Below are 51,571 nucleotides of genomic sequence, written 5' to 3' on the forward strand. Positions count from 1 at the left end.
TGCTGTAATTTCATTGGCTTCAATTTCAGCTAAATCATCACGCCCAGCATCTTTATACTGAGTGTAAGAGTCGCGACGTTGTTTAACAAGCTTCACTATAACGGAGGTAATACCTGCGTCGTCTAGTGTTATTTGCTCGTCAATTTCACGTTGCTTGATTGCAGCAAGTACCATACGAATAGGGTTAAGACGCTGTTTGTCTTTGGCTCTCATCGCATCTTTTTGCGCATCTTTTAGCGTTATTAAAAGGCTCATTTATACAAGACCTAATATATTAGTATAATTTAACGCGACGAGCGTTATCACGAGAAAGTTTTTTCATGTGACGTTTTACAGCAGCTGCTTTTTTACGCTTACGCTCAGCTGTTGGTTTTTCATAGTGCTCGCGACGACGAACTTCTGAAAGGATACCTGCTTTTTCACATGAACGCTTGAAGCGACGAAGTGCTACGTCAAACGGTTCGTTCTCTCTTACTTTAATTACTGGCATTAAAAATTCACCTACCTAAATTATGAGCGTTGCTCAAGTTGATCAAACATTGATCAAGTGGTTCAAAAATGGTGCGGCATTGTAATCCGAAGCAACACCACATGTAAAGGATAATATTAACAGAAACCTGACCGCTAAAACAGTGTTAATTTATATGGCGTTGGTACAGCCTATAAAAAACTTGACCAGCTTTTTTCTCTTTTATTAACAACCAGTTACTTGGTGCTTTAAACGAAGTTAATTCTGTTTCTACCTCAACGTATATCAGTGCATCAGAGTCGAGCCATTGATTATTTTCTAATAAATCACAGCATGATTGAGCCAAATTTTTACGAAATGGCGGGTCAATAAAAACTAAATTAAATGCCTCACTGGTGTTTTTACTCTCAAGAAAGGTCAAGGTATTAGTATTGAGTACCTGTGCATTTTGCGCATTCAGCGTGGCAATATTTTGCGTTAGCTGTTTTGCTGCTAACGCATCAAGTTCTATAAATGTGGTGTTTTTAGCAAAGCGAGATAGCGCTTCGAATCCTAAACCACCGGAACCGGCAAAGCAATCGAGAGTGCGCGCATCGCGGGTATCGTGCATTAACCAATTAAATACTGTTTCTTTTATTCTGTCGGTTGTAGGACGCAGGCCTTGGACATCTTTTACTGGCAGTTTACGACCGCGAAATTGGCCGCTAATGATTCTAATAACGCCATCGGCTGATTTATGACTGGTGTTATTTTGTGTGGTTTTTTTTCTCATTTAACTCACTAAAAATTGGTATCTATGATCTAGCTCAGATAATATTGCAATCATATCATGGCGTGTCATTTTTCAACTGCGCTAAAAGTGTTACTATTATGCACCCTCGAGGATAACGTGTGGCTAAAAAGCAATTATTTAGGCTTAAAAGCACGCTATCATTATCGTTAGTTTATCAGATTTTTATAAGTGGTTATTAGCAAGTATGGCAAAAAAAAGTAAATTCATGTCGTGGCTCGGTTTTGGCAAGTCAGATAAAAAACAAGCGGAAGCTGATAAACAACAAGCATTAGCAAACGAGCAGGCAGAAAAAGCCGAACAGGAACGTTTAGCAGCAGAGCAAGCTGAACAACAACGTCTAGCTGCTGAAAAAGCAGAAGCTGAACGTTTAGAGCAAGAGACACAGGCGCAAGCACAACGCGCTGCGGCAGCAGAAAAACAAGCGATTGAACAAGCTAACGCTGAGCTATTAGCTAAACAACAGGCGGATGCAGAGCAGCAAAGACAAGAGCAAGCTAAACGTTTAGCTGAACAAGAAGCGAAAATGTTGTTAGAGCAAGAACGTATCGCGGCTGAACAAGCTGAGAATGAGCGTTTAGAGCAACAGCGCATTGCAGCAGAGCAAGCTGAAAATGAACGTTTAGAGCAACAGCGTATTGCAGCAGAGCAAGCTGAAAATGAGCGCTTAGAACAACAGCGTATTGCAGCAGAGCAAGCTGAGAATGAGCGCTTAGAACAACAGCGTATTGCAGCAGAGCAAGCTGAGAATGAGCGTTTAGAGCAACAGCGTATTGCAGCTGAAGAAGAGGCTGAGCGTCTAGAGCAACAGCGACTGACCGCAGAGCTTGCAGAGGAAGAAGCAAAGAAAGCGGAAAAACCTAAAAAAGAAGGCTTTTTCTCTCGTCTCAAAAAAGGCTTACTTAAAACTCGAGTGAATATTGGCTCTGGTTTTTCGTCAATTTTTAGCGGTAAAAAAATTGACGATGAGTTATTTGAAGAGCTAGAGACTCAGTTACTTACTGCTGATCTCGGTGTTGATACCACCATGAAGCTCATTGATAATTTAACTGATGCAGCCGATCGCAAGCAACTTAAAGATGGTGATGCGCTTTATGAGCTTATGAAACAAGAAATGGCAACTATGCTAAAAACAGCAGAGCAGCCTTTAGAAATACCAGCAGATAAAAAACCTTTTGTTATTTTAATGGTAGGGGTAAACGGCGTAGGTAAAACCACCACCATTGGTAAAATGGCCAAGCAATTCCAAAATCAAGGTAAGTCGGTCATGCTTGCTGCCGGTGATACTTTTAGAGCTGCAGCGGTAGAGCAGCTTCAAGTATGGGGTGAACGCAACAGCATTCCGGTAATAGCTCAACATACAGGTGCTGATAGTGCATCGGTAGTATTTGATGCTTTTCAAGCTGCAAAAGCACGTAATGTCGATGTGTTAATTGCTGATACAGCAGGGCGCTTGCAAAATAAAGATAACTTAATGCAAGAGCTTGAAAAAATAGCTCGTGTAATGAAAAAAGTAGACCCTGATGCACCTCATGAAGTGATGCTGACTATTGATGCTGGTACAGGCCAAAATGCAATTAGCCAAGTAAATTTATTTAATCAATGTGTAGGTTTAACCGGTATCACATTATCAAAGCTTGATGGTACTGCTAAAGGTGGGGTTATTTTTGCCGTTGCCGATAAGTTTAATATTCCTATTCGTTACATTGGCGTAGGTGAAAGTATTGATGATTTGCGTACCTTCAAGAGCGATGACTTTATTGACGCGCTATTTAGTCAAGATGAGGACGACGCTTAATTTACCAAAAGGGAGCCTGCTCCCTTTTTAATTGCGAGGAATACCATTTTATTTTAGAGCCTAAGGCTAACAATAAATTGGCAATAATAAAAAATGATAAATTTTCAGCAAGTAAGTAAAACCTATGCCGGTGGACACCGCGCGCTTGAAAAAGTGAACTTTCATATAAAGCCTGGTGAATTGGCTTTTCTAACTGGCCACAGTGGGGCTGGTAAAAGTACACTATTAAAGCTTATTAGCTTAATGGAACGTCCTTCTGCAGGAAACGTGTTTATTAATGGCGTGGATTTAAATAAATTAAATTCCCGTCAAATTCCGTATGCACGTCGCGACATTGGTATTATTTTTCAAAATCATCGATTATTAGAGCGATACACGGTATTTGATAACGTTGCTTTGCCCTTAATTATTGAAGGTACTCACCACAAGCAAATTGCCAAACGTGTGCATGGAGCGCTTGATAAAGTGGGTTTGTTAGATAAAGTGCGCTGTCACCCTTCTACACTTTCTGGTGGTGAACAACAACGAGTAGGGATTGCACGAGCCATCGTCAATTCGCCACCTATATTGCTAGCCGATGAACCTACCGGTAACTTAGACCCTGAATTATCAATGGAAATATTACGCCTGTTTGAAGACTTTAATAAACATGGCACCACGGTTTTAATTGCCACTCATGATTTGGGCTTAGTGTCACGGATGAAGTACCGCAGTTTAACGCTTCATGATGGACGAATGAGCCAAGATCCACTGGCTGAGGGGGTATTATGAGTTTACTGTTCAAAAGCCGTCAAAATAGTAATGATAAACAAAAAAAGTCAGTATTCTCTGGCGGTTACTTTTTTATTATTAATATTTTTCGCCAAGGTGTGTACAGTCTAGGAGAAATGTGGCGCACGCCATTGGCTTCAATGATGACCATTGCAGTACTCGGTTTGAGTTTAACGTTGCCTGCAACACTATATTTAGTGGTAAAAAATGTGCAGCAAGTGAGTAGTGGTTTTGAGCAAGCCAGCGAAATATCCTTGTTTGTAAAAGAAAATATGAGCGAGCAAGAAACGCAAACCTTAGTTAAACGTTTAGCGCTATATCCCGAAATACAAACTGTGACTTTTATTTCTCGCACTGAGGCTTTGGATGAGTTCAAAGAAATGTCTGGCTTTGGTCAGGCTTTAGAATATTTAGATACCAACCCGTTACCGAATGTAGTTTTAGTCACACCAACACAACGACATAGCCAACCTAATGCAGCTAAGCAATTGCTTAAAAAACTTGAAGCCGAACGCGAAGTTGACTTTGGTAAGCTTGATATTGCTTGGCTTGAGCGCCTAAATGCATTACTAAGTTTGCTAAAAGAGAGTGTAATTACTATTGCGCTATTATTACTTACCTCAGTGACGCTTATTATAGGCAATACAATTCGTTTATCTATTATGGATAAAAAAGAAGAAATACAGGTAATGAAGCTAGTAGGGGCAACCAATACCTTTATACACGCTCCCTTTTTATGGACTGGCATTTGGTATGGCGTGATTGGCGGATTGTTTGCCTTTATTTGTGTAGCATTAATGATGTGGTGGCTATCTGCTGCAGTAAGCAGTGTTGCAGGGGTGTATCAAACCAGTTTTACGCTAATAGGGCTTAGTCTTAATGAGTTTGGCGCGTTGGTATTACTTGCTACTAGTTTAGGTTTTATTGGTTCTTACTTATCGGTTAATCGTTACATCTCAGAAATAGAACCTGATAAGGTTTAGGGCCCTAATATAATTCTTAAAACTGTCATGTTTTAAGTTTAAAATAATAAAAAAGCCAAAGCAAAAAGGTTATTTTTGTTTTGGCTAAATCAATTCATAGGTTATTCAGTCGCCTAGCGTAGACTGACTTAACACTAAAAAAACCACTTGATTTATGATTCAAAAAAGTTTTAAATTCAAGTTAGCACTCTTACTAAAAGAGTGCTAAGATGGTTTCAAATGTTTATCACCGAGGTGAAAAATGAGTAAAGATTTATACGCAATGGCACTTACAGTTGGGCAACAAAGCGCAAGTATGGACGGCTACCTTCAAGCTGTTAGTACTATTCCTATGCTTAAAGTTGAGCAAGAGCAGGAACTTGCAAAAAGACTTCAGGAAGAAGGCGATCTTAGTGCTGCAAAGCAACTCATTATGTCGCATTTGCGCTTTGTAGCGCACATAGCTAAAAGCTACTCGGGTTACGGGTTACCTCAAGCTGATTTAATTCAAGAAGGTAACATCGGACTGATGAAAGCAGTAAAACGTTTTGACCCATCAGTGGGTGTACGTTTGGTTTCATTTGCGGTTCATTGGATTAAAGCCGAAATTCATGAGTTTGTGCTTAAAAACTGGCGTATCGTTAAAGTAGCGACGACCAAAGCACAGCGTAAATTATTTTTTAATTTACGTAAAAATAAAAAGCGTTTAGGTTGGTTTAACCAAGCTGAAGTAAGCACAGTAGCGAGTGAGCTAGGTGTGAGTGAAAAAGAAGTGCGTGAAATGGAGTCGCGTATGAGCGGCCAAGACATGGGCTTTGATTTAACTGGCGACGATAATGATGACGCGCCAACCAGCACTTACTCACCGGTGCAATACTTAACCGATGGTTCTGCTGATTTAGCTGACGACATTGAACAGCAACAATGGCAAGAACAGTCACATACGCGTTTATTTAGCGCTTTGAAAACTCTCGATGAGCGTTCTCAAGATATTGTTAGTGCTCGTTGGCTGTCAGACGATAAAGCAACACTGCAAGAGCTGGCTGAAAAGTATAGCGTATCAGCAGAGCGTGTTCGCCAGCTGGAAAAAACAGCAATGAAAAAATTACAAAGCGCGATGAGTTAATCGTACTTAAAAAACTGACAAAGCCCTGCATGAAAATGTGGGGCTTTTTTATTGTGTGGTTCTACAAGCGCAGCAGCGTAAATACGCTAACCTGTATTTATTGAAATAAGTAACTAATAATATTTATTTCTGTTTCTACTAAGGGGCTCATACTTTAAATACTAAAGTCTATGGTCTGGCTTCTATGTCTTGAACAACATACTGCGGGCAATCTAAAGTAGACCGTTTTCCATTTAAGTATCACAGTAAAAAATTCTTTTCTTATCTCGGAGTACATTTAACTTTTTTATTAAAGCGTGAGTTATCGAGCATTAATCCCTTTACCATGAGCTTGTGCTAGTTGAATATACTTTTTCTCTACCAGTTGTGATACTGGCACCAATTCAAATCCTTGCTCGGTTAATTGCGGCAAAGCGTGGCGTAAAAAATCGATGGTTTCGGGGTAGGGATGCGCTATTGCAATGGCAAACTGATACTTAGTTGCTTTTGATTTTAGTTCTTCTAGCCTAAATTGTAGCTGCTCAGGGGTCGTTATATTATCTAAAAATACATGCCGACCAATATTCTCTACCCCTAAAAAGTTAGCTGCATTCTGTGCTTGGCTTAAGTCGGTTGTTCGGCTATCAAGAAAATACAACTGACGCTTTTTAAGTACTTCCATGGTCCATTTCATTGCTTGGGTTTGCTGAGTGAGCGCAGAGCCCATATGGTTATTAACCCCTTTAACTTGTGGCAAACTAGCCAGCGCATTACCGAGTGTTTGTTGAAGTTGGGCTTTGTCCATATTTAAAGTGAGCGCCCCAGGGCCCAGCTTTTTACCATTTAAAGCTTGCATAGGAACATGCAACAGGAGTTCTTTATTTGACTGACTAGCAAGGGTTGCAAATATTTGAGAGTAGGGAGTATGAGGCAAAATTGAATAAGACAATTGCCCAGGTAAACTCAGGAATTCTAGGTCACGTTGATGATAACCTATGTCATCGATCACTATGGCTATTTGTTTGGCTTTAACAGCACTCGGTATTGCAAATAAGGCTAAAAAAAGCCCAGCTAACACCATTAAATTTATAATTTTCACGTTTTATAATTTTTATTATCTTAAAATAATTTACCACTTTTACTGCATGCTAAGTAGCTGCTTTGCTTTTACTAACTGGATATCGGCTAATTCTTCAGCGTTAAAAACGGTGTTTTGTTCTGATTGTTCATTTTTTATTATAACGGCTTTATTTGTTTGTGAAAGTGTTGTTTGATTAATCGCCACATTTGGGGTTACGCCAATCCCTTCAATGGACTCTCCCAATGGCGTAAAGTAGCGAGCTGTTGTTAGTTTTAAAGCGGTATCACCATCGCCTAATGGAATGAGCGATTGCACTGTTCCTTTACCAAACGACTGACTGCCTACTATTTTTGCACGTAGGTTTTCTTTCAACGCCGCAGCCAGTATTTCTGCTGCCGAGGCTGAGTTTTCATTAATGAGCACAACAATCGGTGCACCTTTTAAAATATCGCCACGTTTAGCGTAAAAGGATTGATTCGAATCATAAAAACGTCCTTTGGTCGTCACGATTAAGCCATCTTGAAGAAACAGATCTGCTACTGCAACTGCACCTTTTAAGGTGCCCCCAGGGTTGTCTCGTAAATCAATAATCAGGCCTTTTAAAGAATGGCCGTAATGGTTTTGCATGGCAGCTATTTGTAAAGCAACCTCATGTAAGGTGTGATTAGAAAAGTTATTAATAGCAATATAGCCACTACCTGAGTCAAGTAGTTGCTTGGTAACACTGGCTAGCTTAATTTGTTTTCTACTAAGATTAAATATTAGCGGTGTTTGATTGTTATTACGGGTAATACTTAGCTGTACTTTGCCGTTAGCACTATCTTTAATTTGCTGTGCGACGATATCAATGGGGCTATTTTCTACATGGCGCTGATTAACGGCGGTAATTATATCGCCTGGGCGAAGGCCAGCTTGTTTTGCTGGTGAATTATTAATTACTTTAACAATTGTAGTGCGCTGTTCAATGCTTTTTACTTCTATACCTAAGCCTGTATAGCGGCCATTAGTATTATCAAATAATGCATTTAGCTCATTTTTATCTAAATACTTAGAGTAAGCGTCGAGCTTAGAATATAAGCGTTCAAATTGAGACGAATTGTATTCAATATATTCACTGTTTTGCAGTGCTAAATCATCAACGTAGTAGGTGTGGATATTAAACAGTATTTCATTTATTTTTTGGCTTTCTAAATCTTTAACCGAGCTTGCATAGGCTGTATTTATAAAGCCAAAAAACACGAATAAAAAAAACAACTGCAAACAAAACCAAAACATTGGTTTTTTTTGAGATACTTTTTTTTGGCAAATGTGTCTGTCTATCATAACTGCCTCTAATAGGATGCAGCTATTTTGATATTAAATACGCCTGCACCATTTTATGGGATTAACAGCACGCCCTTTATGACGTATTTCAAAGTATAGACCAGAATCGGCTTGTCCACCGCTTTGCCCAACTAATGCAACACTTTCACCTTTTCTGACCATATCCCCTACGTCTTTTAGCAAGGTTTGTGCGTGTCCGTATAAGCTCATAAAACCTTGACCATGGTCAAGTACGATTACCCAGCCATAGCCTTTTAACCAGTCGGCAAATACTACTTGGCCATTATCAATGCTATTAACTGAAGTCCCTTCAGATGCAGAAATTAATACACCTTTCCAGTTTATTCCGCCGTGCTTACGTTGACCAAACTGGTGCGCTAATTTCCCTTTGCTTGGCCAGTTCAATTTACCCTTATTGCGATTTAAGCCAAGTAGCTCAATTTTTGTGGTTTTTTCTTCTTCTTCAAGCTCTTTAATGGTAGCAATCAGAGTTTGCTCGTTTTCTTCTAAATAGCTAATGGAATTTTTGGTTTTATTTAATTGCTGTTTTAGATTTTTTAAGCTTGCTTGACGTTCATTTTTGGCATTAAGGAGTGCCGCTTGTCGTCTTTTTTGCTCCTCAAATAAAGTAACCAGTCTCTCTTTTGTTTTCGCAAGCTCAGCTTGGTTTTTCGCAATTTCTAGTTGTAGTGCTTTAAGTTCATCGAGTTGTTTTATACGGGCTTTATTTAAGTAGTTATAGTAGCTAAGTGTTCGTTCAAATTTGGCGGTATCTTCTTGGTTAAGCAGCATTTTTGAATAGTCATCGCCGCCAGCCATGTAAGCACTTTTTAATTGGGCTGCTAAAATACGCTGAAACTGTGTCTGTTGTTTTTCAAGCCGTGCCGCTTTTTGTTGTTGTTCTGTTTGCAGTTGTTGTGCTGTTTTAACTGATTGCTCAGCCATATTAAGTGCTTTAGCATTTTTAGCGATGGCGAGTTCGTGGTTTTTCAGTTTTTGCTGTTGCTTAGCGATTTCTTTTTGTTGTTGTTGAAATTCAGCTTGGCTTTGCTCTAAAGCGACTTGTACCTGTGATAAGTCTTTTTTGGTACGATCCTCATTAGCCACTGCAACGCCAGTGGCTAATGAGTTTAGTACACATATACACGCAATAATGCGGCATGCGCTTTTATTCATAAGTTATTTCAACACCATAATTGGCGAACCTGTCATTTCTGCAGGTTGTTCTAGCCCCATTAAATGCAGCATGGTGGGTGCAACATCGCTCAAGGCTTTACCGGTATGCGCTTGCGCGTCACGTCCTACATAAATAAAGGGTACTGGCTCGCTAGTATGTGCTGTGTGCGCTTGGCCTGTTTTAAGGTTTGCCATTTGCTCAGCATTACCATGATCGGCAGTGATCAGTGCTTCTCCACCATACTCTTTAAGAGCATCAACTACACGACCAATACAGCTATCTACTGCTTCACAAGCTTTCACTGCCGCCTCAAATACACCTGAGTGACCTACCATATCGCCATTAGGGTAGTTACAAATAATGGCATCATATTGACCACTTTTTATGGCTGCAACGAGTTTATCAGTAAGCATTTGCGAATTCATTTCTGGCTGTAAATCATACGTTGCCACTTGAGGGGAGGGGATCAGCTCGCGAGTTTCGCCGTTAAATTCATTTTCGCGTCCGCCACTGAAGAAAAAGGTAACGTGGGCATATTTTTCAGTTTCTGATATACGTAGCTGAGTTTTACCTTGTTTTTCAAACCACTCGCCAAGTACGTTATTAAGTGGTGTCGGGCCAAAAGCCACTGGCGCATCAATATCAGCAGCGTATTCAGTCATCATCACAAAGGCACTAAGCTCAGGCGATTTTTTCTTATTAAAACCGTCAAAACCAGGTTCGACAAAGGCGCGAGTGATTTCACGTGCACGGTCTGCTCTAAAGTTGGCAAATATAATGGTATCACCATCATTTACTTGCACAGGGCTACAGCCTTTAGGAGTAATTGTGCTGGCTGCTACAAATTCGTCATTTTCATCGCGCTCGTAGGCAGCATTGAGTGCGCTTACGCCATTTTCATAATCAAAGTCGCCTTCACCTAGGGTGATTAAATTATACGCTTTTTCAACACGGTTCCAGCGGTTGTCTCTGTCCATGGCGTAATAGCGACCAACTAATGAGGCTAAACGGCCACATTTAAGTTCGCTAAATAAAGCTTCAATTCGCTCAATGGATGCTTTGGCACTTCGTGGTGGTGTATCTCGGCCATCTAAAAAGGCATGAAAGTACACCTCTTTAGCGCCGCGTTTTGCAGCCAGTTGTATACTGGCAACAATATGGTCTTCGTGGCTATGCACGCCACCTGGACTTAGCAGTCCCATAATATGAACGGCTTTGTTGGCATGAACGGCTTTATCAATGTTTTCAACCAGTGCGGGGGTTGAGTCAAATTCGCCATCATCAATGGCTTTAGTGATGCGGGTAAAGTCTTGATAAACAATACGACCGGCACCTAAGTTAACATGACCAACCTCAGAATTACCCATTTGACCATCAGGAAGACCCACATCTAAACCCGATGCTGAAATTAATGTATGAGGGCGCGTTGCCCAAAGCTCATCTAACACAGGGGTATTAGCAGCTAAAATGGCATTGCTTTGCTCATCTTCTCTGTATCCCCAGCCATCTAAAATCATTAATACCAGTGGTTTTTTATGTTCTGTCATAGTCACTCCTATTAGGGTCTGTTGACCTTTGCGGATTAAAATTTGTTCAAACTAGGGGCGGTTTAATCGCGGCGCGAGGTTTGTAACCTAGTGGGCTAAGTCAAAACCGAGCAAAGCTTCCGCGTCCTGCTCACGCCCCTTACCTACATCCATGTAGGCAACAAAGAGTAAATCGCCCCTAGGCAGAACCCTTCGGGCAGCACCTGTTTGGCATTGATGCTGCGTTATCGCCTATTTATGGGGAATAACCACACCACATAGGCTCTGCCTTGCCTAAATACCAAACAGGCTGCTGCAAATTTAACCTTGAAAGATCAACAGACCCTAGCGTTGCTAAAATACACGCTAACATTAATGCCAACATGCCAACATGCCAAGCCTAAGCATACCGTGTTTTATAGCTAGGATCAGCAATGAAAAGAAGATATTAAAAATTTTCAATGAGCTTCCTCTCTCAATTGAATATTTTAAAGGGTTAGGTTATTTTTCAGTTAAAAAGAGCGCTACATTGTGGCTTTCAGGCGTGCTTAAACTCGCATTTTTAGCTGATTTGGGTATACTTGCGCGGCTAATCCCTATTTTATTCAAGTATTGAATAGGCTTGTGGGGTAAGTTAAGCCTCTGTGTAGGTAAAATTCAGAGTAGCCTAACAGTACTCTAAATTGATTTACTGATGAGTGACTGCTCATTATGTAAGTACAATAAATATGAATTAAATATCTAAAACACCCTGTTTTAGCATGTAACTTTATAGTGGAAGTCGAATGGATCAATATATTGAATTTGTCTCAAATCATCCAATTCTAAGCCTAGCTTGGGTTGCGATTGCGTTTCTTATTGTTAGTGGCGCAATAAAAAGTAAATTTTCAGCAATTCGTCAGATCAATCCTCAGCAGTTAACGTTACTTATTAACCGCGAAGACGGTCAGGTTGTTGATATGCGTGGGCAAAAAGAGTTTAAAACCGGCCATATTGCCGGTGCTGTGCATTTAAACCCTGAAAAAGCCAAAGAATCTGATTTTTCAACCCTTGAAAAGTACAAGAGCAAACCCATTATAGTGGTATGTGCTGCAGGTATGACTGCCTCAGGCGTTGCAACGGCAATGCATAAAGCAGGATTTGAACAGGTTTCTGTTTTGTCTGGCGGTATGGGTGCGTGGCAATCAGCAAGCTTGCCAACAACAACCGGTCGCTAATACGCCTTAGCTAAACCGATTAAGGATTATATTATGAGTAACGTTGTTTTATACACCAAAGGATATTGTCCTTTTTGTCATCGCGCATTAGCGTTGTTAGACAGCAAAAGTGTAAAATACACAAATATTGATATTGGCGTACAGCCAGAGCTTCGCGATGAAATGATCGCCAAAGCCGGTGGCGCAAGCACGGTTCCACAAATTTTTATTAACGATGAACACATCGGTGGCTGTGACGATATGATGGCACTAGAAGCACAAGGTAACCTTGATGCTAAGCTGAGTGCTTAATTTAATTAATTATAATAAATAACAGGTTAGGAATAACAATGAACGAACAAAATCAAAACGCAGCAGCAGAAGCTGATGCAGGCGCACAGTTTACTATTCAACGTATTTACACTAAAGATGTGTCGTTTGAAACGCCAAATTCACCCGCTATTTTTCAAAAAGAGTGGGCTCCAGAAGTAAAATTAGATTTAGATACACGCTCTAATAAGCTTGATGAAGGTGTTTACGAAGTTGTTTTAGCGTTAACTGTGACGGCATCTATCGGTGAAGAAACTGCGTTTTTATGTGAAATTCAACAAGCAGGTATTTTTACTATTGCTGATGTTGAAGAAATGCAATTAGCACATATGCTAGGTGCATTCTGCCCTAACGTGTTATTCCCGTATGCACGTGAAGCGGTATCGAACTTAGTAAACCGTGGTACGTTCCCACAGCTTAACCTTGCACCTGTTAACTTTGATGCATTATTTGCACAATACATGCAGCAACGCACAGCGCAAGCTGAGCAGGCTTCAGCAGACGCATAATTTATGAATACAGCAACATCAGCTGTTACTGTTTTAGGGGCGGGGTCTTATGGCACCGCCCTTGCTATTTGTTTAGCCCGAAATGGTCACAATGTGACTTTATGGGGGCGCAATAGCCAAGACGTTGCGACGCTTGCAGCTGAGCGAAAAAATCAACGTTACTTACCTGATATTCCTTTTCCTGACACCTTAACCCTTGAAGCCGATTTGCAGCAAGCAACAGCAGCTAGCGATATTGTACTGGTTGTTGTGCCAAGCCACGCATTTGCCGACACGCTAAAGCAAATTAAACCGGCTTTGCGGCCAAATGCAAAAATAGCCTGGGCTACTAAAGGGCTTGAGCCAGATACTGGGCGCTTATTGCAAGAAGTGGCAGTGCAAGAACTCGGTGAAGAAGTACCATTAGCGGTGCTTTCTGGGCCAACCTTTGCAAAAGAAATGGCGATGGGTTCACCGACTGCTATTTCGGTGTCATCAACTTCATCAGCATTTGCGAAACAAATTGCCGATCTACTCCATTGCGGCCGCTCGTTTCGGGTGTACAACAATGATGACTTTATTGGCATACAGCTTGGTGGTGCGGTTAAAAACGTAATTGCTATTGGTGCAGGGATTTCTGATGGTGTTGGCTTTGGTGCAAATGCACGTACCGCGCTAATTACCCGTGGTTTAGCGGAGTTATCGCGTTTGGGTTGTGCACTGGGTGCAAAACCAGAAACCTTTATGGGTATGGCTGGTTTAGGCGATTTAATTTTAACCTGTACCGATAACCAATCGCGCAATCGCCGTTTTGGTTTAGCGTTAGGTAAAGGTGAAAGTGTTGATGATGCGATTGCATCAATTGGCCAAGTCGTTGAAGGCTTTAGAAACACCAAAGAAGTGTATTTACTCGCGCAGCGTGCGGGTGTTGAAATGCCAATCACTGAGCAAATATACAAAGTACTTTATGAAAATAAAGACATGAAAGCAGCTGCTATGGCCTTATTAGGTCGTGAACAGAAATCAGAATAAAACGAACTGCTAGGTTTTAGGTAACAGGTATTTTTGTTTACCTAAAACCTAAAACCTAAAACCTAAAACCTAAAACCTAAAACCTAAAACCTTACTGAGCGTTTGGAAAACCAAGCTGGCGCCAAGATTCATACACAAACACAGCTACTGCATTAGACAGATTCATACTGCGACTATCGGCTTGCATAGGTATACGCACGCGTTGCTCGTTTGGCAGTGCTTGAATCATGTCATCAGGTAAGCCTCGGGTTTCTGGGCCGAATACTAAGCAATCACCCGCTTCATACTGTGCTTGGTGATGAAATTGGCTACCTTTAGTGGTGCAAGCATACACCTTTTTAGGTTGGCACTTTTCTAAGTAAGCATCAAATGAGGCATGGCGTTGTACATGGCTAAATTCGTGATAGTCAAGTCCAGCGCGTTTTACACGTTTGTCATCCCACTCAAACCCTAACGGTTCAATTAAATGCAATGAATAGCCAGTATTGGCACATAAACGAATGATATTCCCGGTGTTAGGTGGAATTTCAGGTTGGTATAAAACAATATCCAGCACAATAAGCCCTATAAAATCTTTAATTTGACTGACTCAGTATACACGAACAATGAATAAAAAATGATATACTACAAACATTAAATACATCTTACACTTGGACAGATACGTGCATAATCGCAGTTATGAATTTTGGGTCAAAGCTTCAAGCATAGTGACCATGGTCATGGTGAGCCTAATGATTGCGACCAAAGCATGGGCTTGGCTGGCGTCGGGTTCGGCGTCGATGCTTGGCTCACTCACTGATTCATTAATGGATATTACCGCGACGCTAATGAGCTTTTTAGTTTTATCGTATGCACTGCGTCCTGCGGATGATGACCACCGGTTTGGTCACGGTAAAGCGGAGGCGCTTGCAGGGTTAGGCCAAGCTGCATTTATTGCGGGCTCGGGCTGTTTATTAATGTTTCACGGTATCGAGCGATTAATAAACCCAGTAGAGCTTTCGCACTCATTATTAGGTGTATGGGTGAGTATTTTTGCCATTGCTTGTACTTTGGTAATTGTATTTGTGCAAAATAAAGTCGTGAAGCACACAGAATCAATCGCTATAAAAGCCGACTCCGTTCACTACAAGGGCGATTTAATTTTAAATACGGCGGTATTGCTTGCTATTTTACTCGCCTATTATGGCGTACTGTATGCCGATCCATTGTTTGCTATCGGTGTGGCAGGTTATTTATTGTATAACAGTTGGGATATAGCAACCGAAAGTGCCTCGCATTTAATGGACAAAGAGCTACCCGATGAAGAAAAGCAAAGTATTTTTGAAATAGCGCGTAACCATAATGATGTTTATGGCGTTCACGGTATTCGCACTCGACAGGGCGGTAAAGTTAAGTTTATTCAACTGCATTTAGAGCTTGATGACAATTTACCGCTTATTCGTGCCCATAAAGTGGCAGATGAAGTGGAGCTGATGATCACTCAGCAATTTGAATCTGAAGTTGATATTTTGATTCACCTAGATCCGCTGTCGCTTAGTAGTTAACCTATTGAATCACAAAATTTATAAAGGCTTGTTAGCAATGGTTGGCGAATTTCGTCCCGCTCAAAAAACAGCTCGTGCTTAGCCCCTTTAAACTGCTTTATTAGGGTGTTTTTATGTCGGCTTGCAAGCTTATGCTGAGCTTGGTTATCAACCACTTCGTCATTTTCTGCGCTGGCTATAAATAACGGGGTTGTTATGGATAGTTTATCGAGCGCTTTAATAAATGAAAAAACAGTATGCAGCCAGCCATAGGTAACACCGCCTAATTGTAATAGTGGCGTTTGCTGATAAGTTGCCCTAAATTGATCATAGCGTATTTGGCTACTGGTTAAAGTGTTAAGCGCAAACTCTTCAGGTGTATAATCGCTTTGTCCTAACGCATAACACCCTGAGAACCCTAATAATGACGCACTGGCAGCGATAAACTGTGCTACGGGTTTTGGTATTCCTTTGGTATGAATATCAAACATGGGCGCAGATAAAAACGCCCCACTAAAGTCATGTGAGTAACGTGCTAAGTAATCAAACGCAATAGCGCCGCCCATTGAATGGCTAAGCAGTAGTTTTTTACCTTGCCAATGCTGCTTTACCACCTCAAGATTGAATTGATTGAGATCGTGACTGTAATCTTCAAATTGTTTGACATAGCCTTTATGGGGGTTTTTTAATAACCGATAAGAGCGCCCTTGGCCTTGGTGATCAACAATAAAAACAGCAAAATTATTACAATAAAGCTCCCAAAGCAGCTCTTTGTATTTATCGAGCCCTTCAATGCGCCCAGAACTAATAACAATGGCAGTGTGAGCCTGTTTAGGCTTAGCGTAAGCATAAAATAATTTACCGGCAGCCGTGCTTAAATAGGCTTTTTTGAGTGTATTAGTATAAAACTCATTAATGGCAGGCAGGTTATTTTCAAGCTCGCTTTCATTGCTATAAAACATGGTCTCTCTTTTGTATTGGTAAGCTTATCTCAACGCATAACCCGCCAGCGACCTTATTTGATAAAGCTAAATTTCCGCCGTGGGCAATCACCGCATTTTTTGCAATGGCTAAACCCAGCCCAGTGCCGCCGCTGACTCGGTCGCGGGCATCTGATTGCCTAAAAAACGGTTCACATAGTTTATCAAGTTGCGCTGCGGGAACGCCAGGGCCGTCATCACATATTTGTATAGTGATGATATCACTGTGTTTTAAGGTGATGCTAATAGTATGTTGTGCGTATTTAATTGCATTACGTAAAATATTTTCTAGAGCACTGGCAATCAGCATTTCGTCGCACTCTATATTTACCTCAGCATCACCTTGAATATGCAGCGTTTTATTGTGCTGTTTTGCTTCAAACTGAGCATCGTTAATCACATGGTCAACAATCACTTGCAGCGACTGTGTTTGCAGTGATAAAGGTTGGCTATTGGCTTCTAAGCGCGATACCTGCAATACATCGGCTATCATTTTATCAAGTTGATTTGCTTCTTTTTCAATACGCAATAAATACGATTGGCTGGCCTCACTCGCTTGCATTTGCGCCAGCCCTGTGGCCATTTTTAAGCGTGTTAGTGGGGAGCGCAATTCATGGGATATATCGGCAAGTAAACGCTTTTGAGCGCTAAGTAGTTGCTCTAATTGAACAGCCATACGGTTAAAATCGCGTCCTAAAACTCCAAGCTCATCTTTTCGTTGACTATTTATTGCTGCGCGCGCACTTAAATCGCCATTTGAGAGCCTAGTTGCGGCTTGTTTTAAGCTATTTATAGGGGCAATTAAGTTACGACTAAATAAAAAGCTTAATGTAAGTGAGGCGATAATGGCGATAGAAATTTTTAACCAAACTGGCAACAATCTTAAGCGAATAAAGAGCGGTCGCTGTTGATTTATATCGATTTCATATAACGCAAATTCGCCTTCAGGTACTCGAATGCGCACAGGGCCAAAAGCTTGGTAATATTCAGTAAAAATAATTTGAGGTGGCATGCCTTCACTAAAGTTCAGTAAGCTAAAATCAATATTATTCTCAACTTTTTTACTGATCAAAAACTCATCACTACTTAGTGAATTTAAATAAAGTAACTTGCGCTTACTCAAACGCGGGTGAGTAATAATGTCATGAATAGATCGCTTGTGTTTATGTGCACTACGTTCGATACCTCGAGCCAAGTGTTCTAGATTTTTTTGCATGGGCCCTTTTAGGGGGTCATGGCTAATAGCATTGATCAGCGAAATATTACTTAAGAAAAATAGCGCAGTAAAAGTGCCAATGATCGTTAGCCAAAACCAAGCAAAGACTTTAAAAAACAAATAATGTCGAGGGTGTCTTAACCAGCTAAAACGCGTTAATTTACTCTCCTTGGATAAAGACATAACCCGTCCCTCGAATAGTTTTAATTTTTTCCCCCGCGATATGCTCGGCTATTTTTTTACGAATATTACTCACATGCATATCAATAGAGCGATCAAATGACGCTAAACGCCGTCCTAGTACCTCTTCGCTTATTTGCTCTTTGCTTATAACATCAGGGGCGTGTTTTACTAATAAAGCCAATATTTCGTATTCGGTACCCGTAAGCGTGAGTGTGGTGTTATTTACACTGGCTTCACGCGTGGCAAAGTTAATAGTAATACCGTTTAAAGAGAGCTTTTTATTATTGTTATTGCTTACACTATTAATGTGTTCAATACGGCGAGTAATAGCTTTAACGCGGGCAAGGAGTTCGCGGTGGTTAAACGGTTTTGGAATATAGTCATCAGCGCCGAGCTCTAAACCAAAAATACGGTCAAAGTCTTCACCTTTAGCGGTCAACATAATCACCGGCGTTAATTTACTTTGCCTGAGTTGTTTGAGTACTTCAAAGCCATCTATAGAGGGCAACATAACATCAAGTAATATAAGCGCGTAATTGTTTTGTAAAGCAAGCTCTAAGCCTTGTTGGCCATCATGTGCGGTTTGTATGCTAAAGCCTTGTGCGCTCAAATACTCGCTTAATAGCTCACATAAACCGGTGTCATCATCAATCATTAATAGTTTCATACATTAAGCCTTACGCGCTGTTTTATGGTTTTATTTTACGCGTTTAATGTACTAAAAGTTAGTCTTTACATAACCTTTACACTGCTTTGCGTTACTTTGCATTGAGCCGGTTATAGTGAACACACTGGCTAGCAGCCAACAACCAACTCAATATTAAGGTGATGATTATGACTAAGATAAACACGCTATCAAAATTAGTACTTATATGTGGCTTAACAGCAGCAACGCTCAGTGCGGGCAGCGCACTTGCAAAAGGTGATGGCCATAAACAAGGGCACTCTCAAGCACGCTTTTTACTCTCTGAGCGAGCTGCAGATAAACTGGCGCTTACTGAAGATCAACAAACACAACTAAAAGCGATTTTTACAGCGCAAAAAACGCAAATTAAAGCACTAAGAAGCCAAAATAAAGACGCGCGTAAGGCACAGCGCCAAGCTTATAAAGCGCAGATGGATGCGTTATTGTCAGCGCCAAACTTTGACGAAAATGCAGCGAAAGAGTTATTAACCGCACGCCAAGATAAGAAGCAGCAATTGGGATTAATTAAATTGAAAACCCAGCATCAAGTAATGCAACTGCTTAACGCTGAGCAAAAAGAAAAGTTAGCTAAAATACAGCAGCGCCGCAGGTAATAGGGCGAGGTGCGAGGGGCGAGGTGCGAGGGGCGAGGTCCGCAACCCGAAGCCCGCTGATCGAAACTCGTCGCCCGAAGCCCCGCCTTGTATCTACAGAATATTTTGAACCACAGAGGGAGCAGAGGCGCTTTGCGCTCCACAGAGAGAAGATCATTTATTGTCACTTTCTCTGTGTGCTCTGCACCTCTGTGGTAGATAAATGACCTAAAACCTAATACTGACGCGGGGTAAACCCGCTGCTACAGGTATAAAAAACCTTGCTATGTTAACTGCAAGGTTTTTAAATTTCTCGAACCTCGAACCTCGAACCTCGAACCTCGAACCTCGAACCTCGAACCTCGAACCTCGAACCTTTAAAAATCACTTAAAAAAGTCATCTTCGTTTTTTGCCATCATTGCTTCAATATCTTCAATCATGTCTTGGCTGAACTCATCTGCAGATGTAATCGGCGCTGAAATTTTATTATTTTCAAACGACCATTCACCTAAATCAATAAGTTGGCAACGTTTTGAACAAAAAGGGCGATTCGGACTTTGTTCTGACCATTCTACTTTTGCTTTACAGGTTGGGCAGTTAACCACTGTTGGCATAATTTACTCTCACATTAATATAGGCTTTGCGACTCAATTTATAATAAACAGCTAAGCTTTCTATTTAAAAACTAGTGACACGATTAACCTCAGCAAGTGAGGTCACACCCTCTGCGGCTTTACGAATACCCGATAAACGCAAATTGTTATATCCTGCTTTAAGTGATACCTCAGCAATTTCTAATGAGTTACCGCCGCGCATTATAATTTGGGCAATTTCAGGCGTAATTTTCATTACTTCGTAAATACCAACACGGCCTTTATAGCCATCGGTACAGCTTTCACAGCCTTTCGGTGCGTATAAAATCATGTCCTGTATTTGTTGTTCATTAAAGCCTTGGCGAATAAGCTCTTCACGGGGTAAAGGCTCTGGTACTTTACATTTAGAGCACAATCGGCGCGCTAAGCGCTGGGCTATAATTAAACTAATTGAACTGGCTACATTATACGCGGGTACACCCATATTTAACAAACGGGTAATGGTTTCTGGCGCGGAGTTAGTGTGAAGCGTTGATAGCACCAAGTGACCGGTTTGCGCCGCTTTAATTGATATTTCAGCGGTTTCTAAATCACGTATTTCACCCACCATGACAACATCGGGATCTTGACGTAAGAACGCCCGTAAAGCATTAGCAAAGGTCATGTCGGCTTTAATATTTATTTGTACTTGGTTAACCCCTTCGAGGTTAATTTCTACTGGATCTTCGGCGGTACTAATATTTCGTTCCGGCTGATTAAGTATATTTAAACCCGTATACAAGGATACGGTTTTACCCGAGCCGGTTGGGCCGGTAACCAAAATCATTCCTTGCGGTTGCTCAAGTGCATCGAGGTATAGTTTTTTCTGCTCGGGTTCATAGCCTAATACATCAATACCTAGCATGGCACTGGATGAATCAAGAATACGCATTACAATTTTTTCGCCCCACAAAGTTGGCATGGTACTAACACGAAAATCAATGCTTTTACGCTCTGTTACCTTAAGCTTAATACGGCCATCTTGTGGTTTACGTTTTTCAGCGATATCAAGGCGCGACATAACCTTTATACGCGCCGAAAGCTTGGTTGCTAAACTATTCGGTGGACTAGCTACCTCATGTAAAATACCATCAATACGAAAGCGAATACGGTATTTGTGCTCATAGGGTTCAAAGTGAAGATCGGAAGCACCTTTTTTTATTGCATCCATTAAAATTTTATTAATGTAGACAATAATAGGGGCATCGTCTTTGTCATCATCTTTAGGGGTGTTATCTCTTTGAGGCTCAGAGTCTAGTTCAGCAAACTCTTTAAATTCATCTTCACTTAAATTTAAGCTACCTGTGGCATCCAGTAGTTGCTCAATTTTATGGTCGAGCTGTAGGTAGTCAACCACCACCACTTCGCATGATAAACCGGTGCTAAATTCAAAGTTTTCAAAAGCGCCGTAATCGGTAGGATCAGAGGCAGCAATGTATACTTTTCTGCCTTTTTGTACCAAAGGTAAAATATGGTGCTTGCGGATCAGCTTTTCTTTAACCAGCTCGGCAGATATTTGTGCAACATTAAAATCTTTTAAATCAAAAAAAGGCACTCTAAACAAATCAATACATTGCTGCGCTAAATCTTGGCTGTCTATTTTGCCACATTTAGAAATAAGCTCAGCAGTTGACGCAAACTCTTGTTGTTTTGCTTTTACGGTATCGGTATCAACCCGGCCGAGGGTAATAAATTTTCTTAATAACGGTGAGTTAATATTCATTGCGCACCTGATTTAATCCTTCATTTGTCAGCAATTTAGCAGAAAAAAGAAAGGAATACATTAATCGTACCAATGCAGCAGGTATTTTTACTGATAAAAAATGCGCTGTTGCATGGTTTACTATCTAGCATTTAGCTTATCTAGTTATATTGTAGACTTAGCTTGCTGTAAATAATACTTATGCAGCTCAAGTAAGTCTTGTTTTACATCGTTTAAGTTACGGTTATTATTTAAAATATCATCTGCTTTATGTTGTTTTTGCTCACGAGACATTTGTGCGTCAATAATTTGTTTTGCTTGTTCAGTGCTAATATTGTCACGTTTTGTAGTGCGGGTAATTTGTATTTCTACCGGTACGTCAATTAGCAAGGTACGATTACAGTAGCTATCAAGCTCATTTTCAAATAACAACGGCGCAACTAACACCACGTAGTCGCTTTGCGCGTTTTTTAAATCAGTGATCAGTTTAGTGCGTATTAAAGGATGTAGCAGCGCATTCAACCATGCTTTTTGCTCAGTGTTACTAAAAATACGCGCTCTTAGTTCGCTTCGGTTTAATGCGCCATGTTCATTGAGTATGTCAGTACCAAAATGCTTAACAATAGCATTAAACCCTTCAGTGCCAGGCTCAACTACTTGGCGGGCAATAATATCAGCATCAACAATAGTAATGCCTAGCTCTGCCAACATATCGCTAACTGCGGTTTTACCACAGCCAATGCCGCCGGTTAGTCCCAGCACCCAATTTTTAGTATGATGGTGTGTATTATTCATAGTTAGTAGCCAATAAAATTAAAATAGCTGTTTTGTAGTTGTGACCCCCACAGCATAGTGATCCAACCGGCTATTGCTAAATAAGGACCAAAAGGAATCGGTGTTGCTTTGTCTTTACCTTTAATGCTCAGCAGGGCAATGCCAATTACTGCACCAACCACGCTGGAGAGCAAAATAATAGTCAATAACGATTGCCAGCCCAGCAATGCGCCAAACACCGCCAGTAATTTAAAGTCGCCATAGCCCATGCCTTCTTTACCGGTTATTAATTTAAACAACCAAAACACGCTCCATAAACTTAAGTAGCCACATGATGCGCCTATAATGGCATTGTTAGGGGCAATGGTATAACCCATAACTGAGGCGATTAACGCTAACCATAAAAGTGGCAAAGTAAGCTGGTCCGGCAGTAGCATGTGATCAATATCAATAAAAGTCAGTGCTACCAACGCCCAAGTAACTACAATGTACAATAAAGCCTGCTCTGTTGCGCCAAAGGTGTAGGCAACCACTAAACTTAAAATAGAGGTAATGGCTTCAACGAGAGGGTAACGAACTGATATTGGGTTGTTACAGGTTGCGCATTTACCTTTTAAAAATAACCAACTAATAATGGGAATATTTTGCCATGGCTTAATGGCTACTTTGCACTTTGGGCAACATGAGTTGGGTTTAACTAAGTTAAACGTGTCAGTAGTGTGTTCAGTGGCCTGTTTAGCTTTTGGGCTGGTTAGTTCATCGGCTAATAATAAGCGGCATTCAGCTTGCCATTCTTTTTGCATCATTAGCGGCAAGCGATAAATCACCACATTTAAAAAGCTACCAATACATAAACTCACTAGGCCAATCGTGGTTAAGTAAAACCATAAGTGGTTTTGCATCGTGGCGGTGATATCAATAAAAAGACTTTGCATTTATTTTACCTAAAACTAAATTCTGTGTTGATAATACAGTGGTTTTACATAAGTGCAAAATTAGGTTCGAGGTTCGAGGTTCGAGGTTCGAGGTTCTAGGTTCGAGGTTCAAGGTTCAAGGTTCAAGGTTCAAGGTTCAAGGTTCAAGGTTCAAGGTTCAAGGTTTAAGGTTCAAGGTTCAAGGTTCAAGGTTCAAGGTTCAAGGTTCAAGGTTCAAGGTTCAAGGTTCAAGGTTCAAGGTTCGAGGTTCGAGGTGTTAGGTTTGAGGTGTTAGGTTTGAGGTTCGGGCAACGGGCGACGAGTTGCGGGGAACCACCGCGTTTTAATTGTTCTGTAGGCGGGGCTTTATGCCGCGCACTTTAGTTGCGGGCAACGGGCTTCGGGCAACGGGCTTCGGGTAACGGGCCTAGAAACTCGAAGCTCGAAGCTCGAAGCTAAATAACTGAACCTAGTTGGAATATTGGTAAGTACATGGCCACAATTAATCCGCCAACTAATACGCCGAGCACTGCCATTATTAACGGCTCAAGTAAGCTCGATAGGCCATCCACCGCATCATCTACTTCTTGCTCGTAGATAGTGGCTACTTTTGCCAGCATACCATCAAGCGATCCTGACTCTTCACCAATGGCGACCATTTGTACCACCATATCAGGGAATATTTTAGAGTTGCGCATTGCCCAGTTCATTTGATTGCCTGAGCTTACCTCGGCTTTTATTTCTAAAATAGCATAACGGTAAACTGCATTACCTGATGCACCTGCAGCAGAATCAAGCGCATCTACTAGCGGTACACCCGCAGCAAAAGTGGTCGATAAAGTACGTGCATAACGCGCTACCGCTGCTTTATTTAAAATCATACCAACAACAGGGAGTTTAAGTATGGCGCGGTCAGTGGCATCACGCAGCTTTAAACTTCTTAAATGGGCTTCTTTAAATAGATAACCAAAGGCAACCACTGCAATGAGCGCTATCCACCAGTTTGCTTGCATAAATTCAGAAATAGCGATTACAAATAGGGTAAAAGCAGGCAGTTCAGCGCCAAAGCCAGCAAATATTTCTTGAAACTGTGGCACCACAAAAATCAGTAATATGGAGGTTACAATCAGCGCAACTACTAATATAGCAATCGGGTAAAACATGGCTTTTTTAATTTTTGATTTAAGCGCTTCTGATTTTTCTTTATATAGCGCAACGCGGTCGAATATTTTATCCAGTGCGCCAGATTGCTCGCCTGATGCCACCAAGTCGCAATATAAATCATCAAAATAGCGAGGGTGCTTTCTCAGCGCAATTGATAGCGGTTGACCTGCTTTAACCTCATCACCAATGGTACCCATTAACTTACTCACACTTTTATTGGTGGAGCCTGAGCCTATCATTTCAATCGATTGAATTAGCGGTACACCCGCCATCAGCATAGTAGCTATTTGCCTAGTAACTAAGGCTATATCTTTTGGGGTAATTTTTTGTACGCTTTGAATACCAAACAAAGGTTTGGCTTTTCGTTTAACTTTTGAGGGCGTTATGCCTTGCTTACGAAGTTGGGCTTTAACTAGAGCAATGCTTGCACCAGTCATTTCACCTTCAAGGCGTTTCCCGCGAGCACTTACGCCTACCCATTCAAAGGTATCAAATCCTTTTTTGTCCGGTTGTTTTGCCATTATAAATCCTCGAAGTAAGTAAGCTTACAATTTTCAAAAGATAATTGCCCGTTAGACCAAAAATTAGGACCGTGTGGTTTAGGATCTAAACAGTTGTAGCTCAGTATAACTAATGCCGCGTAAAGTAAAGATGCTGTAAATGTAATAATCTGTGCTATTTTTTTATGTGTATTGCTTTTTCTTTCAGCTAAATTATAACCTAAATATCCAAGTAAAATCCCAACTAAAACAAATAAAAAGGTCTGCGGAATTGGCATGACTATCACGCCACTGACTAGTGAGTAAATCAGTAAGCTTACAAGTGAAGTAAAACAGGTTAAAAACTCATTGTTATCTTTGTTTTTTTTAATGAAGGTTAGTGATTGAGTAATTAATTTATATGTAAACCAAACCAAAATTGATAAAACAATTACTCCCCAATTATTTAGTATTTGAAGGATACTGTTATGAGGGTGGCCAAAATCGAAAACTTCAGATTTATATCCTCCAGGGCCATTACCAATAAGTAGTGTTTTAAGGTGTATATTCTTGATGACTTCTAGCCATAGCTCGTACCTTTTTGAACTACCAGTTCTTATTGTAAATTCGGCTGAGTGGTAAAAGCTAAGATAAAAATAATGAAGTGAAAATAATAAAATAGTAGCCAATAGACAAAAGAGTATCTCTTTTACCATACTTCTATTTATGAAATAGCAGTAAATTAATGTTGTCACCAATATTGCTATTGAAGCTCCTCGGGCACTACTGAAAAGTAACAAAAAGAAATTTAAAGTCAGAGTGACTTTTGCAACTCGATGTAAATTTGGGTGTGAAAGAAAATAGATAACAAAAGGTATGCTTAGGACTTGAAATTGATTAAAAAAGCGAATGTTATAAAAACCGTATAAAACACCATCAGGGAATGGGGCTTCACTTGATAGAATAAAAAAAGAATAATTAAGTAATGAATAAGAGACTAGAAATACGTTAGATAACAATATCGTATAAAATAAAATAGAGCTATGATCTTTTATTTTATACCCTAAAATAATAAGACTTATTAGCATTGTAGTATGAAGATAGAGCAAGCTTGAATATAATATATTTTTGCTTAAATAAGTACTTATTAAACCAAGTAGTAGAACTGAAATTAATATTAGCTTTGTTTTTTTTTCTAACTTGATTAAATGAAAATAAAGTAAGGTGCATAAAATTAGAAGTAGTGATTGGAAAATTCTTTTTTCATTAAATAAGCCAAAAAAATACTCATCAATAAATGGAATTAAACAAAAAATCAAAAATGCAGAGAAAATTATTGTATGGGGTGTTTTTTTTATCATGTTGATAAATTGAGGAGCTCCTTCTAAGATCTCCTCTTTTTGACTAAAAACTAATTAGCTTTTACGGCAGTTTTGTGGCACATATTTGTTTAATGTCGCGGCACTTATTTCGCACTTCCAGCTGACACTTCCATTAGTTGCTGTAGGTGTGAATTTAAGGTTTCCTCCATTTAAAGTCGAGTTAGATGTTCCTCTAATTTCTGTGGTAATAACACCTGCAGCCCCAACTGTTACTGATTCTACATAAGTAGAAGATATATTAGTTGCAGTAGGATCCAATCCTACTTTTGAATTACTGTTACATGCGGCAAGTGTTGTGTCTCCCGTTGTAATTGCGCATTCACTAACTGCTGTTTTAGCAGAGCCAGCAAAAGTAACAACTTCACTCATTTTCGCACGAGTTGTATAATCTTGATAAGCAGGCAAAGCTACCGCAGCAAGAATACCGATGATTGCTACTACAATCATTAATTCAATTAGGGTAAAACCCTTTTGACTTTGTTGTGTCATTGTTTGCATGTTTCCTCTCCTAAAGGATAATGTTGTGGTAAGCCAAACGGATATAAGTTTTTAAAATGTAACTTATGTTGTTCACTTAACCTGTTACTACAAAAATAAAATCATTTTGCCAAATTTAGTGCTGTGTTTAAGCGGTAAAATATTGGCCGCGAAGACACTCACTTTATGACGGTTATTCGTTAATTTGTCCCTTACTCGAGCATAAATCTAACTATTAAAAGTTAGTTATAGCCCGCGTAAGTTACAAGCTAATTATAAAAATAAACCCTGTCGCTTATTTTTACTCTGTCCCTTATAAATGCCTTTACACTTTTTATAACTAATTAAGTATTTAAAACTAGTCAATATGAACGAGTCTAACACTGTTTATTGCGCTTTTGTATGTAAAAACTTTATAAAAAACGCATTAATTTAATAACTTGTTACAAATAGTCCTTTTGGATTATTTAATGCCCTTTTTTAAAAGCTGTCAATCAATTAGCGTAAGAAACTATAAATAAATTTTAAATTATTTACTCAAATCGCATCGATAAATCGATTGATTGTAAATTTTTTGTAAGCGCCCCACTTGAGATAAAGTCGACCCCTGCTTGCGAGTAGGCTTTTAGTGTTTCTAGGGTCATATTGCCCGACACTTCTAACTTAGCGCGCTTATTTGTAATGGTAACCGCTTGGCGTATTTGCTCTGGGTTAAAATTATCTAACATTATAATGTCGGCGCCTGCGTTAATGGCTTGCTCTAGCTCATCAAACGATTCAACCTCAACCTCTATAGGTTTATCGGCATGATTTAGCTTAGCTTGAGTAACCGCGTTATTAATACCTCCACAGGCTGCTATGTGGTTTTCTTTAATTAAAAACGCATCAAACAAACCAATTCGGTGGTTTGCACCGCCGCCACATTTAACTGCATACTTTTGTAGCGCTCTAAGTCCTGGAATAGTTTTACGGGTATCGAGCAGTTGCGTGCTAGTGCCACTTAACTCTTTTACATAGTGCGCAGTGGTGGTGGCTGTGCCAGAAAGCGTTTGTACAAAGTTAAGTGCGGTGCGCTCGGCTGTTAAAATAGCGCGAGCAGAACCGGATGCGGTAAATAGGGTACTATTGGCACTGACAAAGTCGCCATCGTTCACGCATATATTTACAACCACGCTTGGGTCGACTTGTTTGAACACTTCAATGATTAGGTCTTTACCACAAAAGATGCAGTCTTCACGGGTGATCACTTTCGCATGGGCTTGCTCTGCTTGAGGAATAAGCTGCGCGGTAATATCGCCTTGTTCAGCGCTTTGGTAATTTAGATCTTCATCAAGTGCTAAGGTAACAAGTTGACTAATTAGGGTATGCGAAATAGACATGAAAAAGCTCATAATAGATAATAAATTAACTAAATTTTACTCTGTTTAATTACTAAATAGAAGCAGCTAACAACTAAACTAATCAGCCAGCGCTTAATTTACACGTTAATCATATTTTATCGTTTAGTATTACGCTATCTTTATAGGGTTAAATCTATTAGCATCTTGATATACATCAATTTTGGTTGATTAACCTGAGCGCTGCGAGCTACGGGTAACGGGATGCGGGCAGCGGGTTTATAAAATAAAGGTTCTAGGTTTAGGCAGAGATTAAGCCAAGCACGGTGTTTGTGTTGAGTGTAGGCGGGGCTTTACGCCGCGCACATGTAGCAGCGGATTTATTCCGCGTCGGTATTAGGTTCTAGGCTCGCCGCTCGCCGCCCGTCGCCCTTTTTAGGTTTTAGGCAGAGATTAAGCCAAGCACGGTGTTTGGGTTAAGAGCTACATAAGTTTTAAATAAATAGTATGAAAATAGATTCTTTAGGCGTTATAAATAATATTAGCCAGCGGGCGTGTAGCCACTTTGATGAGCGACCTGCTCAGTGCGATATTTCGCTGTTGGTTATTCATAATATTTCATTGCCCGCAGGGCAGTTTAACACTCCGTACGTTGATGATTTATTTATGGGGTGTATTGATTGTAATGCGCACCCTAGCTTTAGTGACCTAGAGGGGCTTAAGGTGTCAGCGCATTGTTTTATTAAGCGCTGCGGCGAAGTTACACAGTATGTGCCTTTTGAAAAACGTGCATGGCATGCGGGGCGCTCCTGCTTTGCTGGGCAACAAAATTGTAATGATTTTAGTATAGGTATAGAGCTTGAAGGCACAGATACAATTAACTATACCGATGCGCAATATCAAAGTTTAGCTGCATTGGCGCAGGCTATTATGCAGCGCTATCAAAAAATAACAGCCAGTAATATAGTCGGGCATTGCGATATAGCCCCTGGGCGAAAAACCGACCCTGGAGCGAGTTTTAACTGGCGTAAGTTTTTTAACCTAATTAAATAACTAAGAGTAACAACATGATTTTGGTTTCAATAATAATAGCACTGATACTTGAGCGTTTAGGTGCTCGCTCTGCGCATTGGCAAATGAGTTATTACGCTAATGGCTACTTAACTCGCAGTGTTAATTTATTAACGAATAAAGGTTTATTTGGCACGGCTACCGGGTTTTTGATTTGGTTATTACTGCCAGTGATTGCCGTAGGGTGTGTGTATTTTTTATCTGACTTCGCATTGTGGCAACTTGTTTTTAATGTGGTGGTGTTACTCGTTTGTTTTGGTTGTGCTAAGCAACGCGCTTTGTATAAGTCGTATTTAAATGCACTGACCCGAGGGGATCAAACCGCTGCGTCTTTGTATGCTTTGCAATTAGGGCAAAAACGCACCCAAGAGCAACAAGGCGGCGAAACCGTTGGGCAAACGCTGGCTTGGGTTAATTTCCGGTTTTATTGCGCGGTTATATTTTGGTTTGTAATATTGGGTGTGGCTGGTGCTGTTTTTTATGCATTAGTACGTACCTTTGCTGACTTAGTCAGTGATAACCGCGATGAAGTGATTGCCAAACACTTTAAGCTTATTCACCGTTTGTTGTTTTGGTTAGACTGGTTACCAGCGCGTATTACTAGTTTTGGTTATTTAGTGATTGGTAACTTTAATAAAGGGACTAGCTGTTGGCTGCATTACGTGTTTGACTTTTCAAGCCCTAATCGCAAGGTGGTTACTTATACGGCGCTAGCGGCTGAACAAGTTGAAGAGCGCTACTATGGTTGCACCTTTGAAGCCACCTGTATGATCAAACTGGTTAAGCGAAATGTACTTTTTTACTTAGTGTTAATTGCCTTGATGACTTTATTTGGTGGTTTAAGTTAAAGACTAGGGGTTAGGTTTTAGGTAGAAATTAAGCCAAGCACCGTGTTTAGCTTGGTGTTGGCGGGCTGCGCGAGCAACGGGGGGCGGGCTAAAACCTCTTTACCCCCATCCTCTCTTTGTGTAATAGTTTTTAAGTAATTTATTTACCACAGAGAATGCAGAGCACACAGAGAAAGTGACAATGAAAGTTTTCCTCTGTGGTTCAAAAAATAAATATATTTGGTGTTAGGTTTTAGGTTCTAGGCAGAGATTAAGCTAAGCATAGTGTTGGGTTAATCGTAGGCGGGGCTTTATGCCGCGCACTTTACTTTTTTGTGACGGGCTTCGAGTTGCGGGCTTAAAACCTTTAACCTTTAACCTTTAACCTAAACATGCGCGAGGTAAACTCCCGCCTTGTATCTCTCAGTAATAGATGATTAGCTATCATTTATTACATCGGGTGCTAGTGAGCTTGTATTCCCGCCCAGTACTCGATACTGAGATGTAGATTAAGCCCTAGCGTCCAATTCTCAACAAACTGAATGGTATCCAAGCACACTTAAATTAAGTTGATGCTGTATGTACAAGGGGAGTAAGTAGAGATGATGTTTATCGGTTTTGATATTAGCAAAGATAAAGTGGATTTATGCTGGCTGAGAGACCCAGCTACCAACAAAAAGAAAACGAAAGTATTTAAAAACAACCAGCTATCTTTCAAAGATATTGAGCAGTGGCTTTTAAGTACAACCCAAGCTGTAGCTGAGAAAGTCGTTATCACGGTAGAGCCAACGGGTGTTTACCATGAACCGCTAATGTACTTTTTATACCAGCAAGGATTCAATATTGTGCTCGCTAACCCAGGTAAAGCAAAGAAATATGCCGAGGCTCTAAATATTGTTCATAAAACAGATAAGTCAGATGCGATAATGCTTGCAAGCTATGGTTATGCAAAGCATTCAATTGTTAACTATTGGCAACCTGAAGCAAAAGAAATTAGAGAGCTTAAGGCATTACTGCGCCGACTTGATGCATTAGAATCCAGCAAGCAAAGGGAGCATAATCGATTAGAAGCAAGTGAGTTTAATGCGGCGTCGGAGCGAGTTATTCAATCATTAAAAGAAACGATTAATTTTTTTGATGATGAGATAAAAAAACTTAAATTAGATATCGATAATCACATAGACAGCTTCCCTAATTTAAAAAAAGATAGAGCGTTACTAGAAACAATCCCTGGTATTGGGCCCGTTATGTCTCGAGAGCTCACGTATATATTCGCAGCTAAAAAATTTAACCAAGCTAAGCAGGCAGCAGCTTACTGTGGCTTAATACCGAAGTTGCATGAGTCAGGGAAAATGAAGGGCCGTACAACTTTAAGTAAGCTAGGGCCCTCGAGAATACGAAGTAAGCTTTATATGGCAGCAGTAGTCGCTGGGCAGTGGAATTATCAAATAAAACAGCAAAAAATAAGATTGATGAATCATGGCAAAACATCGATGCAAATCATTGGTGCCAATATGCGTAAACTCATTCATATATGTTTTGGCGTAGTAAAGAATCAAGAAGCGTTTAAGCTCCAAGAAAGTTAAATACGACCTTGAAGCTTAAAATGAGAGATGGTATCTACAATGTAAAAACATGTTTGCAAATTACTCTACATTTTATCCTATTGCGAACCCCGAACCCCGAACCCCGAACCCCGAACCCCGAAAATTAAAAACCAGCTGGTCTGACCATTTGTTTTTCATCTTATTAACCTTTCTTTACCCTCTGTGATCTGTGTATTATTTGAACTTTGTTTAAATTACGTTACGCTGGCCTTAGGGCTTTAAAACTGCTGTAAATTGACAGTAATTACGGTTTTTGATAACGTATGGCAAAATTTGGTATGACCAATTTACCTTTTGGTCAGGTCATTCAGTTAAAAGCCTTATTTAATGGGCTGTTAGCATTTATACAACGCGGACGTTGATTGATGTCTTTAAAAATTAAAGCGGCAAAATTATCTGATGTTATTTTACAACAACTTGAGAACATGATTCTTGAGGGGTCGTTAGCACCAGGAGAAAAGTTACCACCGGAGCGTGAACTCGCTAAGCAATTTGAAGTGTCGCGTCCGTCGTTGCGTGAAGCCATTCAAAAGCTTGAGGCAAAAGGGCTCGTAACCCGTCGTCAAGGTGGTGGAACGTATGTAAAAAATCAATTGGAAGAGGGGCTGACTGATCCGTTGTTTGATTTGATCAGTAAACACCCCGAATCGCAATTTGATTTATTAGAGTTTCGTCATGCGCTAGAGGGAATTGCGGCTTATTACGCAGCACTTCGCGGAACAAGTAACGATTTTGCAAAAGTAAAACAGAGCTTTGATCAGATTGCATTAGCTAAAGATGAATTAAAGCAAAAAGCCAAAGCGATTAATGACTTTCATTTTTGCATTGCTGAGGCGTCTCATAACGTAGTGTTACTGCATTTAGTAAGAGGGATGCAAAGCTTACTTGAGCAGAATGTTTTACAAAATTTAACAGTGTTACTTAAAAAGTCAGATATAAGCAGCCAATTAGCCGAGCATAGACGCTTATTAATGGATGCAGTGATTGACGGTAATCCTGAACAAGCTCGCTTAGCAAGTAATGCGCATTTAGCCTATATTGAAGAAGCATTGCTTGAAGCGGGTAAAGAGCACTCGCGAATTGAACGTAGTTTAAGACGCACCAAACAAAATTAAGCAAGTACATTCACTTTTAACTTGAGTTAACAGTGAAGTATTCAATACATAAAATTAGTATTTTAAACATAAGGAAACCTCCATATGTCTGAAGTCAATAAAATTGACGTAGACGCGCTAGAAACACAAGAGTGGTTACAAGCTCTTGAATCAGTTGTGCGCGAAGAAGGTGTTGAACGAGCTCAGTTTTTACTTGAGCAAGTGTTAGAGCAAGCCCGCTTAGACGGTGTTGATATGCCAACTGGCATTAACACAAACTACGTTAATACGATCCCGGTTGATCAAGAACCTGCCTACCCTGGTGATGTAAATCTTGAGCGCCGTATTCGTTCAATTATTCGTTGGAACGCGATTATGATTGTATTGCGTGCATCGAAAAAAGATCTCGACTTAGGCGGCCATATGGCGTCTTACCAATCGTCTGCTGCATTTTATGAAGTATGTTTTAACCATTTCTTTAAAGCGCCAAATGATGTTGATGGTGGTGATTTAGTTTATTACCAAGGTCATATTTCTCCGGGTATTTATGCGCGTGCATTTGTTGAAGGGCGTTTAAGTGCCGAACAGCTTGATAATTTCCGTCAGGAAGTAGATGGTAAAGGCTTACCTTCTTACCCTCACCCTAAATTAATGCCAGAGTTTTGGCAGTTCCCAACGGTATCTATGGGCTTAGGTCCAATTTCTTCAATTTATCAAGCGCGTTTCTTAAAATACTTAGATGGCCGTGGCTTAAAAGACACTAAAAACCAACGTGTATATGCGTTTTTAGGTGACGGTGAAATGGATGAGCCAGAATCACGTGGTGCTATTTCTTTTGCTGCCCGTGAAAAGCTAGATAACCTATGTTACTTAGTTAACTGTAATTTACAGCGCCTAGACGGCCCAGTAATGGGTAACGGTAAAATCATTCAAGAGCTAGAAGGGCTATTTAAAGGCGCTGGCTGGAATGTTATTAAACTTGTTTGGGGTAGCGGTTGGGATATTCTGCTTGCTAAAGACACCACAGGTAAATTACTACAGTTAATGAACGAAACTGTTGATGGTGATTACCAAACATATAAAGCAAAAGATGGCGCGTACGTACGTGAACATTTCTTTGGTCGTTACCCAGAAACAGCGGCACTTGTTGCTGATATGACGGATGACGAAATTTTTGCGCTTAAGCGTGGTGGTCACGAATCTTCAAAACTTTATGCCGCATTTAAAAAGGCAGAAGAGACGAAAGGTCGTCCAACAGTGATCCTTGCTAAAACAGTAAAAGGTTACGGCATGGGTGAAGCAGCTGAAGGTAAAAACATTGCGCACCAAGTTAAGAAAATGGATATGTCGCATGTGGCTCACTTACGCTCTCGTTTAGGCTTAGATGATTTAGTATCTGAAGAGCAATTGAAAGAGCTACCATACTTAGAGCTTGAAAAAGATTCTCCAGAGTACAAGTATCTTCATGCGCGTCGTGAGGCTCTACAAGGTTACACGCCAACACGTATCGCTAAGTTCTCTGAAAAGTTACAGTTGCCAGAAGTTGACGCATTCAAGCCGTTACTTGAAGAGCAAAAACGTGATATTTCAACCACTATGGGCTTTGTACGTGCACTTAATATCTTATTAAAAGATAAAGGTATTGGTAAAAATATTGTGCCAATTATTGCCGATGAAGCACGTACTTTTGGTATGGAAGGTTTATTCCGTCAAATCGGTATTTACAACCCACATGGCCAAAATTACACCCCTCAAGACCGTGATATCGTTTCTTACTATAAAGAAGCAACCTCAGGGCAGGTATTACAAGAAGGGATTAACGAGCTAGGTGCAATGTCGTCATGGGTTGCTGCTGCAACATCTTACAGTACCAACGACTTACCGATGATCCCATTCTACATTTACTACTCTATGTTTGGTTTCCAACGTGTTGGTGACATGGCATGGATGGCAGGGGATCAACAAGCACGTGGTTTCTTATTAGGTGCTACAGCGGGTCGTACAACGCTAAATGGTGAAGGCTTACAGCATGAAGATGGCCACAGCCACATTCTTGCAAACACGGTACCTAACTGTATTTCTTACGATCCTACTTATGCATTTGAAGTAGCGGTTATCGTGCAAGACGGTATTCGTCGTATGTACGGTGAAGAGCAAGAAAACATTTACTACTATCTAACGCTAATGAACGAAAACTACCATCAGCCAGCAATGCCAGAAGGCGCTGAAGAAGGTATTCGTAAAGGTATTTACAAGCTTGAAAGCTACGAAGGCAAAAAAGCCAACGTACAGCTATTAAGCTCAGGTACTATCATGACTGAAGTGCGTAAAGCGGCAGCAATTTTAAGTGAAGACTATGGTGTTGCATCTGATGTTTACTCTGTAACTTCATTTAATGAACTTACCCGTGATGGACAAGATGTTGAGCGTTTCAACATGCTTAACCCAGAAAGCGAGCAAAAAACAGCTTACATTACAAGCGTATTAAACGATTCAGTCACTGTTGCTGCAACGGATTACATGAAAAACTACGCAGAGCAAGTACGTTCATTTATCCCAAGCAGTAACTACAAAGTATTGGGTACAGATGGTTACGGTCGTTCTGACAGCCGTGAAAACCTACGTCGTCACTTTGAAGTTAACGCAAGCTACGTGGTAGTTGCGACATTATCTGAACTTGCTAAACGTGGTGAAGTTGAAAAGTCAGTGGTTGTTGAAGCAATTAAAAAGTTCAACATCGACACTAACAAACTTAATCCACTGTACGCATAAGAGGTTTGCAATGAGTATTGAAATTAAAGTACCTGATATCGGTGGCGATGAAGTAGAAGTAACCGAAATACTAGTGAGCGTTGGCGATAAAGTTGAAGTTGACCAATCACTATTAAGTGTTGAAGGCGATAAAGCTGCGATGGAAGTACCTGCTGAACAAGCCGGTACGGTAAAAGAAGTTAAAGTAAATGTGGGCGATACAGTAACCACAGGCACTTTAGTGTTCATCTTTGAAGGTGAAGCGCAAGATTCTGCTACTGACTCTAAAGAAGCTGAAAAAACCGATGAAGTAGCACCGGCTGCGTCATCGGGCTCGTCAACCAAAGAAGTCACAGTGCCAGATATTGGTGATGACGAAGTTGAAGTGACTGAAGTGATGGTTGCGGTTGGCGATAGCGTAGAAGAAGAGCAATCTATCTTAAACGTTGAAGGCGACAAAGCGGCAATGGAAGTACCAGCCCCCTTTGCCGGTACAGTAAAAGAAATTAAAGTAAATACTGGTGACAAAGTGAAAACGGGTTCATTAGTATTTGTTTTTGAAGTGGCGGGTGGTGATAACCAAAGCGCCCCTGCAGCTGATTCAAAAGCACAAGAGAAGCCAGCTGAACAAGCATCAGCATCAAGCACAAAAGAAGTTAGCGTGCCTGATATTGGTGATGACGAAGTTGAAGTAACCGAAGTCATGGTTGCGGTTGGCGATAGCGTAGAAGAAGAGCAATCTATCTTAAACGTTGAAGGCGATAAAGCCGCCATGGAAGTACCAGCACCATTTGCAGGTACTGTAAAAGAAATTAAAGTGGCAACAGGCGATAAAGTTAAAACGGGTTCCCTGATTTTTGTATTTGAAGTAGCAGGTAGTGCACCAGCTGCAGCACCTACAGAAAAATCAGCACCTAAAGCAGAATCTAAGTCGGCAACTCAGGCTGAGTCAAAACCAGCGGCATCATCTGCTAAAGCAAGCTCTGAAAGCTTTGAAAACAACAGCGCTTATGCACATGCATCGCCAGTGGTTCGCCGTTTAGCACGTGAGTTTGGTATTAACCTTGCCAACGTTAAAGGCACGGGCCGTAAAAACCGTGTTGTTAAAGAAGACGTGCAAAACTATGTTAAGCAACTGGTTAAGCAAGTTGAGTCTGGTCAAGTACCAGCAGCTAAAGGTAATGCTGGTGGCGGTGAGCTTGGTTTAATTCCATGGCCAAAAGTTGATTTTGCTAAGTTTGGTGAAATAGAAGAGAAAAAACTTTCTCGTATTCAAAAGCTGTCAGGTAAAAACCTACATCGTAACTGGGTGCAAATCCCACATGTTACTCAGTTTGATGAAGCGGATATCACGAGTCTTGAGCAATTCCGTAAAGAGCAAAATGCCCTTAACGAGAAGAAAAAGCTAGGTGTTAAAATTACGCCACTCGTGTTTGTAATGAAAGCAGCAGCTAAAGCGCTTGCTGAGTTCCCTACATTTAACTCATCGCTTTCTGAGGATGGCGAAAGCTTAATCCTTAAAAAGTACATTAACATTGGTGTAGCGGTTGATACGCCTAATGGCTTGGTTGTACCAGTGTTTAAAGATGTTGATAAAAAAGGCATTATTGAACTATCTCGTGAACTAATGGAAGTATCTGTTAAAGCGCGTGATGGCAAGTTAAGTTCATCAGATATGCAAGGTGGTTGTTTTACTATTTCAAGCCTAGGTGGCATTGGCGGTACGGCATTTACGCCGATTGTGAATGCGCCTGAGGTGGCAATTTTAGGTGTGTCAAAATCTGAAATGAAGCCTAAGTGGAATGGTAAAGAGTTTGAGCCTAAGCTAATGGTTCCACTTTCAATGTCTTACGACCATAGAGTGATTGACGGTGCACTTGCTGCACGCTTTACTGTTACTCTTGCAAGTTACATGAGTGATATACGCCAGTTAGTGATGTGATCACTACAGAGTGAGTAAAATCAAATCCCAGCCAGTTGTTTTTAGCTGGGATTTTTATCATTTGCAATGATACAATATTTGCACAAATGCCCTTTTCTGCCTTGCAGAAACATGGCAGTTAAATTTTGGGGCTGTGTCCCGTTCAAACAATAAAGGTAATAGCATGAGCAACGAATTAAAAACTCAAGTTGTTGTACTAGGCGGTGGTCCTGGTGGTTACTCTGCGGCTTTTCGCGCTGCTGACTTGGGCTTAGAAGTTACATTAGTAGAATCTCGCGAGACATTAGGCGGTGTATGTCTTAATGTTGGTTGTATTCCTTCTAAAGCACTTTTACACGTAGCTAAAGTGATTGATGATGCTGCAGAAATGTCATCTCACGGCGTTACTTTTGGCGCACCAAAAATTGACTTAGATGAAGTTCGTTCTTGGAAAGACTCTGTTGTTGGCCAGCTTACAGGTGGCTTAGACGGCATGGCTAAAATGCGTAAAGTAAAAGTTGTATCTGGTTACGGTAAATTTACTGGTAGCAACACTTTAGATGTTGAAGGCGCTGACGGTAAAACAACCATTACCTTTGATAACGCAATTATTGCTGCGGGTTCTAAACCTGTAAACTTACCTTTCATCCCTGAGGATGATCGCGTTATTGATTCAACGGGCGCGCTAGAGCTTAAAGATGTTCCTGAAAAGCTACTTGTTTTAGGTGGTGGTATTATCGGTCTTGAAATGGGTACGGTTTACCGTGCACTAGGTTCTGCAATTGATGTTGTAGAATTTGCAGACCAACTTGTTCCTGCTGCTGATAAAGACATCATTAAAATTTACCAAAAGCATGTTAAAGACAAGTTTAATGTAATGCTTTCAACTAAAGTAACTGGCGTTGAAGCAAAAGACGATGGTTTATATGTTACGTTTGAAGGCAAAAATGCACCGGCAGAGCCAGTACGTTACGACAAAGTACTTGTTGCTGTAGGTCGTACACCAAATGGTAACATGTTAGACGCTGATAAAGCGGGTGTGAATGTTGATGAGCGTGGTTTTATTAACGTTGATAAGCAATTACGTACTAACGTGGAACATATTTTTGCGATTGGTGACTTAGTGGGTCAGCCTATGCTTGCGCATAAAGCGGTTCATGAAGGCCATGTTGCAGCAGAAGTTATCTCTGGTCAAAAACATTACTTTGATCCTAAGTGTATTCCTTCAATTGCTTACACTGACCCTGAAATTGCATGGGCGGGTGTAACTGAAAAGGAAGCGAAAGAGCAAGGTTTAAGCATTGAAACAGCTGTATTCCCTTGGGCTGCATCGGGTCGTGCTATTGCTTCTTCACGTACTGAAGGTTCTACTAAGCTTATTTTTGATAAAGAAAGCGGCCGTATTATCGGTGGTGCTATGATTGGTATTAACGCAGGCGAAATGCTGGGCGAAATCGGTCTAGGTATTGAAATGGGTGCAGATGGTGAAGACCTAGCGCTGACAATTCATGCTCACCCAACATTGAACGAATCAATCGGCCTTGCTGCTGAAATTTTTGAAGGTTCAATCACTGATTTACCAAACAAAAAAGCAGTTAAAAAGAAGAAGTAATTTCTTTTAGTTAATCGCGATAAAAAACCCAAGCCTCGGCTTGGGTTTTTTGTTTTTATAGCCGTCAGCCGTCAGCCGTCAGCCGTCAGCCGTCAGCCGTCAGCCGTCAGTAAAGACAAGCTCCCTTGACACTTAAGTTAATATGAGCAAAATTTTGTAGCTGATAGCTGATAGCTGATAGCTGATAGCTGATAGCTGATAGCTGATAGCTGATAGCTGATAGCTGATAGCTGATATCTATTCCCTTTTATTTTAGCTACAATGCGCAGCCATCAATTTATAGGTAAATACCCACAGTGACCCAGAGTTTAAAAAATTCAGTTTTAGCATTACGTGCCCAGCAAATAAGTGAATCTCGACGTGAGTTTAATGCCCGTGGTGGAAAAATGGATCGCTGTGAGCAATGCTTAATTGCCAAGCATTACTGTATTTGTGAGGGCGCTGAGTACGCAAGCTGCAACGCTGCAGTATGCTTACTTATGTATCATAATGAAAGTTTTAAACCGTCTAATACAGGGCGTTTAATTGCTGAAATAGTGCCTGATAATCACGCGTTTCGTTGGGATAGAACCTCCCCAGATCCTGCTTTATTAGCACTGTTGAGTAATGAACAGTATCAACCTTTTGTGATTTTTCCTGCAGAAGATGTTGAAACAGATAGAGTAGTAACGCAAGTAGAGCCTGTTGCAGGTAAAACGCCTTTATTTATATTTTTAGATGGTACATGGCGTGAAGCTAAAAAAATGATCCGCAAAAGTCCTTATCTAGATAATTTGCCCGTGCTTTCTATTACCGCACAAAAGCTCTCAGATTACCGATTACGTGTAGCACCCCATGCTCACCAGTTAGGTACGGCAGAAGTGGCTATTATGGTATTGGCATTAGCGAATGAGGTTGATGCGAGTACTAAATTAGAACAGCATTTTATCAAATTTCGCGACGCCTATTTACTCGGTAAGCGCAACAAAGGCAGGCCGGAATAAACTGCAAGATGTTGATACGAAAAGGCTGGATTTAATGCTTGTTCATAGTTTGAATGTATATAATCTTGGCTGACCGCTGACCGCTGACCGCTGACCGCTGACCGCTGACCGCTGACCGCTGACCGCTGACTTTCAGGCAAAAGAAAAGCGCGAACCATCTCTAGTCGCGCTTGCGGAATCTTCTAACTTTGTTGCATCCTGCAATTGAACCTAATCAACTCCAATTTTTACGATCCGTGTTATTACAATATTACTTTCTAGTTCTATGTAATATAGGCTATCCGGGCCTGTCTCCATAAATCCTTAAAACATCCTGTAAGGTAAAATCTATTACCAATCCTTATTGCACATCCGAGTGCATTCCCTTTGTTACCATTCCGTTGTGTTGCCTTTAAGGCCTGTCCTTTTTGTTCCCTATCCTTTATAAACAACTATTCCGATGTTGTTATCCATTATGCATCATCCTGATGCTATCCTTTGTGCAACAGTCCATTGCGATACTCATCCTGAGCCTGTCCTTAAATCCCTGTTATCCTAAAAACCAAACCTTGGTACTCGAGTAGTTAATCCGTTTCCATTTACTCGGTAAGCGTCGTTGCTTATTTATGGGTTAATTATAGAGAGTGATTTGCAGTAAATGTAGGATAAAACCGCTTATGGTTTATGTTCTTACAAATGAAATATTTATAAATTATTTAAAATACAATGGCTTGCTGTATTTATGGGGTGTTATGCAGGGTGTTTTTACTCATTTACTGCCATAAGCGTAAGAGATATCTTACAAGGGTTTTCTTTTTTGGGCGTATTTATCACTAAGTAATTATATAAAGTGTGCACTTTTTAGTTCATCGCGGTAAAATTAATGATAATAATTATTAGTCAGGTAAGAAAATATGAAAAAAACACTAGCGCTTGTCGTTGGACTAATTATCTCAGCACCTGCTGTTGCAACCGATGTTGTAAATATTTACTCATTTAGACAACCTTTTTTAATTAAACCTATTTTAGATGATTTTACACAGCAAACAGGCATTAAAACTAATGTTGTGTTTGCTAAAAAAGGCCTAATCGAGCGTGTTAAGCGTGAAGGCAAACACAGTAAAGCAGATTTAGTTTTAACGTCTAACTTTAGTGCGTTAATTCAATTAGAAGAGCTAAAGCTAACGCAAACTATTGATAGTGAGCAGGTTAATAAGAATGTGCCGGCTGCATTTCGTGATGGCGATGGTCAGTGGGTGGCGCTCACTAAGCGAGTGCGAAATGTTTACTCTTCAAAAGAGCGTTTAGGTTCATTACCTGAGCTGAGTTATGAAGATTTAGCTGCACCTGAATATAAAGGTCAAATTTGTACTCGCTCTGGTAAACACCCTTATAACTTAGGGTTAGTGGCTTCTATGATTGCTCATCATGGTGAAGTCCAGACTAAAACATGGCTGGAGGGTGTAAAAGCGAATTTAGCGCGTAAGCCGCAGGGAAATGATCGTGCGCAAGTGAAAGCCGTTAAAGAAGGTTTATGTAATTTAGCTTTAGGTAACAGTTACTACTTAGGTAAAATGTTGCAAGATGAAGCGCAAAAACCGTGGGCAGATGCGGTTAATATTAATTTTCCAAACCAAACTAACCGTGGTTCGCATATTAACGTATCGGGTGCGGTAATTACTAAGTATGCTAAAAACCCTGAAAATGCCTTGAAACTTATAGAGTATATGACCGACAATAAGGCGCAAAATATGTATGCCTCGCTCAATATGGAGTACCCGGTTAAGCCAGGTGTGAAACTTTCTAGTTTGGTTGCATCATGGGGAAGCTTTAAGGAAGACAGCTTACCGCTTGATGAAATTAGCAAATATCGTCCGTTAGCCCTTAAGCTAATTGATGAGGTGAAGTTCGATCTTTAATGACTTATAAATTTCAGCTGTCGAAGTGGCAGCTTATTGCGTGGTCGACGGGGTTATTGCTGTCGACCCCGTTGTTTTTCCTACTATTAGAATCTTTACAAGGCGACTCAGAGGTATTTACCCACCTGTGGAATACCGTACTGTGGGACTATATAAGCAATACCGTATTACTGGTTTTAGGTGTAGGGTTACTTAGCTGCTTTATTGCGTTACCACTGGGTTGGCTCACCGCTTATTGCCGCTTTCCTGGTAAAAAACAATTTGAATGGGCACTGATGCTGCCTCTTGCCATGCCTACTTATATTATTGCTTATGTGTACACCGATTTACTCGACTATGCGGGGCCGGTACAAATAACTCTAAGAGAGTGGTTTGGTTGGCAGTCGCCAAGTGACTACTGGTTTTTTGATATACGCACCTTACCAGGGGCAATTGTTATGATTGCGCTGGTACTCTACCCGTATTTATATTTAATTTTTAAAACTGCACTGCGAGAACAATCTTTTAAGTTAGTCCAAGCCAGTCAGTTAATGGGGCTAAATGCATGGAAAAGCTTTTTTAAAGTCAGCCTTGTATTATCCCGTGGTGCCATTGTAGCGGCACTTGCTTTGATCAGCATGGAAACCATGGCTGATTTTGCCACCGTAAGCTATTTTGCTGTCAGTACATTAACCACTGCCGTATACGATACCTGGTTTGGCTATTATTCATTAACTGCAGCAGCAAAAATTTCAGGGGTGATGTTACTACTGCTGTTCTTAGCATTGATCACCGAGCGTTTTAGCCGTCGTAACCAAGCGGTGTTTGAGCGTCAATCGAGTGTGAACAGTGAAGCGCTTTATATCCTCAAAGGCAAGTCTGCGTGGCTAGCAACGGGGTTTTGTAGCTTTATTTTAATTATTTCGTTTATTATTCCGATGGTTGTATTGCTCAAATATGCAGTTATGTATTTTGATCAAGCGTGGAATAGTGAGTTTTTTAGCTATGCATGGCAAAGTTTAAAAGTGGCGGCTGTAGTCAGTGTGGTGACTATTATACTGAGTGTTTTAGTGGTGTTTTATCAGCGCATTGCTAAACAAACAAATCCATTAATACCTGGGCGTTTGGCCAGTACGGGCTATGCGTTACCCGGCACAGTATTAGCGATAGCGGTATTGTTGCCACTAACACTATTAGAAAACACCATTAACCGCATTTTAACCCCTTATGATTTAGATATTGGCTTATTACTTACTGGCAGCTTAGTCACTATTATTTTTGCTTATATAGTGCGATTTTACGCAGTTGCACATGGTGCCATAGAGTCAAGCTTTTCACGTATTAGCCCCTCCCTTGATATGGCAAGCCAGTCAATGGGGAAAAGCCAAGGCCACACATTACGCTTAGTGCACTTACCTTTATTACGCCGAGGCTTATTAACCGCCGGTTTATTGGTCTTTATCGAGTGTATGAAAGAGCTACCCGCAGCATTGTTGTTAAGGCCTTTTGATTTTGAAAGCTTAGCAACTCATGTGTTTCAGTATGTAAGCGATGAACAATTAGAGCTGGCCTCTATATCGGCTTTGTTTATTGTGGTGGTGGGGTTTATTCCGTTATATTTTATTAACCGTTCAATGGAGCAACGTAGCTAAATGAGTAGTTTGATTTTACAAGGCGTGAGCTATGCATATAACGGGACTAAGGTGATAGATAATTTAGATTTAACCTTAGGTAAAGACGAAATAGTGTGTTTACTCGGAGCCAGTGGCTGCGGTAAAACCACCACACTAAAAGCCATTGCAGGATTAATTGAAGCCAAACAAGGACAGGTATTTATTGATGGTAAGCTAGTCAGTGATGCTAATACGTTTGTGTCACCAGAGCATCGTAATATTGGCATGATGTTTCAAGACTATGCGTTATTTCCGCATTTAACGGTGGCTAATAATATTGCGTTTGGGCTAAGCGGCATGAGCAAAGCAGATAAACACGCACGCGTAAGTGAAATGCTAAAGCTGGTACACTTGGTAGGCTGCGCCGATAGATTCCCTCATCAACTCTCTGGTGGGCAACAGCAGCGAGTAGCGATTGCACGCGCATTAGCTTATAAACCTAGCTTACTGTTACTTGACGAGCCATTTTCTAATATTGATACCCAAGTACGATTTGAGTTAATTGCCGACATTAGGCGCATTATTAAGGCGCAGCAAGTATCGGCTGTGTTTGTTACTCACTCAAAAGAAGAGGCGTTTGCTTTTTCAGATACGCTAGCGGTTATGCACCAAGGTAAAATTGCGCAGCAAGGTACGCCAGAACAGCTTTTTGCTAAACCACGTTCAAAGGAGGTTGCAGAATTTCTGGGTCAGGGCATATACTTAAGCGCAACTGTATTAACAGCAACTGAATATAAAACACAGTTTGGTGTGGTTAAATCAATACTGCCACAGCAATGCGCAGTGGCTAAAAAGGGTGTTATTTATGTGCGCCCACATCAACTTGAACTTGCCAGTAATAATGATAACGAGCTGGAGTGTGAGTGCGTAACTATACTAAGTAGTCGCTTTATTGGCTCTGCTTATGTATACACTGTGGTTATTGCTGAACAAGAAATAGAAGTTGCAGCTCAGTATGGCCAGTCATTTGAAATTAATGAACAGGTTATAATAAAAATAAAACCGCACACGGTGAATTTTTTTTGAATCGTAATTAATCGCTGTGTTTTGCTCTAAAAAGTAAGGAATGACAATGGCGCAAGCGCAATCAGGGATTTGTGCTGAAGCAAACTTACACGGTTTGCACTTATTTTTTAATGTACTTGATGGTCACGACGAATCACTTCGCGCTAAGCTTAAAAAAGTGAGCGATATTGAAGATGAGTTTAGTGATCAATTCTCTGAATCTATGCTTTCTTGTATGGTCGCCATTGGCGCGCAATATTGGCCACACATTCTGCCTGATTATATGCCAAGTGAGCTGCAAAGCTTTCCTAATATCACCCATAGCGATTTTGTGATGAGTGCAAGGCCATGCGATTTATTTGTACAAATCCGCTCAGACAGAGAAGATGTAAACCACCTGTTTGCATTGCAAATATTAAAACTTTTCAACCCTGATGTTGAGCTGGTTGAGCAAATTCGTAATTTTCGCTTTTTAGATGGCCGTGATTTTAATGGTTTTATTTATGCCGGTGATACCCCGCATGGTCGTCAAAAACGGGTAACGGCCCTCGTTAATAAGCCTGATAGCTTTGAAGATCAAGGCAGCTATATTCATGTTCAGCGCTATAAGCATGACTTAACGTTATGGCAGCACTTGTCGTTGCAAGAACAAGAACAAATAATGGGGCGTACTCGTCTCGACAATACCCTAATAAGCCCCGCACTTGAGAGCAGCCATGCAACCCGAAGTGAATTAAAAGATGACCAAGGTCATGCACTGTTACTTAACCAAAGCATGCCTTATGGCGATGTGTATGAGCAGGGGATGTTAATGATTACGTGCTCGGCTAAAGGGGATGCGTTCGAGAAAGTACTCAATAGCCGATTAGGGCAGGGGGAGTATTACGACCATTGGCTTGATTTTACTCAAGCAGATATGGGCTCTGCGTTTTTTGCACCCTCAGTGCGATTTTTAAAGCAGTTATAAAACAAGCCAGTAACGGCTACGTATCAGTATAGCCGTAACAGTGATAACCAAACGAGTTTAAACCGTATCAAACAAAATACGCACACGCTCTAATGTGAGGTCTATTTCTGATACTTTCGCTGGCGCAATAAAAATAGTGTCATCGCCGGCAATTGTTCCTAATACGCCATCTGCTTTACCTAATGAATCAAGTAAACGGGCAATTAGCTGCGCAGCGCCTGGGCTGGTGCGAATAATAATCATCATTTCGTTATGCATAATATCAATAACGAGCTGGCGTAATGGGCTCTTAGCGGTTGGTACCCCCATTTCGGCGGGTAAACAGTATACCATTTCTTGTTTTGCATTACGGGTGCGTACCGCGCCAAACTTACTTAACATTCGCGACACTTTACTTTGGCTAATATTATCAAAGCCTTGCTCTTTTAACGCATCAACTATTTCGCCTTGTGAGCCAAAGTTTTCTTCTTTTAAAAGTGCTTTAAAGGCTTTAACCAATGCTTCTTGTTTATCTTGTGGTTGCATAGTGTCTAATTAGTTATGTAATAGATACTGCAAATTCTACACAAAAATGCATAATTATGCAGCAGTTGTTTGCTTAAGTTGCCATTTTGCGCGTTTAAACAGCAAAGTTTACAACTATGGTCGAAAATATAGCTAAAATAGGCAGGATAAATTTGTTTTTAGTCGTTAATTTCTTTATCTTATGAACCACAAATATTTCCTACCTCAAATCACGGAGAATTCCAATGAAAGTTGCTGTATTAGGTGCTGCAGGCGGTATCGGTCAAGCGTTGTCTTTATTATTAAAAACAGGTTTACCAGCTGGCTCTGAATTATCACTATATGATGTTGCGCCAGTAGTTCCTGGTGTTGCTGTTGACCTTTCTCACATCCCAACAGATGTTAAAGTTGCAGGTTTTGGTGCAGATGCACTAGATAAAGCATTAACAGGTTGTGATATCGTTCTTATCCCAGCGGGTATGCCACGTAAGCCAGGTATGGATCGTGCTGATTTATTTAATGTTAACGCTGGTATCATCAAAACACTAGCAGAAGGCATTGTTGCTAACTGTCCTAAAGCGCTTGTGGGTATTATTACTAACCCAGTTAACGGCACTGTACCAATTGTTGCTGAAGTATTTAAAAAAGCAGGTACTTATGATGCTAAACGTGTATTCGGTATTACAACACTCGATGTGATCCGTTCTGAAGCGTTCATTGCTGAGCTTAAAGGCGTTGACGTAGCAAGCGTTAAAGTTCCAGTAATTGGTGGCCACTCAGGCACAACTATCCTACCGTTACTTTCTCAAGTTGAAGGTGTTACTTTCACTGATGAAGAAGTGGCTGCACTGACTCCACGTATCCAAAACGCGGGTACTGAAGTAGTTAATGCTAAAGCGGGCGGTGGTTCTGCAACATTATCAATGGGTGCTGCTGCAGCACGTTTTTGTATGTCTTTAGTTAAAGGCTTACAAGGTGAAGACGTTGTAGATTATGCATACGTTGCTGTTGAAAATGGCGATGCAGAGTACTTCGCACATCCAGTACGTTTAGGTAAAAATGGCGTAGAAGAAATTCTTTCTTACGGCACACTAAGCGCATTTGAAGAGCAAGCAAAAAATGACATGCTTGAAACTCTGAAAAAAGACATTAAAGAAGGTGTTGATTTTATGGCGTAATAGCCAAAATTAACCCATAAAAAAGCCTGCACTTGCAGGCTTTTTTTATTGCTCGGAATTATCTACACAGTATTACTTAGTGGTCGCGGTCAACCGCTATTCTAGCTAAGCTAATTAACGCTTGCTTGTAACTTGATTCAGCTAAGCAATCTAAACAAGCAATTGCTTTCTCTGCTTCTTGCTCTGCTTTTTGCATAGTGAACTCAAGGGCATTGGTATGTTTGAGTGCAGCGAGTATCTCGTCAAGGTGCTCCATACCATTACAGTGCTCAATAGCGTCTCTTATTAACTGTGTTTGATGCTCACTACCGTGTTGCATTGCATATATAAGAGGTAACGTCGGCTTACCTTCAGCTAAATCATCGCCAATGTTTTTACCAAGTTGGTCGGCATCAGCGTTGTAATCTAAAACATCATCCACTAACTGAAAAGCAGTGCCTAAATGCATACCATACAAATTAAGTGCGTTTAATACACTGTCATCTTGCTCAGTAATAATAGCAGCTAGCCCGGTTGCAGCTTCAAATAACTTGGCGGTTTTAGAGTAAATAACCTGCATATAACTGGCTTCAGTAGTATCAGGGTCGTTGCAGTTCATTAATTGCAGCACTTCGCCTTCAGCAATAATATTGGTTGCATCAGCCAGTACTTGCATTATTTGCATTTTACCAAGACCCACCATTAGCTGAAACGAGCGGGTGTAAATAAAATCACCCACCAGTACGCTAGCAGCATTACCAAACTCGGCATTTGCTGTGGGTGTGCCACGGCGCAAGTTAGATTCATCTACTACATCGTCATGTAAAAGCGTTGCGGTATGAATAAATTCAATAATTGTTGCTAGCGTAATGTGATCTTTACCTTGGTAACCTAGCGCTTTAGCCGCCAAAATAGCCAACATGGGGCGAACACGTTTGCCACCGCTGTTAACAATATACAAACCAAGTTGATTAACTAACGCCACATCTGAGCGCATTTGCGCATGTATTAGTTGATTGACGTCATTCATATCGCTTTCGATTAACGCCTGGATAGCTTTTATATCCATTGATCTCCGAGCCAATTTTAATGTGTGAACGGCGCAGATTGTACAACAAAAAACGCATAAGCTCGATATTTTGTGATGATTCCTTAAAAAAACACCCTTAAGTAGGTTAAATGACCTATTAACTTGGTGAATAATTGATTAAACACCCTGGTTTAAATTTGAATCATCCTTGACGGTTAATTGAACTACATAGGCTTGCTTTGCGATTGCTAATTTATTTTCTCTAACCGTTAAAAAGCGCTTGGCAAAGGGGGATTTTAATATAAAATAGGGGAAATATTGAATTGCTCTCAATGCAGCTACTTTTTATTCATTTAATTACAAAAAGAGGCTTGCTAGTTTTTTCGCATTAGCGTAAACTTCGCGCCCTATTGAAGAATATTTTAGTTGCGTCGATTTGAGGGCGCACAGACGGAGTTAATTATGTACGCGGTTTTCCAAAGTGGTGGTAAACAGCACCGTGTGACTGAAGGTCAAACAATTCGTCTTGAGAAATTAGACGTTGAAACTGGTGCAGCAGTTGAATTTGATTCAGTACTTTTAGTTGCTGATGGTGAGAAGATCGAGATTGGTGTACCGTTCGTAAACGGTGGTAAAGTAACAGCTGAGGTTGTTTCACACGGTCGCGGTGAGAAGATTAAGGTTGTTAAATTTAGACGCCGTAAGCATTCTCGTAAGCAAATGGGCCATCGTCAATGGTTCACAGAAGTTAAAATCACTGGCATTAGCGCTTAATTAGAGGTACTTAGAAATGGCACATAAAAAAGCAGCTGGTAGTACTCGTAACGGTCGCGATTCAGAAAGCAAACGCCTAGGTGTTAAGCGTTTTGGTGGCGAATCAGTTCTAGCGGGTAGCATCATTGTTCGTCAACGTGGAACTCGTTTCCACCCTGGCGCAAACGTAGGTATCGGTAAAGACCACACTATCTTCGCAAAAGCAGATGGTAAAGTTCAGTTTGAACAAAAAGGTCCTTTAAACCGTAAATACGTAACTATCGTAGCTGAGTAATCAGCAAGGTAGTTAAAAAACCCCGCCTTTGCGGGGTTTTTTGTTTTAAGCAAAATATATACCCAAGCCCAGCCTGCAATCAGCACGGCTTGGGTATATAATAGAGTTATTAACAAGCCAATCCCTAAAGTGAGTAATCATGAAGTTTGTAGATGAAGTAGAAATTCGCGCAGAAGCTGGTGACGGTGGCAGCGGCATCGTGTCTTTTCGTCGTGAGAAATATGTTCCAGATGGTGGACCTGATGGCGGTGACGGTGGAGACGGTGGTAGTGTTTATCTACAAGCTGATGAAAACTTAAATACCCTTATTGACTATCAATTTGAGCGTTTTCACAGAGCAGAACGTGGTACTAACGGTCAAAGCCGTAATTGTACTGGTAAAAAAGGTGAAGATCTGATTGTAAAAGTGCCGGTAGGTACACGTATCCTAGATGTTGATACTCAAGAATCATTAGGGGATTTAACCCAAGATGGTCAACGAATTGTGGTTGCAAAAGGCGGTTTCCATGGCTTGGGGAATGCGCGTTTTAAATCAAGTACTAACCGTGCTCCACGTCAAAAAACACTCGGCACACCAGGTGAAGTACGTAACCTTAAATTAGAGCTAATGCTATTAGCTGATGTAGGTTTACTGGGTTTACCAAATGCAGGTAAATCGACCTTTATTCGCAGTGTATCCGCTGCAAAACCTAAAGTAGCAGATTATCCATTTACTACGCTTATCCCTAATTTAGGCGTTGTTCGTCCTGAAGCAAATAAATCATTTGTCATTGCTGATATTCCTGGCTTGATTGAAGGTGCGTCGGATGGTGCGGGCTTGGGTATCCGATTCTTAAAGCATTTAGAGCGCTGTCGTGTGTTATTGCACATTATTGATGTTATGCCAGTTGATGGTTCTAACCCTGTTGATAATGCTTTTGCAATCATCAACGAGTTGCATCAGTACAGTCCTAAGCTTGCTGAAAAGCCACGCTGGTTAGTATTTAATAAAATTGACTTATTGCCTGAAGATGAAGCCAAGGCCCTGTGTGAGCAAATTGCAGAAGAGTTAGGTGAATCTGAAAATATTTATAGTATTGCCGCAATTAATAAATTAAATACGCAGCCATTAATTCACGACATCATGACGCTACTTGATAACATGCCTAAAGAAAAGTTTGTTGAAGTTGCAGACGAAGAAGTTGAATTTAAGTGGGATACCTACCATCAAAAAGCCACTAAAGGCGATGATGATGACTGGGATGATTGGGATGAAGATGATTACGACGTAGAAGTTGTCTACGAGCGTTAATTATAATTGTGTATATTTAAAAGGAGCTAATGCTCCTTTTTCTTTGATTAATAATAAAGTATTGGGTGTTTAGTGTGATAATTTCAATGATTGCAGCAATGGCAAACAACCGTGTCATTGGCTTAGATAATAAAATGCCATGGCACTTACCTGGCGACCTTCAGCACTTTAAGAAAGTAACCTCTGGTAAGCCCGTTATTATGGGACGTAAAACATTTGAATCGATAGGTCGGCCTCTGCCTGGGCGTCGTAATATTATTATTACTCGCAATAAAGACTATCACGCATCAGGAATTGAAACTGTAACCACACCAGAAGCTGCACTTGAGCTTGTTAATGATGTTGCAGAGGTGATGATTATTGGTGGTGGAAATATCTATCAGCAGTTCTTAGAGCAGGCGCAGCGCTTGTATTTAACCTTTATTGACCTAGATGTTGAGGGGGATACACAATTTCCTGATTACCAAAGTGTTGCAAACTGGCAAATTGAAGATGAAATGTTGATGACGCCTGATGATAAAAACAAACATAGTTATAAGTTCGTAACTTTGAATAAAATTCCTTAACATTATTGCCAAAATCTGAGCGTGTTGGTACAATATTAAACAGTCGAGTACGAAAAAAGTATTAATATAGGGTGTCCAATCAATGATTAAATTACCGAAGCTAGTTGTAATTGCTGCTATCGCAGTGGGTTCGTTCGCTTATACTGCGCCCGCAAGCGCTGATGATCAGTTAGCTGTTTCAGTTTGTGAGTACATTGCTGCTGATGATAAAAACCGTCTACGTAGTAAATTAAAAAGCTCACGTGTTAAGATTCGTAATATCTATGATGCAGTTTTCTGTAACGGTAACAACTTGCTACGTCACGCTGTTGCAAGTAATGCAGTTGATGCGGGTGAGTACATTGTTAAAAACTTATCAAAAAGCTCACTTGAAGATGGTGCCGATATTGCCTGGGCTGAGGCAAATCATGCTGGTTCTGCTTTAATCCCTATTATTAAAGACCGTGCAGGTCTTTAAATAAACGTTTAATAAAAACACGTACGTACGTTTACGTTTA

General features: G+C 40.6%; 49 protein-coding genes (1 of these 49 running past the window's edge). 28 read left to right on the plus strand and 21 right to left on the minus strand.

Annotated elements, in window-relative coordinates:
• The 3 genes from P20311_RS16170 to rsmD form a co-directional block, all read right to left on the minus strand.
• On the minus strand, positions 1 to 255 hold the 5' portion of the coding sequence (locus P20311_RS16170) for a GatB/YqeY domain-containing protein (protein ID WP_008114877.1). Its footprint begins 192 nt before the window's first position; 255 of the gene's 447 nt are visible here — the first part of the coding sequence; it begins with the start codon at positions 253 to 255; its stop codon lies beyond the left edge, outside the window.
• A gap of 19 nt (positions 256 to 274) precedes the next feature.
• Positions 275 to 490, minus strand: a complete 216-nt coding sequence (gene rpsU / locus P20311_RS16175; RefSeq protein ID WP_002957797.1) for a 30S ribosomal protein S21 — start codon at positions 488 to 490, stop codon at positions 275 to 277.
• A gap of 145 nt (positions 491 to 635) precedes the next feature.
• A complete protein-coding gene (gene rsmD, locus P20311_RS16180; RefSeq protein ID WP_008114885.1) occupies positions 636 to 1,241 on the minus strand; it encodes a 16S rRNA (guanine(966)-N(2))-methyltransferase RsmD in 606 nt (201 codons plus the stop codon).
• A gap of 205 nt (positions 1,242 to 1,446) precedes the next feature.
• On the opposite strand from rsmD, the gene ftsY reads away from it, so the two are divergent.
• The 4 genes from ftsY to rpoH all read left to right on the plus strand — a co-directional run bounded on the left by ftsY (position 1,447) and on the right by rpoH (position 5,916).
• Positions 1,447 to 3,057: a signal recognition particle-docking protein FtsY gene (gene ftsY / locus P20311_RS16185; protein WP_036985277.1), complete on the plus strand. Its 1,611-nt coding sequence runs from the start codon at positions 1,447 to 1,449 to the stop codon at positions 3,055 to 3,057.
• A 93-nt stretch (positions 3,058 to 3,150) separates the two neighbouring features.
• Positions 3,151 to 3,828, plus strand: a complete 678-nt coding sequence (gene ftsE / locus P20311_RS16190) for a cell division ATP-binding protein FtsE (RefSeq protein WP_008114891.1) — start codon at positions 3,151 to 3,153, stop codon at positions 3,826 to 3,828.
• A complete protein-coding gene (gene ftsX / locus P20311_RS16195; RefSeq protein WP_008114892.1) occupies positions 3,825 to 4,811 on the plus strand; it encodes a permease-like cell division protein FtsX in 987 nt (328 codons plus the stop codon). Before ftsE ends, ftsX begins: the two co-directional genes overlap by 4 nt.
• 241 nt (positions 4,812 to 5,052) lie before the next feature.
• The gene (rpoH, locus tag P20311_RS16200) at positions 5,053 to 5,916 is read left to right on the plus strand and encodes an RNA polymerase sigma factor RpoH (RefSeq protein WP_008114893.1); all 864 of its coding nucleotides are present in this window, start codon (positions 5,053 to 5,055) and stop codon (positions 5,914 to 5,916) included.
• Between the two features lie 301 nt (positions 5,917 to 6,217).
• Here rpoH and P20311_RS16205 read toward each other — a convergent pair whose 3' ends face one another.
• From P20311_RS16205 to gpmM, 4 genes are read right to left on the minus strand one after another with little or no spacing between them, the layout of a single operon-like run.
• Entirely contained in the window at positions 6,218 to 6,976 is a 759-nt protein-coding gene (locus P20311_RS16205; RefSeq protein WP_008114894.1) for a divergent polysaccharide deacetylase family protein, read from the minus strand.
• 57 nt (positions 6,977 to 7,033) lie between these two features.
• Positions 7,034 to 8,299 carry a S41 family peptidase gene (locus P20311_RS16210; RefSeq protein WP_008114895.1) on the minus strand — a complete coding sequence of 422 codons (1,266 nt, stop codon included), beginning with the start codon at positions 8,297 to 8,299 and terminating at the stop codon, positions 7,034 to 7,036.
• Between the two features lie 33 nt (positions 8,300 to 8,332).
• Positions 8,333 to 9,475 (minus strand): murein hydrolase activator EnvC, encoded by a 1,143-nt coding sequence (locus P20311_RS16215; RefSeq protein WP_008114896.1) that lies wholly within the window; start codon positions 9,473 to 9,475, stop codon positions 8,333 to 8,335.
• A 3-nt stretch (positions 9,476 to 9,478) separates the two neighbouring features.
• A complete protein-coding gene (gene gpmM, locus P20311_RS16220; RefSeq protein ID WP_008114897.1) occupies positions 9,479 to 11,023 on the minus strand; it encodes a 2,3-bisphosphoglycerate-independent phosphoglycerate mutase in 1,545 nt (514 codons plus the stop codon).
• 764 nt (positions 11,024 to 11,787) lie between these two features.
• Between gpmM and P20311_RS16230 the strand changes: the two genes are divergently transcribed.
• From P20311_RS16230 to gpsA, 4 genes are read left to right on the plus strand one after another with little or no spacing between them, the layout of a single operon-like run.
• Positions 11,788 to 12,219: a rhodanese-like domain-containing protein gene (locus P20311_RS16230; protein ID WP_008114901.1), complete on the plus strand. Its 432-nt coding sequence runs from the start codon at positions 11,788 to 11,790 to the stop codon at positions 12,217 to 12,219.
• Between the two features lie 33 nt (positions 12,220 to 12,252).
• A complete protein-coding gene (grxC, locus tag P20311_RS16235) occupies positions 12,253 to 12,510 on the plus strand; it encodes a glutaredoxin 3 (protein ID WP_008114903.1) in 258 nt (85 codons plus the stop codon).
• A gap of 38 nt (positions 12,511 to 12,548) precedes the next feature.
• Entirely contained in the window at positions 12,549 to 13,037 is a 489-nt protein-coding gene (gene secB / locus P20311_RS16240) for a protein-export chaperone SecB (RefSeq protein WP_008114905.1), read from the plus strand.
• 3 nt (positions 13,038 to 13,040) lie between these two features.
• On the plus strand, positions 13,041 to 14,048 hold the full coding sequence (gpsA, locus tag P20311_RS16245) for an NAD(P)H-dependent glycerol-3-phosphate dehydrogenase (RefSeq protein ID WP_008114906.1): 1,008 nt from the start codon (positions 13,041 to 13,043) through the stop codon (positions 14,046 to 14,048).
• Between the two features lie 91 nt (positions 14,049 to 14,139).
• Here the strand turns inward: gpsA and trmL are convergent, their stop codons facing one another.
• On the minus strand, positions 14,140 to 14,604 hold the full coding sequence (trmL, locus tag P20311_RS16250) for a tRNA (uridine(34)/cytosine(34)/5-carboxymethylaminomethyluridine(34)-2'-O)-methyltransferase TrmL (RefSeq protein ID WP_008114908.1): 465 nt from the start codon (positions 14,602 to 14,604) through the stop codon (positions 14,140 to 14,142).
• Between the two features lie 157 nt (positions 14,605 to 14,761).
• Between trmL and P20311_RS16255 the strand changes: the two genes are divergently transcribed.
• On the plus strand, positions 14,762 to 15,592 hold the full coding sequence (locus tag P20311_RS16255; protein ID WP_016899748.1) for a cation diffusion facilitator family transporter: 831 nt from the start codon (positions 14,762 to 14,764) through the stop codon (positions 15,590 to 15,592).
• On the opposite strand, the gene P20311_RS16260 is transcribed toward P20311_RS16255, so the two are convergent.
• Genes P20311_RS16260 through P20311_RS16270 form a run of 3 tightly spaced genes read right to left on the minus strand, consistent with a single transcriptional unit; the run spans position 15,589 to position 18,617 of the window.
• The gene (locus tag P20311_RS16260) at positions 15,589 to 16,533 is read right to left on the minus strand and encodes an alpha/beta fold hydrolase (RefSeq protein WP_008114910.1); all 945 of its coding nucleotides are present in this window, start codon (positions 16,531 to 16,533) and stop codon (positions 15,589 to 15,591) included. The two genes, P20311_RS16255 and P20311_RS16260, sit on opposite strands and share 4 nt — an antisense overlap.
• Positions 16,523 to 17,950, minus strand: a complete 1,428-nt coding sequence (locus P20311_RS16265) for an ATP-binding protein (RefSeq protein ID WP_036985278.1) — start codon at positions 17,948 to 17,950, stop codon at positions 16,523 to 16,525. Before P20311_RS16265 ends, P20311_RS16260 begins: the two co-directional genes overlap by 11 nt.
• A complete protein-coding gene (locus tag P20311_RS16270) occupies positions 17,928 to 18,617 on the minus strand; it encodes a response regulator transcription factor (protein WP_008114913.1) in 690 nt (229 codons plus the stop codon). The genes P20311_RS16265 and P20311_RS16270 overlap by 23 nt, the downstream gene beginning before the upstream one ends.
• 167 nt (positions 18,618 to 18,784) lie before the next feature.
• Here P20311_RS16270 and P20311_RS16275 point away from each other — a divergent pair, with 167 nt between their 5' ends.
• Entirely contained in the window at positions 18,785 to 19,249 is a 465-nt protein-coding gene (locus P20311_RS16275; RefSeq protein ID WP_008114914.1) for a Spy/CpxP family protein refolding chaperone, read from the plus strand.
• 363 nt (positions 19,250 to 19,612) lie between these two features.
• Here P20311_RS16275 and yacG read toward each other — a convergent pair whose 3' ends face one another.
• From yacG to nadC, 8 genes are all read right to left on the minus strand, one after another.
• On the minus strand, positions 19,613 to 19,843 hold the full coding sequence (gene yacG / locus P20311_RS16280) for a DNA gyrase inhibitor YacG (protein WP_008114915.1): 231 nt from the start codon (positions 19,841 to 19,843) through the stop codon (positions 19,613 to 19,615).
• Positions 19,844 to 19,907: 64 nt separating this feature from the next.
• Complete coding sequence (gene pilB, locus P20311_RS16285; protein WP_008114916.1) at positions 19,908 to 21,584, minus strand: type IV-A pilus assembly ATPase PilB; 1,677 nt, start codon at positions 21,582 to 21,584, stop codon at positions 19,908 to 19,910.
• Positions 21,585 to 21,728: 144 nt separating this feature from the next.
• Positions 21,729 to 22,358, minus strand: a complete 630-nt coding sequence (coaE, locus tag P20311_RS16290; RefSeq protein WP_008114918.1) for a dephospho-CoA kinase — start codon at positions 22,356 to 22,358, stop codon at positions 21,729 to 21,731.
• A 2-nt stretch (positions 22,359 to 22,360) separates the two neighbouring features.
• On the minus strand, positions 22,361 to 23,272 hold the full coding sequence (locus P20311_RS16295) for an A24 family peptidase (protein WP_008114920.1): 912 nt from the start codon (positions 23,270 to 23,272) through the stop codon (positions 22,361 to 22,363).
• A gap of 434 nt (positions 23,273 to 23,706) precedes the next feature.
• Positions 23,707 to 24,936 carry a type II secretion system F family protein gene (locus P20311_RS16300; protein WP_008114922.1) on the minus strand — a complete coding sequence of 410 codons (1,230 nt, stop codon included), beginning with the start codon at positions 24,934 to 24,936 and terminating at the stop codon, positions 23,707 to 23,709.
• Positions 24,936 to 26,255, minus strand: a complete 1,320-nt coding sequence (locus P20311_RS16305) for an O-antigen ligase (RefSeq protein ID WP_008114924.1) — start codon at positions 26,253 to 26,255, stop codon at positions 24,936 to 24,938. Before P20311_RS16305 ends, P20311_RS16300 begins: the two co-directional genes overlap by 1 nt.
• Before the next feature lie 54 nt (positions 26,256 to 26,309).
• On the minus strand, positions 26,310 to 26,774 hold the full coding sequence (locus tag P20311_RS16310) for a pilin (RefSeq protein ID WP_008114926.1): 465 nt from the start codon (positions 26,772 to 26,774) through the stop codon (positions 26,310 to 26,312).
• Positions 26,775 to 27,286: 512 nt separating this feature from the next.
• Positions 27,287 to 28,132, minus strand: coding sequence for a carboxylating nicotinate-nucleotide diphosphorylase (gene nadC / locus P20311_RS16315; protein ID WP_008114928.1), 846 nt, complete (start codon positions 28,130 to 28,132; stop codon positions 27,287 to 27,289).
• A gap of 465 nt (positions 28,133 to 28,597) precedes the next feature.
• Between nadC and ampD the strand changes: the two genes are divergently transcribed.
• The 12 genes from ampD to P20311_RS16375 all read left to right on the plus strand — a co-directional run bounded on the left by ampD (position 28,598) and on the right by P20311_RS16375 (position 45,478).
• A complete protein-coding gene (ampD, locus tag P20311_RS16320; protein WP_008114930.1) occupies positions 28,598 to 29,143 on the plus strand; it encodes a 1,6-anhydro-N-acetylmuramyl-L-alanine amidase AmpD in 546 nt (181 codons plus the stop codon).
• A gap of 14 nt (positions 29,144 to 29,157) precedes the next feature.
• Positions 29,158 to 30,009, plus strand: a complete 852-nt coding sequence (gene ampE, locus P20311_RS16325; protein WP_008114931.1) for a beta-lactamase regulator AmpE — start codon at positions 29,158 to 29,160, stop codon at positions 30,007 to 30,009.
• Positions 30,010 to 30,590: 581 nt separating this feature from the next.
• Complete coding sequence (locus P20311_RS16330) at positions 30,591 to 31,574, plus strand: IS110 family transposase (protein WP_008114935.1); 984 nt, start codon at positions 30,591 to 30,593, stop codon at positions 31,572 to 31,574.
• A 386-nt stretch (positions 31,575 to 31,960) separates the two neighbouring features.
• Entirely contained in the window at positions 31,961 to 32,710 is a 750-nt protein-coding gene (gene pdhR / locus P20311_RS16335; protein WP_008114937.1) for a pyruvate dehydrogenase complex transcriptional repressor PdhR, read from the plus strand.
• 84 nt (positions 32,711 to 32,794) lie between these two features.
• Positions 32,795 to 35,461, plus strand: a complete 2,667-nt coding sequence (gene aceE, locus P20311_RS16340) for a pyruvate dehydrogenase (acetyl-transferring), homodimeric type (RefSeq protein WP_008114940.1) — start codon at positions 32,795 to 32,797, stop codon at positions 35,459 to 35,461.
• A gap of 10 nt (positions 35,462 to 35,471) precedes the next feature.
• Entirely contained in the window at positions 35,472 to 37,382 is a 1,911-nt protein-coding gene (aceF, locus tag P20311_RS16345; protein WP_008114942.1) for a pyruvate dehydrogenase complex dihydrolipoyllysine-residue acetyltransferase, read from the plus strand.
• A 163-nt stretch (positions 37,383 to 37,545) separates the two neighbouring features.
• Complete coding sequence (gene lpdA, locus P20311_RS16350; RefSeq protein WP_008114944.1) at positions 37,546 to 38,973, plus strand: dihydrolipoyl dehydrogenase; 1,428 nt, start codon at positions 37,546 to 37,548, stop codon at positions 38,971 to 38,973.
• Between the two features lie 296 nt (positions 38,974 to 39,269).
• Positions 39,270 to 39,956: a tRNA-uridine aminocarboxypropyltransferase gene (locus P20311_RS16355; RefSeq protein ID WP_008114945.1), complete on the plus strand. Its 687-nt coding sequence runs from the start codon at positions 39,270 to 39,272 to the stop codon at positions 39,954 to 39,956.
• 893 nt (positions 39,957 to 40,849) lie between these two features.
• Positions 40,850 to 41,854: a Fe(3+) ABC transporter substrate-binding protein gene (locus P20311_RS16360; RefSeq protein ID WP_008114947.1), complete on the plus strand. Its 1,005-nt coding sequence runs from the start codon at positions 40,850 to 40,852 to the stop codon at positions 41,852 to 41,854.
• Entirely contained in the window at positions 41,854 to 43,485 is a 1,632-nt protein-coding gene (locus P20311_RS16365; RefSeq protein WP_008114949.1) for an iron ABC transporter permease, read from the plus strand. Before P20311_RS16360 ends, P20311_RS16365 begins: the two co-directional genes overlap by 1 nt.
• The gene (locus P20311_RS16370) at positions 43,486 to 44,532 is read left to right on the plus strand and encodes an ABC transporter ATP-binding protein (protein WP_008114951.1); all 1,047 of its coding nucleotides are present in this window, start codon (positions 43,486 to 43,488) and stop codon (positions 44,530 to 44,532) included. It abuts the gene before it with no gap.
• A gap of 46 nt (positions 44,533 to 44,578) precedes the next feature.
• On the plus strand, positions 44,579 to 45,478 hold the full coding sequence (locus P20311_RS16375) for a Dyp-type peroxidase (RefSeq protein WP_008114953.1): 900 nt from the start codon (positions 44,579 to 44,581) through the stop codon (positions 45,476 to 45,478).
• 57 nt (positions 45,479 to 45,535) lie between these two features.
• Here P20311_RS16375 and argR read toward each other — a convergent pair whose 3' ends face one another.
• On the minus strand, positions 45,536 to 46,003 hold the full coding sequence (gene argR / locus P20311_RS16380; protein WP_008114955.1) for a transcriptional regulator ArgR: 468 nt from the start codon (positions 46,001 to 46,003) through the stop codon (positions 45,536 to 45,538).
• A 224-nt stretch (positions 46,004 to 46,227) separates the two neighbouring features.
• On the opposite strand from argR, the gene mdh reads away from it, so the two are divergent.
• Positions 46,228 to 47,160 (plus strand): malate dehydrogenase, encoded by a 933-nt coding sequence (mdh, locus tag P20311_RS16385; protein WP_008114957.1) that lies wholly within the window; start codon positions 46,228 to 46,230, stop codon positions 47,158 to 47,160.
• A gap of 76 nt (positions 47,161 to 47,236) precedes the next feature.
• Here the strand turns inward: mdh and ispB are convergent, their stop codons facing one another.
• A complete protein-coding gene (gene ispB, locus P20311_RS16390) occupies positions 47,237 to 48,208 on the minus strand; it encodes an octaprenyl diphosphate synthase (protein WP_008114958.1) in 972 nt (323 codons plus the stop codon).
• Positions 48,209 to 48,631: 423 nt separating this feature from the next.
• Here ispB and rplU point away from each other — a divergent pair, with 423 nt between their 5' ends.
• The 5 genes from rplU to P20311_RS16415 all read left to right on the plus strand — a co-directional run bounded on the left by rplU (position 48,632) and on the right by P20311_RS16415 (position 51,531).
• Complete coding sequence (gene rplU / locus P20311_RS16395; protein ID WP_004587921.1) at positions 48,632 to 48,943, plus strand: 50S ribosomal protein L21; 312 nt, start codon at positions 48,632 to 48,634, stop codon at positions 48,941 to 48,943.
• A gap of 16 nt (positions 48,944 to 48,959) precedes the next feature.
• Positions 48,960 to 49,217 carry a 50S ribosomal protein L27 gene (gene rpmA / locus P20311_RS16400; RefSeq protein WP_008114963.1) on the plus strand — a complete coding sequence of 86 codons (258 nt, stop codon included), beginning with the start codon at positions 48,960 to 48,962 and terminating at the stop codon, positions 49,215 to 49,217.
• A gap of 139 nt (positions 49,218 to 49,356) precedes the next feature.
• On the plus strand, positions 49,357 to 50,508 hold the full coding sequence (gene cgtA, locus P20311_RS16405; RefSeq protein WP_008114965.1) for an Obg family GTPase CgtA: 1,152 nt from the start codon (positions 49,357 to 49,359) through the stop codon (positions 50,506 to 50,508).
• 74 nt (positions 50,509 to 50,582) lie between these two features.
• On the plus strand, positions 50,583 to 51,074 hold the full coding sequence (gene folA / locus P20311_RS16410) for a type 3 dihydrofolate reductase (protein WP_193371769.1): 492 nt from the start codon (positions 50,583 to 50,585) through the stop codon (positions 51,072 to 51,074).
• A gap of 82 nt (positions 51,075 to 51,156) precedes the next feature.
• On the plus strand, positions 51,157 to 51,531 hold the full coding sequence (locus P20311_RS16415; RefSeq protein WP_008114968.1) for a DUF3718 domain-containing protein: 375 nt from the start codon (positions 51,157 to 51,159) through the stop codon (positions 51,529 to 51,531).
• Positions 51,532 to 51,571: the final 40 nt, after the last annotated feature.

The sequence above is a fragment of the Pseudoalteromonas sp. BSi20311 genome (genome assembly GCF_000239875.1).
In the GTDB taxonomy this organism is placed as follows: Bacteria; Pseudomonadota; Gammaproteobacteria; order Enterobacterales; family Alteromonadaceae; genus Pseudoalteromonas.

Bases quoted from the DNA above. Each gene is read 5' to 3' on its own strand.
- rpsU (WP_002957797.1), bottom strand. From the start codon at position 490: ATGCCAGTAATTAAAGTAAGAGAGAACGAACCGTTTGACGTAGCACTT.
- rsmD (WP_008114885.1), bottom strand. From the start codon at position 1,241: ATGAGAAAAAAAACCACACAAAATAACACCAGTCATAAATCAGCCGAT.
- ftsY (WP_036985277.1), top strand. From the start codon at position 1,447: ATGGCAAAAAAAAGTAAATTCATGTCGTGGCTCGGTTTTGGCAAGTCA.
- ftsE (WP_008114891.1), top strand. From the start codon at position 3,151: ATGATAAATTTTCAGCAAGTAAGTAAAACCTATGCCGGTGGACACCGC.
- ftsX (WP_008114892.1), top strand. From the start codon at position 3,825: ATGAGTTTACTGTTCAAAAGCCGTCAAAATAGTAATGATAAACAAAAA.
- rpoH (WP_008114893.1), top strand. From the start codon at position 5,053: ATGAGTAAAGATTTATACGCAATGGCACTTACAGTTGGGCAACAAAGC.
- P20311_RS16205 (WP_008114894.1), bottom strand. From the start codon at position 6,976: ATGGTGTTAGCTGGGCTTTTTTTAGCCTTATTTGCAATACCGAGTGCT.
- P20311_RS16210 (WP_008114895.1), bottom strand. From the start codon at position 8,299: ATGATAGACAGACACATTTGCCAAAAAAAAGTATCTCAAAAAAAACCA.
- P20311_RS16215 (WP_008114896.1), bottom strand. From the start codon at position 9,475: ATGAATAAAAGCGCATGCCGCATTATTGCGTGTATATGTGTACTAAAC.
- gpmM (WP_008114897.1), bottom strand. From the start codon at position 11,023: ATGACAGAACATAAAAAACCACTGGTATTAATGATTTTAGATGGCTGG.
- P20311_RS16230 (WP_008114901.1), top strand. From the start codon at position 11,788: ATGGATCAATATATTGAATTTGTCTCAAATCATCCAATTCTAAGCCTA.
- grxC (WP_008114903.1), top strand. From the start codon at position 12,253: ATGAGTAACGTTGTTTTATACACCAAAGGATATTGTCCTTTTTGTCAT.
- secB (WP_008114905.1), top strand. From the start codon at position 12,549: ATGAACGAACAAAATCAAAACGCAGCAGCAGAAGCTGATGCAGGCGCA.
- gpsA (WP_008114906.1), top strand. From the start codon at position 13,041: ATGAATACAGCAACATCAGCTGTTACTGTTTTAGGGGCGGGGTCTTAT.
- P20311_RS16255 (WP_016899748.1), top strand. From the start codon at position 14,762: ATGGTCATGGTGAGCCTAATGATTGCGACCAAAGCATGGGCTTGGCTG.
- P20311_RS16260 (WP_008114910.1), bottom strand. From the start codon at position 16,533: ATGTTTTATAGCAATGAAAGCGAGCTTGAAAATAACCTGCCTGCCATT.
- P20311_RS16265 (WP_036985278.1), bottom strand. From the start codon at position 17,950: ATGTCTTTATCCAAGGAGAGTAAATTAACGCGTTTTAGCTGGTTAAGA.
- P20311_RS16270 (WP_008114913.1), bottom strand. From the start codon at position 18,617: ATGAAACTATTAATGATTGATGATGACACCGGTTTATGTGAGCTATTA.
- P20311_RS16275 (WP_008114914.1), top strand. From the start codon at position 18,785: ATGACTAAGATAAACACGCTATCAAAATTAGTACTTATATGTGGCTTA.
- yacG (WP_008114915.1), bottom strand. From the start codon at position 19,843: ATGCCAACAGTGGTTAACTGCCCAACCTGTAAAGCAAAAGTAGAATGG.
- pilB (WP_008114916.1), bottom strand. From the start codon at position 21,584: ATGAATATTAACTCACCGTTATTAAGAAAATTTATTACCCTCGGCCGG.
- coaE (WP_008114918.1), bottom strand. From the start codon at position 22,358: ATGAATAATACACACCATCATACTAAAAATTGGGTGCTGGGACTAACC.
- P20311_RS16295 (WP_008114920.1), bottom strand. From the start codon at position 23,272: ATGCAAAGTCTTTTTATTGATATCACCGCCACGATGCAAAACCACTTA.
- P20311_RS16300 (WP_008114922.1), bottom strand. From the start codon at position 24,936: ATGGCAAAACAACCGGACAAAAAAGGATTTGATACCTTTGAATGGGTA.
- P20311_RS16305 (WP_008114924.1), bottom strand. From the start codon at position 26,255: ATGATAAAAAAAACACCCCATACAATAATTTTCTCTGCATTTTTGATT.
- P20311_RS16310 (WP_008114926.1), bottom strand. From the start codon at position 26,774: ATGCAAACAATGACACAACAAAGTCAAAAGGGTTTTACCCTAATTGAA.
- nadC (WP_008114928.1), bottom strand. From the start codon at position 28,132: ATGTCTATTTCGCATACCCTAATTAGTCAACTTGTTACCTTAGCACTT.
- ampD (WP_008114930.1), top strand. From the start codon at position 28,598: ATGAAAATAGATTCTTTAGGCGTTATAAATAATATTAGCCAGCGGGCG.
- ampE (WP_008114931.1), top strand. From the start codon at position 29,158: ATGATTTTGGTTTCAATAATAATAGCACTGATACTTGAGCGTTTAGGT.
- P20311_RS16330 (WP_008114935.1), top strand. From the start codon at position 30,591: ATGATGTTTATCGGTTTTGATATTAGCAAAGATAAAGTGGATTTATGC.
- pdhR (WP_008114937.1), top strand. From the start codon at position 31,961: ATGTCTTTAAAAATTAAAGCGGCAAAATTATCTGATGTTATTTTACAA.
- aceE (WP_008114940.1), top strand. From the start codon at position 32,795: ATGTCTGAAGTCAATAAAATTGACGTAGACGCGCTAGAAACACAAGAG.
- aceF (WP_008114942.1), top strand. From the start codon at position 35,472: ATGAGTATTGAAATTAAAGTACCTGATATCGGTGGCGATGAAGTAGAA.
- lpdA (WP_008114944.1), top strand. From the start codon at position 37,546: ATGAGCAACGAATTAAAAACTCAAGTTGTTGTACTAGGCGGTGGTCCT.
- P20311_RS16360 (WP_008114947.1), top strand. From the start codon at position 40,850: ATGAAAAAAACACTAGCGCTTGTCGTTGGACTAATTATCTCAGCACCT.
- P20311_RS16365 (WP_008114949.1), top strand. From the start codon at position 41,854: ATGACTTATAAATTTCAGCTGTCGAAGTGGCAGCTTATTGCGTGGTCG.
- P20311_RS16370 (WP_008114951.1), top strand. From the start codon at position 43,486: ATGAGTAGTTTGATTTTACAAGGCGTGAGCTATGCATATAACGGGACT.
- P20311_RS16375 (WP_008114953.1), top strand. From the start codon at position 44,579: ATGGCGCAAGCGCAATCAGGGATTTGTGCTGAAGCAAACTTACACGGT.
- argR (WP_008114955.1), bottom strand. From the start codon at position 46,003: ATGCAACCACAAGATAAACAAGAAGCATTGGTTAAAGCCTTTAAAGCA.
- mdh (WP_008114957.1), top strand. From the start codon at position 46,228: ATGAAAGTTGCTGTATTAGGTGCTGCAGGCGGTATCGGTCAAGCGTTG.
- ispB (WP_008114958.1), bottom strand. From the start codon at position 48,208: ATGGATATAAAAGCTATCCAGGCGTTAATCGAAAGCGATATGAATGAC.
- rplU (WP_004587921.1), top strand. From the start codon at position 48,632: ATGTACGCGGTTTTCCAAAGTGGTGGTAAACAGCACCGTGTGACTGAA.
- rpmA (WP_008114963.1), top strand. From the start codon at position 48,960: ATGGCACATAAAAAAGCAGCTGGTAGTACTCGTAACGGTCGCGATTCA.
- cgtA (WP_008114965.1), top strand. From the start codon at position 49,357: ATGAAGTTTGTAGATGAAGTAGAAATTCGCGCAGAAGCTGGTGACGGT.
- P20311_RS16415 (WP_008114968.1), top strand. From the start codon at position 51,157: ATGATTAAATTACCGAAGCTAGTTGTAATTGCTGCTATCGCAGTGGGT.